This is a genomic window from Pelomonas aquatica (assembly GCF_026712205.1).
GTDB lineage: Bacteria > Pseudomonadota > Gammaproteobacteria > Burkholderiales > Burkholderiaceae_C > Pelomonas > Pelomonas aquatica.
Map to the genome: position 1 here is coordinate 114,499 of NZ_JAPPUW010000013.1, position 55,836 is coordinate 170,334.

A 55,836-nucleotide genomic window follows, 5' to 3' on the forward strand; every position below is an offset into this window, starting at 1 on the left:
TCAGCCGGTCGGCGGCCAGCATGACGGCCGGGTCGTGCTCGACGACGACCAGCGTGTTGCCCGCGTCGCGCAGCCTCTGCATGGCCTGCACGATGCGGCCCATGTCGCGCGGATGCAGGCCGATGCTGGGCTCGTCCAGCACGAACAGCGTGTTGACGAGGCTCGTGCCCAGCGCCGTGGTGAGGTTGATGCGCTGCACCTCGCCGCCGGACAGCGTGCGGCTCTGGCGGTCCAGCGTGAGGTAGCCCAGGCCCACGTCGCAGAGATAGCGGCTGCGGTGGCGGATCTCGTCCAGCAGCAGCTTCAGCGCCTCGTCCAGCATCGAACTGGGCAGCTGCAGCGCGTCGACAAAGTCGCGCAGCCTGGCGATCGGCAGCTGCATCAGGTCGTGCAGGCTCAGGCCCGGCAGCGTTTCGAGCTGCTCGCGCGACCAGTCCACGCCGACCGGCAGGAAGCGCTGCGCGGCCGGCAGCGCCGCATCGGCCAGCGCCTTGCTGCCGACGCGCCACAGCAGCGCCTCGGTCTTCAGCCGCGCGCCGCGGCAGCTGGGGCACTCGGTGTAGCTGCGGTATTTGGACAAGAGCACGCGGATGTGCATCTTGTAGGCCTTGCTCTCCAGGTAGTCGAAGAAGCGCCTGACCCCGTACCACTGCTTGTTCCAGTTGCCGTTCCAGTTCGGCGTGCCGTTGATGACCCATTCGCGGTGGGCCGCCGACAAGTCCTTCCACGGCGTGTCGCGCGGGATGCCGGCCTCGCCGGCATAGCGCAGCAGGTCTTCCTGGCAGTCCTTCCAGGCCGGCGTCTGCAGCGGCTTGATGGCGCCGTTGCGCAGCGTCTTGCGCTCGTCGGGGATGACGAGGCCGAGGTCCACGCCGATGACGCGGCCGAAGCCGCGGCAGGCCTCGCAGGCGCCGAAGGCGGAATTGAACGAGAACAGCGCCGGCTGCGGGTCGGCGTAGCGGATGTCGCTTTCGGGACAGTGCAGGCCGGTCGAGAAGCGCCAGAGTGTGGCGCCGTCGTCGCCGACGTGAACATTCACCCGCCCCGCGCCGCGCTTCAGGCAGAGCTCGATGGCCTCCATCGCGCGCTGCCTGTCCGCTCCCAGCATGCGAAAGCGGTCGGCCACGACGTCCAGCACTTTTTTACTTTCGACCACCCGCTCGCCCTGCACGCGCGTGAAGCCGCTGGCCGCCAGCCATTGCTCGACCTGCTCGGCCGTCGTGTTGGCCGGCAGCTCGACCGGAAATGTCAGCACCATTCTGGGGTCGGCCGCCGCCTCGGCCCGCGCCATCAGCTCCGCATAAATGCTCTGCGCCGTGTCGTGCCTGACCGGCAGCGCCGTCTTGCGGTCGAAGAGCTCGGCCGCGCGGGCGTAGAGCAGCTTCAGGTGGTCGTTCAGCTCCGTCATCGTGCCGACCGTGGAGCGGCTGGTGCGCACCGGGTTGGTCTGGTCGATGGCGATGGCCGGCGGCACGCCGTCCACCTTGTCGACGGCGGGGCGGTCCATGCGGTCCAGGAACTGGCGCGCATAGGCCGAGAAGGTCTCGACATAGCGGCGCTGGCCCTCGGCGTAGAGGGTGTCGAAGACCAGGCTGGACTTGCCCGAGCCGCTCGGCCCGGTGACGACGGTCAGCTCGGCCGTGCGCAGGTCGAGGTCGAGGTTCTTGAGGTTGTGCTGCCGGGCGCCCCGGATGCGGATCAGACCATCAGACGACATGGTGGGGGTCAAAACGACAAAGGCGAGCAGTGTAGGGAGGCGGGATGACGAAAACTGTCAGCACGGCCGGGTCGATGGCTGCCGGTCCAGGGTCCAAAAAAATGGCCAAACCGCACCGTGTTCGTCGGGCTCTCGGTTGCGCCCGCGCCCGCTCTGCGGCAACATGGCTCGCGCCTGTCGAAGGCCTATAACAACAATCTGAACGAGGACATGGGGATGGACAAGTCGAGGCAGCCTTCCGGGGCGCCGATGCATGCGCGGATCTGGCTCAGTACCACCCAGGACGGCACGGAGGCCGGCACGCCGGACGCGGGCGGCAGCAACCCGTCCGCTGGCAGCCACCAGCCCCTGGTCCTGCTCGTCGAGGACAACCACATCAACCAGGTCGTCGCGCTGGAGTTCCTGGCGCTGATGGGCGTGCAGGCCCGCCTGGCCAGGAACGGCATCGAGGCCCTGAGCGCCTGCGCCGACACCGCCCCCGACCTCGTGCTGATGGACATCCAGATGCCCGGCATGGACGGCCTGGAATGCGCCCGCCGCCTGCGCGCCCAGCAGCGCGAGGGCAAGCTGCCCAGCTTCCCCATCCTGGCCCTCACCGCCCACGCGCTGGACGCCGACGTGGCCGCCAGCCTGGAAGCCGGCATGGACGAGCATCTGACCAAGCCGCTGGACTTCGTCGCGCTGCGCACGCGGCTGCAGCGCTGGCTCAAGCTGCCGGAGCCGAACTGAGGCCCCTCGTCCGGCCGCGCCGCTGAACGCGTGCGCGGCCAGCAGCGCCCCAGGCGGGCCGGCTTGGGAGCGGCCCGGCGCTCGGCCCGCGGGCGGCTGCGGTGGCTTCGATAATCGCGCGGCCATGAACCTCTACACCGCCCTGCGCGCCGGCTTCCCGGCCGACCTGGACTCGACCGCCATCGACGCCGACGGCGCGCGCTACCGCTGGCGCGACCTCGAACGCGGCAGCGCCATGATGGCGAACTGGCTCGCACGGCTGGACCTGCCCGCCGGCAGCCGCGTCGCCGTGCATGCGGACAAGAGCGTCGAGGGCCTGCTGCTCTACCTCGCCGTGCTGCGCGCCGGCCTCGTCTACCTGCCGCTGAACCCGGCCTACCAGGCCAGCGAACTGGAGCACTTCATCCAGGACGCGGCGCCCGGCGTGCTGGTGTGCGCCGGCCGCAACTTCGGCTGGGTCAGCAAGCTGGCCTTCCAGCGTGGCGTGCGCTGGGTCTTCACGCTGAACGACGACCGCAGCGGCACGCTGCTGGACCGCGCCTCGCAGATGAGCGATGTCCACGGGCCGGTGGCGCGCGAGGCGGGCGACCTCGCCGCCATCCTCTACACCAGCGGCACGACCGGGCGCAGCAAGGGCGCGATGCTGAGCCACGGCAACCTGCTGAGCAACGCGCAGACGCTGAAGGCCTACTGGGCCTGGCAGCCCGATGACGTGCTGCTGCACGCCCTGCCCATCTTCCATGTGCACGGCCTCTTCGTCGCCTCGCACGGCGCGCTGCTGAACGGCAGCCGCATGCTGTGGTTCGACAAGTTCGACGCCGCCGCCGTCGCGCGCCGCCTGCCCGAGGTCACGGTCTTCATGGGCGTGCCCACGCTGTACACGCGGCTGCTGCAGGAAAAGCCGCTGGACTGCGGCCGCATGCGCCTCTTCATCAGCGGCTCGGCGCCGCTGCTGGCCGAGACCTGGCACGGGTGGCAGGCCCGCACCGGCCACCAGATCCTGGAGCGCTACGGCATGAGCGAGACGCTGATGCTGACCTCCAACCCCTGCCGCCCCGAGGACGGCCCGCGCCGGCCCGGCACCGTGGGCCGGCCGCTGCCCGGCGTGGGCCTGCGCATCGTCGGCGACGACGGCCGGGCCTGCGCCGGCGGCGAGATCGGCGGCGTGCAGGTGCGCGGCCCCAGCGTCTTCGGCGGCTACTGGCAGATGCCGCAGAAGACGGCCGAGGAGTTCACGGCCGATGGCTGGTTCAGGACCGGCGACGTCGGCCGCCTGGACGAAGCCGGCTATCTGACGCTGATCGGCCGCAGCAGGGACCTCATCATCAGCGGCGGCTTCAACGTCTACCCGGCCGAGGTCGAGGGCTTCCTGAACGAGCTGCCGGGCGTCGGCGAGTCGGCCGTCATCGGTGTGCCGCACCCGGATTTCGGCGAGGCCGTCGTCGCCGTCATCACGCCCCGCGGCCAGCCCGACCCGGCCGCGCTGATCGCGGCGCTGAAGGAGCGCATCGCCGGCTTCAAGGTGCCCAAGCGCATCCTCGTCGCGGCCGAACTGCCGCGCAACGCGATGGGCAAGGTGCAGAAGCAGCTGCTGCGCGAACAGCATGCCGCGCTGTTCTCCTCCACCACCTGAACCCGGCTCGCCCGGCCACCGGCAGCGCTGCACAATGAACCGCGCCCCAAGGCCCAGCCGATGAGCGAGCCCGCCACGCCCACCCCGACGCCCACCGAGGCCGCCCAGCAGCGGCACGCGCGGCGCGCGCGCTGGCGCGACCGGGCCCTGCTGCTGGCGCCAGCCCTGGCCTTCGGCTCGGTCATCCTGACGATCTGGGCGCTGGTGGCCTGGTATGTCGTCGCCTGGCCGGGCGAGTTGCGCGCGCAGCAGAACCAGGCCCTCGCCACCGCCGTGCGCGCCATCGCGATGCGGACCGAGCCGGTGTTGCGCCAGGCCGACGGCGCGCTGCGCGTCGTCGACCTCTGGCTGCTGAGCGCGCATGGCGGCGGCGACCCGCTGGACGACCCCTCGCTCGTGCAGCTCGCCGATGACGTGCGCGCCGGCTCCGGCCAGCTCGTCGACGTGATGCTGGTGGCCCGCACCGGCAAGATCCGCCGCCTGCAGCGCGGCGGCGCTGCCGACGGCGCCAGCATCGAAGGCAGCCCCGCCTTCGCCCAGGTGGACGGCATCGTGCCCGAGGGCGTCACGCTCGGCCAGCCGCTGGCGCTCGGCGGCAGGCTGGACGACGGCCACCCGCGCCTGCCGCTGCTGATGCGCCTGTCCCGCCCGCTGGGCGACTACGACTACGTGCTCGCCGTCGTCGACCTGCAGCGCCTGCATGCGATGCTGGCGCCGCTCGCGCCGCAGCCGCTGGCCGCCCTGGTGCTGCTGCGCACCGACGGCGTCGTGCTGTCGCGGCGGCCGGCGGTGCCCGGCTTCATCGGGCGCAACCTGTTCGGCGAGCTGCCGAGCTTTCGCCAGGAGCTCGGCGGCAAGGCGGGCTTCTTCAGCACCAACGGCTCCGTGACGGACCGGCGCGCGCGCATCGGCGCCTATGTGACGCTGGGCGACTTCGGCGTCAAGCTGCTGCTGTCCGACACCGAGGACGCCGCCCTCGCAACCCACCGCCAGCAGCGCAGCCTGCTGCTGGCCGGCGCCCTGCTGCTGAGCCTGGGCCTGGCCCTGCTGGCGCGCTGGCTGGGCCGGCTGCAGCGCGCGGCCCGGCTGCGCGACGCGACGCTGCAGGCCACCAGCAACGCGATGCCGCTGGGCCTGTTCCGCTGCGACGAGACCGGCCGCGTCGTCTACGTGAACGACAGCTATCTGCGCGTGCACGGCATGCGGCGCGAGGACATCGCCTGGGGCTGGACCCAGCTCGTCCCGCCCGAGCAGCGCGACATGCTGATCCAGCGCTGGAAGCACCACATGGCCAGCGGCGAGCCCATCGACATGGTGCGCAAGATGAAGCGCGGCAGCGACGGCCGCATCCGCTGGATCGCCGTGCGCACGGCGCCCCTCGTCATCGGCGGACGGGTCGCCGGCCAGGCCGGCACGGTCGAGGACGTGACCGAGCGCGGCGAGCAGGAAAGGGCCTACCGGACCCTGGCCGCCATCTTCGACATGACGCCCGACATCGTCTGCCAGGCCCGCGCCAACGGCGACGTCAGCTATATGAACCCGGTCGCGCGCCGGCTCTTGGGCATCGCGCCCGGCGCCGCGCTGGACGGCATCCGCATCGAGCATTTCCTGTCGGCCGAGCAGGTCCAGGCCTATCGGCAGCATGTGCTGCCCGCCGTGATGCGCGACGGCCACTGGCAGGGCCGCACCCGGGTCCAGGCCGGTGCCGACGGCCTGCCGGTGGACTGCACGGTGCTGGCCCACCGCGACGTGCGCGGCCGCATCGAAACCGTGTCGGTCATCATGCGCGACGTGTCCGCGCAGGCGCGCGCCCAGCGCGAGCGCGAGCGCAGCGAGGCCATGCTGCTGGCCGTCGCGCACACGGCGCGCGCGCAGTTCCTCGTCGGCGACACCGCGGGCCGCGTCATCTTCTTCAACGCCGCCTTCGAGCAGCAGCGCGGCATCGCGCTGCAGGACTGGGTGGGCCGGCCGCTGGCCGAGCTCTTCGGCCCGCGGGACCATGCCGCCCGCGCGCCGCTGATCGCGGCGGCCCTGGCCGGCGAGACGCGCCACCTCGACCTCGTCGACGACGGCGGGCGCGACGGCCGCAGCTTCGACGTGCAGTACGCGCCGCTGCGCGTGCAGAGCGGCCAGATCGAAGGCGTCATCGGCATCGAGGTCGACGTGACCGAGGCGCGCCAGGAAGAGGCGCGGCTGCGCCTGGCCTCGCAGACCGACGGGCTGACCCAGCTGCTCAACCGCGTCGGCTTCGAGGAGAGCGCGCGCCGCCTGCTCGCCGCGCCGCCGGGCCGGCGCCTGGCCCTGCTCTACCTCGACCTCGACAAGTTCAAGCCCGTCAACGACCAGCACGGCCATCCGGCCGGGGACGCGCTGCTGAAGGCCGTGGCCCTGCGCATGCGCCATGCGCTGCGCCCGGGCGACCTCGTCGCGCGCCTGGGCGGCGACGAGTTCGCCGTGCTGCTGCCCCAGCTGGGCAGCGCCGGCGACGCAGCCACCGTGGCGGCCAAGCTGCTGCAGGCGCTCTCGACGCCCTATCACATCGGCGATATGGTGCTGGAGATCGGCGTCAGCATCGGCTACTGCGTGGCGCCGGGCGGCAGCAGCCTGGAGGCCCTGGTCGCCGGCGCCGACGCCCACCTCTACGCGGCCAAGCGCGCCGGCCGCGGGCGCTTCCAGGGCGGCGAGATCGGCGATTAGGCGATCAGGCGGTCACGCCGTTCTTGATCTCTTCCAGCGCCAGCTGCAGCACGCGCGCATCGCTGCTGGCGCGGTGTCGGGTCAGCTGCTGGCGCCGGCGCACGGCCTCGGTGACGCCGCGCCAGCGCAGCGCCTCGGTCTCGCTGAGCAGGCGGCGCAGGTCGTCCAGCCGGAAGCTGGGCTGCAGGCCGGCCGCGTCGTAGAGCCGCGCCATCCAGGGGTAGTCCAGGCCCCAGCCGTCGCAGTAGACCGTCTGGCCCTGCAGGCGCCGGTTGATCTGCTCGGCCATCCAGCGCACCGGGCGGCCGTTCTTCAGCAGCAGCTCGCGGCTGATGCCATGCAGGGCCTCGGCGGCCTCGTCCCAGTGCAGCCAGTCGGGCTCGGGGCGCACCAGGCCGCAGAACAGCGTGCCGTCGCCGGCGACGAAGCCGACCTCGATCGGATAGCTGCCGCGGCCGAAGCCAGAGGCTTCGATGTCGAGGATGGTGGGCAGCTGCATCGGGCCGAGTTTGTCAGCCCACCGTGACGAATCAAGCAGGGTTGTCGATCACCTGCTCGCGCTCGAACAGCGCCAGCGCCGCGCGGCCGACCTGGCGCGTGTCCCACCAGGCATAGGCGCCCACGCCGGCCGCGCCGACCACCGGCAGCCAGCGCGACAGCGCCCGGCCCGCGGCCTGCTTGCCCAGCTGCAGGCCGATGGCGCCGGCCGCGCGCTGCAGCAGGGCCTGGGTCGCCGGCCGCACGATGACGCGCTCGCCGACGCGCACCGACAGGTCGCGCAGCGCCTGGGCGGCCGTGTGGCGGAACAGGCACCACAGCATCTGCGCCGGGCCGAGCTCGGCGCTGCGGCCGTACAGCGCGGCGATGTCGGCGACGAGCTGGCGCTGGATATGCCAGACGGCCAGCATCTCCGGCGCGATGGTGGCCCAGCCCAGCGGGCCCGGCGGCAGCGCCAGCGCGCCGGCGGCCAGCGCCGCCTTGCCGGCGGCGGCCTCGATGGCCTGCGCCGCCGCGTCGGCCGGCCGCGGGCTGGGCAGGCAGCCAGGCTCCGGCGGCTGGCTCACCAGGGCCAGCACCCGCTCGCTCATCCCCGCTTGATCGGCCATGCATCGCCTCCCGCGCGCAGACCGGCCTTCCTTCACGAACCCGGTCTGAGCTAAATCAAATCGATGGCACGGACTTTCGCACACGCGGGCCGTGTCGCTGCAAGATGCCGCATCGCCGAAACACCCTCATCAACTCGGCGGCAAGGGAGCCCAAATGAATCTGCTGACCCATCTACGCATAGGCCGCCGCCTGGGCCTGGCCTTCGCCATCTGCATTGCCTTCAGCGTGGTGCTGGCCGTCTACGCACGCAGCACGCTGGGGCGCATCAACGCCGACCTCGACCTGATGGTGAACGACCGCATGGTCAAGGTTGAAAAGCTGGGGCAGTTCAAGAACAACGTCAACACCATCTCGATGGCCGCCCGGGACATCGTGCTGGCCGCCGACGAGGCCGCCATCAAGCGCGAGGTCGAGCAGATCGCCGAACTGCGCCGCCGCAATCTCGACATCATCAAAAGCCTGGACGCGATCATCACGATCGACAAGGCACGCGTGATGCTCAAGGAGATCGGCCAGGCCCGCGAGGCCTACGCCGCGGCCACCGACCGCGTCATCGCGCTGCGCCGCGCCGGCGATGGCGAGAAGGCGCGCGACCTGCTGGTGGGCGAGGCCCGCCAGGCGCGCGAGAGGATGACCGGCGCGCTCGACACGCTGATCGGCTTCCAGAAGGAGCTGATGCAGACGGCCGCGAAGACGGCTGACGATCTCGTCCACTTCGCCGGCATCGTCGTCCTCGTGCTGGCGGGCGCCGCCATCGCGCTCGGCGCCGTGCTCGCGCTGCTGATCACGCGCTCCGTCGTCACGCCCATCGCGCAGGCGCTTCACGCGGCCGAGACCGTGGCCGGCGGCGACCTGCGCCTGCAGCTGGCGACCGACCGCCGGGACGAGGCCGGCCAGCTGCTGGCCGCGCTGCAGCGCATGAACGATGCGCTGGTGGGCATCGTCGGCACGGTGCGCGGCAATGCCGACGGCGTGGCCACGGCCAGCGGCCAGATCGCCCAGGGCAATGCCGATCTCAGCCAGCGCACCGAGCAGCAGGCCAGCAATCTGCAGCAGACCGCCGCGTCCATGGAGGAACTGGGCGCCACCGTCAGGCAGAACGACGACACGGCCCGCCAGGCCGCCCAGCTGGCCGCCAGCGCCGCGCGCGTCGCCGAGAGCGGCGGCCAGGTGATGGGCCAGATGGTCGACACGATGGAGCAGATCACCACCAGCTCCAAGAAGATCGGCGACATCATCGGCACCATCGACGGCATCGCCTTCCAGACCAATATCCTGGCGCTGAACGCGGCCGTCGAGGCCGCCCGTGCGGGCGAGCAGGGCCGCGGCTTCGCCGTCGTGGCCGGCGAGGTGCGGGCCCTGGCCCAGCGCAGCGCCGAGGCGGCGCGCGAGATCAAGAGCCTGATCGGCGCCAGCGTCGAGCGCGTGGAGGCTGGCAACACCCTCGTCGGCGAGGCCGGCCAGACCATGGGCGACGTGGTGAACCAGGTGCGCCGCGTGGCCGACCTCATCAACGAGATCAGCGCCGCCAGCGGCGAGCAGAGCAAGGGCATCGCCCAGATCGGCGAGGCCGTGAACCAGCTCGACCAGGTCACGCAGCAGAACGCCGCGCTGGTGGAGGAAAGCGCCGCCGCGGCCGAGAGCCTGCGGCACCAGGCCCAGGCGCTAGCCGAGACGGTGGCCGTGTTCAAGCTCGAAAATGCGCACCAGCCGAAACCCGCCGTGGCGGCGAAGCCCATCCGGCCGTCGACGCCGCCGCCAGCACCCGCTCGCAAGACGGTGCGCGCCGCCGCCCCGGCAGCAAGCGCGCCCCGGGCGACGGCCGCTGCCGACGAGGACTGGGCCTCGTTCTAAGCGACGGTGTTCACGACAACGCCGGACGTCTCCGGCGTGCCGCTGTAGCCGATATTGCTCTGCAGCTGGGTCAGCAGCGCCTGCAGCGTGGCCGAGCTGCTGGACGAGTTGCTGCTCGCGCCCAGGTCCGACTTCAGCTGGTCGAAGGCCGACTGCAGGCCGCTGGGCGTGTTGCCGCTGCTGACCTCGGACAGCACCGCGGCCAGGCCCTGGGCGAAACCGTTCCTGCCGGCGTCGCCGCTGGTCGGCGTCGTCGTGCTGCTGCCCTCGGCTTGGCGGGCCGCGTCGAAAAGCTGGTGCATGAACTCGTGCATGTCCTTGCGCAGCGACGCGGTGCTTTTGGCGTCCGTCGAAGCGCCGTTCGACGAAGACGACGAGCTGCCGGAGGACGAACTGTTCGGCACGGTCAGGCCCAGGCTCTGCAGGGCCGCCAGCAGCTGCTGAGCCATGCCGCCGCCGGGGCCTTCGCCGCGGTGGCCGTGGTGGACGCGACCGCCGTCGTTGTCGCCATCGCCGTCGGGGTCCGTGGCGCTGCTGACCTGGGACGCCGTCGGCGTGTACACCGCGACATTGCTGCTCAAACTGCTGATCGTGCTCATGCTTTCACCTCAAGACGCTTAACAGGGGTGGTCATCATGGCTATCGGCAGCCGCGGCCGGTGCTTCAAAAAGAAGGGCGGTTTTCGCCAGCCTTTACACCGCTTTGGACTTCTTCACGGAAGCGTCAGGCCTGACACATGGCGGCACCGTCGTGCTGCTTTTTCCGCCGTCGCAGGCACACTGGCGGTTCGCCGTTGAATGCCCTCGCATGCCGTCCGTGCCCGCCGTCGACGCCGCCCCGCCCGCCATCCTGCGTGAGCTGCTGGCGCGGGCCGATGTGCGCTTCAACGGCACGCGGCCCTGGGACATGCACGTGCACGACCCGCGCCTGTACCGCCGGCTGCTGACGCAGTGGTCGCTGGGCGCGGGCGAGGCCTATGTCGACGGCGACTGGGACTGCGAGCGCCTGGACCAGCTGTTCGAGCGCCTGCTGCGCGCCGACCTCGACCGCACCGCGCCCGGCCGCGCGCGGCTCAGGCTCCTCGCCGAAAGCCTGCGCCAGCGTCTGTTCAACCTGCAGAGCACCGCGCGCGCCCACCAGGTCGGCGAGCGCCACTACGACGCCGGCAACGATGTCTTCGAGGCCATGCTGGACTCGCGCATGATCTATTCCTGCGCCTACTGGCAGCATGCCGCCGACCTGGAGCAGGCCCAGCAGCACAAGCTGGCGATGATCTGCCGCAAGCTGGAACTGCAGCCCGGCGAGACGCTGCTGGACATCGGCTGCGGCTGGGGCGGCCTGGCGCGCTGGGCCGCCGAGCGCCACGGCGTGCGCGTGACCGGCATCACCGTCAGCCGCGAGCAGCTGGCGCTGGCCCAGGCGCGCTGCGAGGGCCTGCCCGTCACGCTGCTGCTGCAGGACTACCGCGCGCTGCAGGGCCGCTTCGACAAGATCGTCTCCGTCGGCATGTTCGAGCATGTCGGGCTGAAGAACTACGCGACCTACTTCGACAGCGTGCGGCGCCTGCTCGCGCCCGACGGGCTCTTCCTGCTGCACACCATCGGCGTGGACCGGCGCGCGCCGCACACCGACCCGTGGATCGAGCGCTACATCTTCCCCAACGGCAAGCTGCCCTCGCCGGCCGAACTGGCCGGGGCCATGGAAGGCCGCCTCATCGTCGAGGACTGGCACAACTTCGGCCCCGACTACGACCGCACGCTGATGTGCTGGGCCGAGCGCCTGGAGGCCGCGTGGCCGCGCCTCAGCGCCCGCTACGACGAGGGCCTGCGCCGCATGTTCCGCTACTACCTGCTGAGCTGCGCGGGCTTCTTCCGCTCGCGCCAGGGCCAGTTGTGGCAGCTGGTGCTGAGCCGGCCGGAGCGGCGCAGGGTCTACCGGTCGGTCCGGCCCTGAGCGCCGCTGCGCTGCTCGTGCAGCGCGCCGACGACCCGCGCGAACGCGGGCATCAGGTCGTCCCAGGCCTGGCGGTCGAGCGGGCCGGGCTTGCGCAGCACGCCGGGGCGGGCCGAGCCGGCGCTCAAGCCGCTGCCGGCGAAGGCGATGGTGTTGCTGCACTCGCCGTCGCCGACGAACAGCGCGTCGCCGTCGAAGGCGCGCTCGATGCGGGCCACATGCCGCGAGAACTCGGGATGGGCCGTGTGCAGATTGGCCACCAGCATGCCGTCCGCGCGCAGCGCCGCGCGGCAGTCGTCGTAGAAGGCCTGCGAGCACAGCTCGGGCGGCTGGCCCTCGTGGTCGAAGCCGTCCACCAGCAGCACGTCCAGTCGGTCGCGGGTCTGGCGCACGAAGTCGGCCCCGTCGCCGCGGCGGACCTGCAGGCGGGCATCGTCCGGCGGCACCTGGAACTGGTCGCGCAGCGCGATGACGTGGGGGTTGATCTCGACGACCTTGATGCGCGTGCCGCTCAGGTGGTGGTGGCAGAACTTGGCCAGCGACCCGCCGCCCAGCCCGATCATGCCCATCAGCTCCGGCGGCGGCACGAACAGCAGGAAGGCCATCATCGTGCGCGTGTAGTCCAGGTCCAGCGCATGGGGGCGCTGGATCTGCATGCGGCTCTGGATCTCGCAGATCGAGAAATGCAGAGCCTTGGTGCCCAGATCCTCGTAGACGAAGGGCTTGACGAATTCGCGGTGGTCGGCGGTATCGGGCATGGGGAACAGGAGGACGAAAACTAGGCGCGCTGCAGGTCGACGATCAGCGGCGGCGACGCCATCAGCACCAGCAGCAGCGCGATGGGCAGCGTGGCCGTGAAGCCGAAGTGCTTGAAGGCCAGCGCGCCGACGACGCCGCCGATGAAGAACAGGCCCAGCACGACGCCGTGGATGAAGAGCTTGTCGCGGTTGGCGCGCACGAAATGGGCCGGGTCGGCCGCGCTGGAGCGGTTCCAGTACAGCAGGCGGCCGAGCTCGATGCCGAGGTCGGTCACGACGCCGGTCATGTGGGTCGTGCGGATCTCGGCCTGCGAGATCTTGGTGACGATGGCGTTCTGCAGACCCATGATGAAGCACAGCAGCAGCACGGCCGTGGGCACCAGCAGATGGGCCAGCGTCTCCAGGTGCGCACCCACCAGGCCGAACAGCAGCAGCAGGCCGGCCTCCAGCAGCAGGGCCAGCGCGTATTTGCTGTGCATCTGGCGCCGCCGCGCCCAGTTGATGAGCAATGCCGTGCTGGCCGCGCCGGCCATGAAGGCCAGCAGCGAGGCCAGCCCGGCCAGGGCCAGCGCCAGGTCACCGACGGCCAGATCGTCGGCCACGCCGGAGATCACGCCCGTCATGTGCGAGGTGTAGCGCCGCACCGCCAGGAAGCCGCCCGCGTTGACCGCGCCCGCCACGAAGGCCAGCACCGCGCCGAGCTGCCGGTTGGCCGACCGCGTGCGGTGCCTGCCGGTGAGGCGGTGCAGGAAGCTGAAGGTCACGACGCGAATCTAATGTGATTTTTATGCGTTTGCAATTATCATTTTATTAACATAAGGAGCCGGCATGGAACAAAAGACCACCCGCCTGACGGTGCTGATCGACCCGGACAAGAAAAAGGCCTTCGAGACCCTGTGCGCGCAGCAGGACGTGACGCCCTCGCAGGTGGTGCGGCGGCTGATCCGCGACTACCTGGCCGCCCACGGCGTGAGCTTCGCGCCCGGCGGCAAGGACGCCGCCGCGCCGCGTTGAACCGGCTCAGGTGCCGGCTTCGTCTTCGTCGCCACGGCCGATGAAGGCGCGGATCGCGGCGATGCGCCCGCTGGCGTCGAGGTCGAACAGGTCGACCACATGGAGGGTGTCACGGCCGTCCACGTCGATGCGCAGTTCCGCCGCGACGCCCCGCTCGCGGGCAAACAGCGCCAGCACCTCGATGTCGAGCGTGCTCACCGCGTCGAAGTTCCTGCGCGTCTCGGCCAGCGCCGCGGCCTTGCCGGCGACGCGGATCTTCCAGTCGCGCAGCGTGACCGCGTCGGCCAGCAGCGGCTCGATGGCCGCCAGGTCGCGTGCCGCATAGGCGGCCAGGTAGGCACGCACGAGTTCGAAGCCGTCGGTCATCGCCGGTTGTCCTTGAAGCGCTGTTGTCGAGGGCCCGGATGATCGCCGAGGCCAGGCCCGCGGGATGACACCCAGGCGAAACCTCCCTTCGCGCCAGCACAATCGCCGCCCCATGAGATCCATCAAGCAACACTGGGACCGCGTGCCGGAAGGCTCGGCCGTCCTCTTCATCGTGCAGGTGTTCGCGACGCTGGGCTTCGCGGTGCTGCAGTACACGCTGACCCTCTACGCCACGCGCCGCCACGGCTTCACGAGCGAGCAGGCGGCGCTGATGACGGGCCTGTTCGGCGCCTTCAACTACGGCCTGCACCTGTTCGGCGGCTATCTGGGCGGGCGTTTCCTGAGCAACCGCAACCTCTTCGTCGGCGGCATGCTGCTGCAGGTGCTGGGCTGCGGCGCCATCGCCGGCGGCAGCCTCGCCGGCCTCTACTGGGGCATGGCGCTGTTCCTGACCGGCAGCGGCCTGAACGTGACCTGCCTGAACATGATGCTGACGCAGCGCTTCGCGCCCGAGGACGACCGCCGCGAGGCCGCCTTCCTGTGGAACTACGCCGGCATGAACATCGGCTTCTTCATCGGCTTCACGGTGGCCGGCGTGTTCCAGCTCGGCGAGGACTATGCGTCGCTGTTCTGGTTCGCGACGCTGGGCAATGCCAGCGCCATCGCGGTGGCGCTGCTCTTCTGGCGCGCGCTGGCCGACCGCGACACGCCGCTGACCCAGCGCCGCGGCGCCGATTTCTGGGGCCGCTTCGCCATCGGCATCGCCGTGCTGACCGGCCTCGTGCCCGTGCTGGCCTGGCTGCTGCAGCACCCCGGCGACACGGCCATCGGCATGAAAGCCCTGTGCGGCGCCGTCGGCCTGGCGCTGCTGGCGCTGACGCTGCGCCACCCGGTGCCGGCCGAGCAGCGCCGCATGCAGGCCTACCTCGTGCTGACGCTGGGGTCGCTGGTGTTCTGGTCGCTCTACCAGATGGCGCCCAGCGGCCTGCAGCTCTACGCGGTGGGCAATGTCTGGATGAACGTCTGGGGCCTGCCCGTCGCGCCGCAGTGGGTGCAGAACATCAACACCGTCGTCATCGTCATCGGCGGCCCCTGGCTGGCCGCGCTGTTCGCGCGCTGGCGCGCCAAGGGCTGGCCGGTGGACATCCCGATGCAGTTCTCCGCCTCCCTCGTGCTGATGGGCCTGGGCTTCCTGGCGCTGCCGCTGGGCATCCAGCTCGCCGACCCGGCCACCGGCCGCGCCGACTTCTTCTGGCTCGCCCTCAGCTATGTGCTGCAGGCCACCGGCGAGCTGCTGATCTCGCCGGTGGGCTACGCGATGATCGGGCGGCTGGCGCCGCGGCAATACCAGGGCGTCATGATGGGCGCCTGGATGCTGGTGACGGGGCTGGCGTCGCTGTTCGCCGGCGACTTCTCGGGCGTCGTCGCCCAGCCGGTGGACGGGTCGGCACTGGCGACCAATGCGGCCTATGCGACGCTGTTCACGCAGCTGGCTGCGGGCAGCCTGGCCACCGGCGCGGCGATGTTCGCGCTGCGGCCCTGGCTGAAGCGGCTGATCGAGGGAGGAGGCATCGCCACGGCCCGATCCGTCGATCGCTGAAGGCAGGCCCCGGCATCGGGCCGCTGCCGCCCGTCAGGGCACCATCGCCAGGAAAAGATAGGCGGCGAAGATGACCAGGTGGACCGCTCCCTGCATGGCATGCGTGCGCCCCAGGCCCAGCGTCAGCGTCGAGACCAGGAAGGTCAGCAGCATCAGCACCAGCTCCTTGCTGTCGGCGCCCAACACCAGCGGCAGGCCGAGCAGCAGCGAAGCGGCGGCCACGGCAGGGATGGTCAACCCGATGCTGGCCAGCGCCGAGCCGTAGGCGAGGTTGAGGCTGATCTGCAGCCGGTTGGCCCGTGCGGCCAGCACCGCCGCCAGCGTCTCGGGCAGCAACACCAGCATGGCGATGGCAATCCCCAGCACGGCGGGCGGTGCGCCGACGTCGGCCAGCACGGCTTCGATGCGCGGCGAAAGCACCTTGGCCAGGCCCACCACCGACACCAGAGCCAGCGGCAGCAGGCCCAGGCTCAGCCAGGTCCGGGCCCGGCTCGGCGGCTCGGCGTGGGCGTCTTCGCTGCCGGTGCCCGATGCGGGCAGGAAGTAGTCGCGGTGGCGCACCGTCTGCACGAAGATGAACAGCAGCCACAGCAGCAGCGCCATCGAGGCGGCGAAGGCCAGCTGCGATGGCGAATACGTGGGCGTCTGCGTGCTGGTCGTGAAGCGCGGCAGCACCAGGGTCAGGGCCGCCAGCGCCATCAGCGTGGTGAGGCTGACGCTGGCCCCCTCGACGCGAAACACCTGCTCCCGGTGCCGCAGCCCGCCGATCAGCAGGCACAGCCCGACGACGCCGTTGCAGATGATCATCAGCGTCGAGAAGATGGTGTCGCGCGGTAGCGTGGCCTTGTCCCCGCCGCCGGCCAGCATCATCGAAAGGATCAGCGCCACCTCGATCACCGTGACGGCGAGCGCCAGCACCAGCGTGCCAAAGGGCTCGCCCAGCCGGTGGGCGATGACCTCGGCATGATGGACCGCCGACAGCACGGCGGCCACCAGCGCCACGGCACAGACCAGTGCCAGCCAGCCGCTGCCGGGCAGCACGAGGGCGGCGACCAGCATGGCCATCGCGCCCAGCGGGGCGACGAGCATCATCATGGCGCCGAGCCCTCGGCCTGCAAACCCCACAGCCGTGGGCACACGCGGGCGGCGTTCGTGCGACAGTCAAGGTCGACAGGGTCGGCCCCGGCCTTCAGGAGATGCTGCATGTTCAAACGTCCAATGTACGGTGCTGCCATCGCCGTGCTCGTCACCCTGGCCAGCCCGATGGCCTCGGCTGCCGGCTGGGTCGCGATCCTCAAGAACTCGCCCGTCGAGGACTTTAACGACGAAGACCTGCGGCTCTACCTCGACGCGGTGAAACAGGTGCTCTACGCGCCGGCGTCGCCGCAGCCGCTGGAATGGCAGAACACGGCGTCGGGGGCCAGCGGCACGCTGCTGGTGGTGGGCCATCCCCAGCTCAAGAACCAGGGCGAATGCCGGCAGGTGCGCATCACGGTGCATTCCAGGAAGCGCCAGGGCGGCCCGTCGCTGTTCACGGCCTGCAGGCAGGCCGACGCGGGCTGGATGCTGATCGGCACGAACTGAGGTGAGCCCTCAGCCGCCCGAGCCCCCGTGCGGCTTGCCCAGGATGGTCAGCGCGTTGACCACGTTGACCTTGGCGCCGACCGGAATGGCGCCCACATACCCCCTACCTGACGCCGCACACCCTCATCCGCACTGCCCCACATAGCCGCAGGCCGTGCAGAAATCGCAGCCGTCCTTGTGGATCATCGTCGCGTTGCCGCACTCCGGGCAGGGCTTGCCGGCCTGCACCTGCAGCATGCCGACCGCCGCGGCGAGCTTGGGTGCGGGCGTCTGCAGCAGGCCCATGTCGGTCAGCGGCTGGCCGGCTTCGTCGAGGATGCCCAGCATCGCGTAGCGGTGGATGACGAGCCGCGCCACATAGGCCACCGTCGACGGCCAGACCTGCTGGCGCCGTTCGCCGTTCAGTGAAGGCACCGGCGCCATGAAGTGGCCCAGCGGCTCGCCGACATTGAGCAGCTTGCGCAGCTTCATCGCGATCCAGCCCGGGTCCATCACGCGCATGTCCAGCGACAACAGGCGCGCCAGGCCGTCCAGCGCCTTGGGGTAGTTGCCCGAGAAGCCCATCGCGCAGGGGCGCGTCACCGTGCCGCCGTCGGGTGTCGGCAGCACGACCTCCTTCAGCGTCAGCGTGAACTGCTCGTTCGTGGCCGGGTTGTCCACGTCGACGGCCCAGGCCAGCGTGCCGGACACGCCGGTGCGCGGCTCGTTGCGGCTGAACATCGCGTCCACCACCGGCGTGGGGCCGCCCTCGGCCAGTGCGCCGAGCTGCTCGCAGCGCCAGCGGATGACGGCCGCCGTCGCGGCGACGACGCCGGGGAAGAGACGCTTCTCTCCGCCGGGCGGCGTGGGCATCTCGAAGGCGCGCTCCTCGGCCACGGTGGCGAGCGCGTCGAGCTTGAGGCGCAGCCAGGCCGCGTCGTTGGTGCGCAGGTCCATCGACAGCGTCTTGGCCAGCGCGGCCAGGCCGCGCGGCTGCTCGGCGCCGTTGACCCAGACTTCGAAGGGCAGGTTGCGGCCGAACAGGCCGCCGTCGGGACCGTCCAGCGGCAGCTCGCCGATGAAGAGGGCGAAGTCGCCGTGCGGATGCTGGATCAGATAGCTCCAGGCCGGGTTGCCGCCGGGCATCTCCGGGCGGCTGGGCCAGCGCAGCGACGCGACGACGGCCTGCGGCAGGCGCTCGACCTTCAGGCGCTGGTTGGTGCCGTCGACCTCGGCGCGCAACGGCTCGGGCTGCTTCACTTCCGGCGTCACGCTGAGCACCGAGCCCAGCACGCTGTTGGGCCGGTAGGTGGCCAGGCCCTTGAGCTTGGCGCCCCAGGCCTGCACGTAGAGATCCTGGAAGTCCTCGTAGGGGTAGTCGGCCGGCACGTTGACGGTCTTGCTGATCGACGTGTCGATATAGGGCGCGACGGCCGCGACCATGGCGGCGTGGTCGGCCGCGCTCAGCTCCAGCGCGGTGACGAAGGCGTCGCTCAACGGCGCGTCGGCGCCGAACAGATGGCGATAGAGGCGCCAGGCATGGTCCTCGACGGCGTACTCCTTGAAGCCGCCGCCTTCGGCCTGCGGCAGGCGCTTCTTGCGCGTGTAGGTCCACGAGAAGGCCGGCTCGATGCCATTGCTGGCGTTGTCGGCGAAGGCCAGGCTGATGGTGCCGGTGGGCGCGATGGACAGCAGGTGGGAGTTGCGCAGGCCCTGGGCGCGGATCCTGTCCTTCAGGCCCTGAGGCAGCCGCGACGCGAAGCTGCCGCCTGACAGATACAGGTCGGCATTGAACAGCGGGAAGCTGCCGCGCTCGGCGGCGAGGTCGCTGGACGCCGCATAGGCCGCGTCGCGCATCAGCTCGCTGATATGGCTGGCCATGTCGCGCGCGGCCTGCGTGTCGTAGCGCAGGTTCAGCATGACGAGGGCGTCGCCCAGCCCCGTGAAGCCCAGGCCGACGCGGCGCTTGTTGGCGGCCTCCTGGGCCTGCGCGGGCAGCGGCCAGGGCGTCACGTCGAGCACGTTGTCCAGCATGCGCGTGGCCACGGCGACGACTTCGGCAAAGCCGGCCTCATCGAAGCTCGGCTGCGGCGAAAATGGTTCGCTCACGAAACGGGTCAGGTCGATGGAGCCGAGGCAGCAGCAGCCGTAGGGCGGAAGCGGCTGCTCAGCACAATTGTGTACATACAGACCGTTGGCGTCGAAGGCGTGCACATGCTCGACGGTCACGTCGTAGACGGCCTCGACCCCATCGGGCTCAATGGCCTCGACGGTGGCCGTGAAACGTTCACGATTGAGCTCACGCCGGTAGCTGCCCAGCAGTTCGTCCAACCGCGCTTGCTTGGCGCTGTCCTCGAAGCCCACCTGCTCGGCGTAACGGCGCAGGTTGTCGCCGCTGATGACCAGCTCGTGCACAGCTCGGCGTTGATAGTCGCGCTCGCCACCTCGGCCGTCAGGCATGCGTTGCAGCCCGGCGGGTTTGCGGTCGCGGTAGATCGACGCCGCGATGCCCAGGCGCGCCAGCATGCGTTGCACAACCTGCAGCTGTTCGAGGTCGGCTTGCGTCAACCGCACGCTGACGCCCTTGTCCTGTACGCCTTGCACGGAACCATCGGCATCGAAGAATCCGCGCAACAGCCCGCGATGGAATTCCGAGGACGTCGCCTCCATCGCCGGCGTGATGCGCTTGTTGCCCGGCGCCGCACCCAGGGAGGCCGCCAGGTCGCGCAGGCCCGTGGACGCCAAACGGAATTCGCCGCGCCCGCCGATCGGGCGCTGCCAACCCTTGAAGTCCGCACGGCTGGCAATGGCGGTGCGCATGGCCGTCTCGGCTGCGCGCATGACGCTGTCGACGCTCGCCGGCCGATGGCCCACATCGCTGCCGACGGCCTTCAGCTCCGGTGCCCAGACGGACAGCACGGCCTTGTCGGCCTTCAGCGTGCCGTCGCCGATCAACAGGCCCAGCAGATAACCCTCGGATTCGGTGCGAGGCCCCTCCCAGCCCTGCAGCGCACGATGGTCGTGCAACATCAATTCATCGCCAGGTTTCAACTCGGCGGCGGGCGCCCATTCGGCTTCGACCAGGTAGCGGGTCTTGCGCGTCACTCGGCGCACCGGGTGGTCGCCAGTCAGGCGCAGCTCATGCCCCTCGCGAGTGCTCAGGCGCAGCACGGGCTTCACGCCAGTGGCGAAGAAGCCCGCCGACTCGCTGGCGTAGGCCTTGCCATCGACGATGGCATGGAAGGGCCGGCCGATCAGCTCGGCCACCTGGCGCGGGCCATCGCTGGTCAGGGTCCAGGTGCCGGCCGTCACGCACGGGTTGGTCGCCGCAATCGTCTCGCAGTAGTGCAGGTTGTTGTCGGCATTGATGCGGTCCAGGAAGAGCACGCCGGGCTCGGCGTGGTCGTAGGTGGAGCGCATGACCTGGTCCCACAGCGCGCGGGCCTTGACCTTGCGGTAGACCCATTGGCCGTCGCCGCGCTGGTAGGCGCCGGCCTCGATCTGCTCGACGCTGGGCTGGGCCTTGTGCGCCAGCTCGACGAGGCCGTCGGCCTGCACGGCCTCCATGAAGGCGTCGGTCACGCCGATGGAGATGTTGAAGTTGCGCAGGTCGCCCTCGTCCTTGGCATGGATGAAGGCTTCGATGTCGGGGTGGTCGCAGCGCAGCACGCCCATCTGCGCGCCGCGGCGGCTGCCGGCGCTCTCCACCGTCTCGCAGCTGCGGTCGAAGACGCGCATATAGCTGATCGGGCCCGAGGCATGGCTGCGCGTGGAGCCCACCCAGGCGCCGGCCGGGCGGATGCGGCTGAAGTCATAGCCGACGCCGCCGCCGCGGCGCATGGTCTCGGCGGCCTCGGTCAGCGCGGTGTAGATGCCGGGCACGCCGTCCTCGGGCGTCGCGATGGAGTCGCCCACCGGCTGCACGAAGCAGTTGATGAGGGTGGCCGACAGCTCGGTGCCGGCGGCCGACATGATGCGGCCGGCCGGCACGAAGCCGCGCTGCTGGGCGGCCAGGAAGGCGGCCGTCCATTTCGCCCGGTCGGCGGGCTTCTCGGCCGCGCCGAGCGCGCGGGCGACGCGTTCGCGCAGTTCGTCAGCATGCTGCTCGCCGCCCTTGGCGTATTTCTCGATGAGGACTTCGCTGCTGATGTCCTGAAGCGGGAGATCGGTGATGGCGCTCACGGCGGCCTCGTGATACTGGATAAAAGAACAGTCTACGACTCCGCGGCCTCGACTGCGCGACAAAAGGCCGAGCTTGCCGGCGAGGTGCGCCGCCGTCCTTGACGCGGCGCATGGTCGAACCTGTTCACGGCCTCCCCATGGTGCCCGCAAGGCATCCCCGGGCCGCAATCAAGGCGTCCGCCGCCGGCCAGGCTCATGCCTGGCCAAGGTGGGCAACGCAGAGTGCGGCCCGGGGATGCCTTGCCCTTCGGGTTGCCCCGCAAAGCCAGCGTCTGCGGCGTTGCAAATCCTCGCCGGGCACCCAGCCCGTCTCCGGTTTGCGCCTTGCAGCCACTGGCTTTGCGGGGCAACGGGCGCCATGGGGAGGCCGTGAACAGGTTCTTAGAACGGGTTGATGGTCTTCTCGCGGCGGTAGTGGATATAGCCCACGCTCGCGCCCGCGCGCAGGCCCACGCCCAGGCGGATGGGCGCCAGCGTGATGCCCTTCAGGCGCTGGTAGTTGATGCCGGCGCCGCCGATGTAGTAAAGGCTGCCGTCCACGCCGGGGAAGCGCTGGTAGATGGCGCCGGCATTGGGCAGGTGGTAGACCAGCGTGAAGACCTTGGACGCGTTGGCGCCCAGGTCGAAGCCGATGGACGGGCCGGCCCAGTAGACGCGGCCGCCACCGCCGCCCTTCATCAGCAGCTCGCCGTCGCCGTAGCGCAGGCCGACGGTGATGGCCGCGCCGGCCTCCTCGCCCTTGATGTAGGCGTTCGGGCGGCCCTGCTCCTTGAAGGCCTTTTCGATGACCTTGGCCAGACCCTCGGTGGTCTGGCCGAAGAAGTCGGTGGCGGCCTTCAGGATGGAGTCCTGGTCGTAGGTGCCGTCCTTGTCGTCGGCGGCCATGGCGGGCAGGGCCGTGGCGGTGGCGAGGGCGGCGAGGTGTTGCAGATGCTGGCGGCGGTCGATCATGGTTTGCGCTCCTTGGGGCAGGCCTTGGGCGGCCAGCATAAACAAAGCAGCGTGAAGTTTGGCCGCCCGTTGCCAGTCCACACAACCCGGTCCGCCGCGTCGGGGCCATGGCCCTCCCGCCAAGGCGTGTCGGGGCGCAGGGGGAGGCCCATGGCCACGACGCAGTGGACTAGACTCAGGCGCCATGTCGTCCAACCCCGATCTGCTGCGGCTGTCCGCCGCCCTCGAATACGTCGACCTCGCGGCCGGTCTGTATCTCGCCGGCGGCGCCGACCAGGCGGCGCGGCTGCTGGCCGCCGCGGCCGAGCAGCAGCTCGGCGATCTCGTGCGCCTGATCGACGCGCCCAGCACCACGGTGGACACGCGCGAGCTGCTGGCCCGCGTCGCGCGTGCGCACCGGCCCGCCGTCGTCGCGCCGCGCGAGGCGCCCAGCCGAGACTGGCAGGCGCCGCCCGCGGCGCCCGACGGCGTGCGCGACGAGACCGTCGCCTTCCTGCGCGCCGCCTGGTTCATGCTCGAAGCCATGGGCCTGGCCGCGCTGGCGCCCGAGCGGCTGCAGCAGGCCATCGAGCACAGCACCGTCTTCAGCGGCGGCTCCGAGCTGGAGCCTTTCGTCTAGCCGCCTCGCCCGCCCCTCGGGAGACCATCATCAGCACCGAACGTCGCCAATTCGCCCGCGTCGCCTTCGCCTCCGGCGCCGAGCTGGTCACGACGCAGGCGCTGCTGCGCTGCCAGGTCGTCGACATCTCGCTGAAGGGCGTGCTGCTGCAGCTGCCCGACGCCCCCGCGCCGCAGGCCGGCATGCCCTGCCTCGTCAAGCTGCCGCTGGGCGACGGCGCGGGCGGCCCCGTCATCGCGATGGCCGGCGAGCTGGCCCATGTCGAGAACGGCCATGCCGGCGTGCTGTGCCGCAGCATCGACCTGGAGTCCATCACCCATCTGCGCCGCCTCATCGAGATCAACCTGGGCGACCCGGCAGCCTCGGAGCGCGAACTCAAGGCGCTGATCGCCGCGGCCGGCACCGGCTGACGGCCGCGGCGAACCCGCCATACCCGGCTTGGCGCCGGATAGGGGCGGTTTCGTCGCATGCCGCCCCGCAGGACGGCGGCGCGCCGAGAATGCCGCGGATGGAGGACATCCGCCCGCTGCAAGCCTTTCGCCGCGTCTGCAATCTGCGCATGCTGGCGGGCGTCTACTACTTCTGCCTGCTCTACGCCATCTCGCGTGAACTGACCTGGTTCGGCGAAGGCAGCGGCGGCCTGCGCGACGCCCTCTTCGACCTGGTCCGCTTCAGCCGCCAATGCCTGCTGACCGGCGTGTCGCTGCTGCTGGCGGTGGCCCTGGCCGAGGCCCTGCTGGCCGGGCGGCGCTGGAAGCTGCCCGCCGCGCTGTCGGTGCAGGCCCTGGCCGTCGGCCTGGGTGCGGCCCTCGGCACCTTTCTGCGCTATGTGGTCGCGACCATGGACGACCCCAGCAACGAGATCAAGCTCGGCTGGATCGTGTCCACCGTCGCACTGTGGTCCCTGCTGGGCGGCATGGCCTATGCGCTGCTGCGCGTCAGCCGCGCCCAGCGCGAGGGCCGCGACGAGCTGGCGCGGCTGTTCCGCGAACGCGAGGCCCTCAAGACCCAGCAGACCGAGGCCCAGCTGTCGGCGCTGAACGCGCAGATCGAGCCCCATTTCCTGTTCAACACACTGGCCAACGTCAAACGCCTGTACGAGACCCAGCCCGAGCGCGGCCGCGACATGCTGGTGGCCCTGATCGCCTATCTGCGCGCCGCCCTGCCCGGCATGCGCCGCCACGAGTCCACGCTGGCCGACGAGCTGGAGCTGGTGCGCCACTACCTCGCCATCCTGCAGATGCGCATGGGCGAGCGCCTGTCCTTCGACATCGCCGCGCCGCCCGAGCTGCTGGAGGCCCGCCTGCCCACGCTGGTGCTCCCCACCCTCGTCGAGAACGCCATCAAGCACGGCCTCTCGCCGCTGCCCGAGGGCGGGCGCATCGAGATCCGCGCCGGCCATGCGGCCGGCGGCGGCCTCACCGTGGAGGTGGCCGACAACGGCCAGGGCTTCGGCAGGGCCAGCGGCGGCACCGGCGTGGGCCTGGCCAACACGCGGGCACGGCTGGCCGCCCGCTTCGGCGACGCCGCCGCGCTGGAGCTGGAGGCCACCCAGCCGCACGGCGTCGTCGCCCGCGTGCGCCTGCCCGCCGAGGCTTTGACGTGATCAAGCATGTCTTGCGCTCCTGGCGCTCGCTGCGCCTGAACGAGGCCCTGGTCTTCGTCAGCGCGGCCCTGCTCTTCGGCGCCATCGACCTGACCTCGCTGCTGGAGCTGCGCGTCGGCCACCAGCTGCCCGAGGTGGTGGCCCGCCACCTGAGCCTGCCCCTGGTCAGCTGCGCCGTGCTGCTGCTGTGCTGGCTGCCGGCCGCGCGCAGCAGCGCCATCCACCCGGCACGGCGCCGGCGCCTCGTGGCCGCCACGCTGCTGGGCTCGGCGCTGACCATGGCCGTCATCTATCCGCTGGCCGACGCCCTGCCCTGGCCCTCGCTGTGCGACCTCTATGCCCAGATGCACGGCAAGCCCCGCTGCACGATGTTCCGCATGACCGCCGTCATCGGCGACACGCTCTGGATCTTCATGCCCGCGCTGATGATCGTCGGCATGCTCGAATTCCACAGCCTGCGCCGCCGCCAGGACCAGGCCGCCCAGGACCTGCTGCGCGAGCACAGCCAGCTGCGCCGCCACGCGCTGGCTGCGCGCCTGGCCGCCCTGCAGGCCCAGGTCGACCCGGCCCTGCTGTTCGACGCCCTCGTCTCCGTCGAGCAGGCCTATGCCGGCCGCGACCCCGGCGCCAGCGCGCGGCTGGAACGCCTCATCCGCCACCTGCGCGTGGCCCTGCCGCGGCTGCGCGATGCCGGCGCGACGCTGGGCGGCGAGGCCGAGCTGATCGCCAGCTACCTCGACCTGCTGCGCGACCTGGGCGACCACGCCCCGGCGTTCGACTGCGAGCTCGGCTCGCGCGGCGCCACGCCGCTGCCGCCCATGCTGCTGCTGCCGCTGGTGCAGCGCGCGCTGCGCCTGGGCCGGCCCGGGCGCTGCTGGCTGAAGGCGGGCGCCGGCATCACGCTGGGCTTCGACCAGGGCGGCCTGTGCAACGAAGACGCCGACCTCGCCTCGCTGCGCGAGCGCCTCGCCGTGCTGGACGGCAGGCTGCTGTGCACCAGCAGCGAGGACCGCACCGAATTCATGCTGGAGCTGCCATGAGCCTGTTCGCACCGACCGCGGTGGTCGCCGAGGACGAGGCCGCGCTGCGCGGCGAACTGGTCGAGCAGCTCGGCAAGCTCTGGCCCGAGCTCAGCATCGTCGGCGAGGCCGCCGACGGCCTGGAGGCGCTGCGCCTGCTGGACCGGCACCGGCCCGACATCCTCTTCCTCGACATCGAGATGCCCGGCGCCACCGGCATCGACGTGGCCCGCCAGGTCAACGGCCGCGCCCACGTCGTCTTCGTCACGGCCTACGACCAGTACGCCATCGCCGCCTTCGACCAGGGCGCGGTGGACTACCTGCTCAAGCCGCTGGCCGGCGCGCGGCTGTTCACGGCCATCTCGCGGCTGAAGGCGCGGCTGGGCCAGGCGCCCGCCCAGCTCGGCGGCGTGCTGGACCAGCTCGGCGCGCGGCCTTCATCCACGACTGCGGCGGCGCCATCGGCCGCGCGCGCGCCGCTGCGCTGGATCAACGCGTCGGTCGGCCAGACGCTGCGCCTCATCACCGTCGACGAGGTCATGTTCTTCCAGAGCGACAACAAGTACACGCGGCTGGCGCTGAAGGACGGCGAGGCGCTGATCCGCAAGCCGCTGAAGGAACTCATCGACGAGCTCGACCCGCAGCAGTTCTGGCAGATCCACCGTTCCACGCTGGTCAACGTGAACGCCATCGCCAGCGTCAGCCGCGACTTCCGCGGCCGCATGCAGATCAAGCTCAAGCACGGCAGCGAGATGCTGCTGGTGGCGGAGAGCTGCGCGCATCTGTTCCGGCAGATGTGAGGGGGCGGCCCGGCGCGGCGCGGCGCATGATCTCCCTATGCCCCCCACCCAACACCTGCGCGGCGCCAGCCGCCTCGCCATCGAGGCCGTCACCGGCATCACCGACCTCGTCGAGGCCCTGCATGCCGAGATCGCCCGGCTGCCGCTGACGGCATCGAGCCCGCGCACGCGCGGCCTGACCGGCCTCGTCTACCGCGGCGTGCGCGGCGTGACGCAGATGGTGGGCGGCGGCTTGGACCTCGCCCTCGACGCGCTGACGCCCCTGCTCGGCCAGGCCGGTCCCGAGCAGGCCAACGCGGCCATCGCCGCGCTGAACGGCGTGCTGGGCGACTACCTGGAGGCCAGCGGGAACCCGCTCGCCACCGCCATGCGCCTGCATCCGCTGGTGGACGGCGCCACCGGGCCGGCCCTTGTCCTGCTGCATGGGCTGTGCATGAACGAGGCCCAGTGGCGCCGCGACGGCGCCGACTTCCCCGCCGCGCTCGCCCGCCTGGGCTACCGCCCGCTGGGCCTGCGCTACAACAGCGGCCGCGCGATCTGGCGCAATGGCGCCGAGCTGGCCGAGCTGCTGGACGAGCTGCCCGGCCCGATCACGCTGCTGGGCCACAGCATGGGCGGCCTGCTCGCCCGCAGCGCCATCGCCCAGGCCCAGGGGCGGCGCTGGCCCGCGCGCCTGCAACGCCTCGTCACGCTGGGCACGCCCCACCTCGGCGCACCGCTGGAGCGCGGCGGGCAGCAGGTGCAGCAACTGCTGACCGTCAGCGCCTACTCCCGCCCCTTCGCCGCGCTCGCGGCACGGCGCAGCGCCGGCATCCGCGACCTGCGCCACGCCAGCCTGCTGGAGGCCGACGCCGGCAAGGCCAGCCGCATCCCGCTGCCCGCGGGCGTGGCTTGCCATGCCATTGCGGCCACCACGGCAAAGAAGCCCAGCGGCCCACCGGCGCGCTGGCTGGGCGACGGCCTGGTGCCTGTGGCCAGCGCCCTCGGCCAGCACCGCGAGGCATCGCGCCGGCTGGCGTTCACCGACACCGCCGTCATCACGACCCTCGGCCATCTGGGCCTGCAGACCGATGCGCGCGTGCTCGGGCAGCTGCAGGGCTGGCTGACGCCGGTCCGCTGAGGCCCGCTCAGTACCCGTAGCGGGCCTTGTATGCGCTCGGAGCGATGGATCTGGCGGCGTAGTCGATGCCGCTGAAGGCCGCGTACTCCGCCAGGCTGCGCACCTTGCCCAGGCCGTAGATGCCCAGGTCGGCCCCGTCCCACAGCAGCGCGGCCATGCGGCGGTTGGCGGCCTCGGTGAACTGGGCCGAGCAGATCTGGCGCTGCGCGTCCAGTTCGGGCGACCAGTGCAGCGCACGCGGCGAATGGCTGCCGGTGAGGTACTGGTGGTAGATCGGCATGCGCGGGATTTGGAAGATGTCCCAGCCACGCGTCCAGGCCCGCAGTGCGAAGGCCTGCTCTTCCCCGTGGAAATAGAGGAAGGGGTCGTAGGGCAGTTCCTGGACCAGGCGGCCCGGCCCGAACAGGCAGCCCGCGCCGATGTGCAGCGCCGGCAACGGCTCGCGCCCGGCCACCGGCACCGCCTCGAAGGTCAGCACCGGGTGGTCGGGCTGGAACTGTTGCTCGCTGCGCACGACGAAGGCGAGCAGTTCCGGCCCGGCGATGTCGGCGACCGGCTGGCCGTCGCGCAGCGTGAAGGCATTGGGATAGGTGCTGATCAGGCTGCGCGGATTGCGCAGTGCGCAGCGCTCGCCCCAGTGGACCAGGCGCTCATCCCAACCCGGCTCGAACCACATATGCGAGTCGATCTGCAAGAACCACGGCTCGCCCTGGTAGAGCGACATCGCGATGGCGCGCGCCCAGCAGGGGCCACGCGCCTCCAGCGGGTGGATGTGGATGCGGCGCACCTGCGCCTGCCATGCCTCGGGCAGGCGGATGCAGGCCTGCGGCATTTGCTGCTCGACCACGCCGAACACGACGCGCCCGGGCCGGCTCGCCTGGGTGAGCGCGCTGGCGATGGTGAAGCCGAGCAGCGGGTCGCAGTAGGCCGCAAGGCTGACGAAGATGCGGTCCTGCTCGGGCCGGCCCGCCGCCAGCACGGGCTTGGGTGGCGGCCTCATGCGGGGCGGTAGGCGACTTCGCGCGGCTGCTCCACCAGCCGCAGGCGCGCCGGGCGTACGAAACTGGCCACGTCGTGGAACTCGTGCACCGGCAGGTTGACGGTGTTGACCCGCTCAACCAGCTCCCGCAACGGCACCGGGGACGGCAGGTAGCCGCGCAGCAGGAACACGCCCATCGAGCGGCAATTGTCGAAAGCCCAGAGGTCGTGCCAGTGCAGGTCGCGCTCGCTCCAGACCGAGACATGGGCCTCGGCGTCGACGCCGTCAACGCTGCCCTGGACGAGGAATTCCGGCGCGATCACCAGCGTGTAGGCCGCCCGGTAGGCCAGCGCATTGAGCATGTCCAGGCCGACGCTCTTGGGCATGTGCTCGATGCAGTCTCCCAGGATGGCGAGGTCGAAGCGCTCGTTGATGCCGCTCGCCTGCCATTGCGCGGCGGTCTGGATGCGCACCTCGTCATAGAGCCCGTGCAGGCCGAAGCGCTCCACATACGCCGCCTCGGGCTCGACGGCGACGCTGCGGCACCCCGGCGCCGCGCTCCGCAGCAGGCGGCCGAACTTGCCGGCGCCGGCGCCGAAATCGATGGCCTGCCGGGGCGCAATCCACTCGATGAGCTGGCGGGCGAGCGAATCGAAGACGACGAAGGATCCAGGCATGACGGCTGCGAACGGCGGGGCGGGGAAAACATTTTGTTGTCGCTCCGTGTCGTGCGCATGGCAAAGTGGGCAGCCACCGGCGCATGTCGCCCGTTTGACGTGATTTTCTGGGATGACCGCCACAGAATGGCGGCCCAAACCGGAGACGCCCATGCCCGAAAGCCACTACCGCATCTGCCCCCTGTGCGAGGCCTGCTGCGGCCTGGAGGTGAAGACCGAGGGCGCCCGGGTCATCGCCATCCGCGGCGCCGAGAACGATGTCTTCAGCCATGGCTACCTCTGCCCCAAGGGCGTCAGCCTGAAGGACCTGCACGAGGACCCCGACCGCCTGCGCACGCCGCTGATCAAGCGCGACGGCGTCTTCGTCGAGGCGAGCTGGGACGAGGCCTTCGCCGAGATCGAGAAGCGCCTGCTGCCGGTCTGGCGCGAGCAGGGGCCGGATGCGGTCGCGCTCACCATCGGCAACCCGGCCGCGCACAAGGTCAGCCTGCTGGCCTACACGCCGCGCCTCGTGCGCGCGCTGGGCACGCGCAATGTCTTCAGCGCGTCGACGCTGGACCAGATGCCCAAGCAGCTCAGCGCCGGCCTGATGTTCGGCCACTGGCTCAGCATCCCGCTGCCCGACATCGAGCGCTGCGACTATCTGCTCATCCTCGGCGGCAACCCCATGGTGTCCAACGGCAGCCTGTGGACCGTGCCCGACTACCGCGGCAAGGCCAAGGCGATGCGCGCGCGCGGCGGCCGCATCGTCGTCGTCGACCCGCGCCGCAGCGAGACGGCCGCGGCGGCCGACGAGCACCTGGCGATCCGCCCCGGCGGCGACGCGCTGCTGCTGGCCGGCATCGCGCACACGCTGTTCGACGAAGGCCTCGTGAAGCTCGGCCGGCTGGCCGACCACGTCAACGGCCTCGACGAGGCCCGCACCGCGCTGCAGCCCTTCGCGCCCGAGGTCACGGCCGCCGGCTGCGGCATCCCGGCCGACACGCAGCGCCGCCTCGCGCGCGAGCTCGCCGCCGCGCCGCGCGCCGCCGTCTACGGCCGCATCGGCACCTGCACGACGCGCTTCGGCACGGTGAACTCCTGGCTCGTCGACCTCCTCAACGTGCTGACCGGCAACCTCGACCGCGAGGGCGGCGCGATGTTCGCAAAGGCCGCCGCCTTCGCGCCGAACACGCAGGGCAGGCCCGGCAGCGGCAAGGGCGTGACGACGGGCCGGCGCAGCAGCCGCGTGTCCGGCGCGCCCGAGGTCTTCGGCGAGCTGCCCATCACCGTCATGGCCGAGGAGATCGAGACCGCTGGCGCCGGCCAGGTCAGGGCCCTCATCACGGTGGCCAGCAACCCGGTGCTGTCCGCGCCCGGCGGCCCGCGCATCGCGAAGGCGCTGGAGGAGCTGGACTTCATGCTCAGCCTGGACATCTACGTCAACGAGACGACGCGCCACGCCGACGTCATCCTGCCGGGCCTGTCGCCGCTGGAGGACCTGCATTTCGACGTCGCCTTCCCGCAGCTCAGCCACCGCAACCATGCGCGCTTCTCCGGCCCGGTCTTCGATGCCGCCGCCGGCACGCCGCAGGAGTGGCAGACCCTCCTCAAGCTCTGCGCGCTGCTCGAAGGCCGTGGCCTGGGCGTGGACGTGCAGCGCCTGGACGACGAGGCCATCGAATCCGACGTGCGTCGCTTTGCCGGCGAGCAGACGCCCGCCGTGCTGGCCGCGCTCCAACCCTGGCGCGGCCCCGAGCGCCTCATCGACCTGCAGCTGCGCGTCGGCCCCTACGGCGACCAGTTCGGCCGCAAGCCCGATGGGCTGAACCTCGCCAAGGTCAAGGCCGCCAGCACCGTCGAGGGCGGCGGCGTGGACCTGGGTGCGCTCGGCGCCCGCATCCCCGAGCTGCTGCGCACGCCCAGCGGCAGGATCGAGCTGGCGCCGCCCTCGGTGCTGGCCGACCTCGCCACCGTGAAGGCCGAGCCGGCGCCCGCGTTCAGCCTCATCGGCCGCCGCGACACGCGCTCGGGCAACAGCTGGATGCACAACCTGCCGGTGCTGGCCAAGGGGCCGGATCGCTGCACGCTGCTGGTCCACCCCGAGGACGCGGACCGGCTGGGCCTGGCGGAGTTCGCCAAGGTCAGCAGCGCGGTCGGCGAACTGGTCGCGCGCGTCGAGCGCAGCGCCGACATGAGCCGCGGCGTCGTCAGCCTGCCGCATGGCTGGGGCCATGGCCTCGACGGCGTGCAGCTCGGCGTCGCGCGCGAGCGCCCCGGCGTGAACCTGAACGCGCTGCTGGACGACGCGGCGCGCGACCCGCTCAGCGGCAACGCGGTGCTCAGCGGCGTGGCCGTGGAGATCGCCCCCGCCTGATCGACCCGCCGCGGGCCGGCTGGTGAAGCCATGCAAAGCCGCACCACCGCGCCGGCCTGCGCCAGCGGCTGGGGCACGCCCAAGGTCGCGCTCTTGCTGACCACGCACGGCGGCATCGAGTTCTCGCGCGACGACAATGCCGCCCAGCCGGCGCTGGTGCTGCGCGATGCGCGGCACGAGTACCGGTTCGTGGCGCTGCGCCGAGCCGCCACGGCACCCCGGAGGCCCCGATGCGCTGCGCCACCCTCGCCCTGTTGACCGCCGCCCCGCTGCTCGCCCATGCCGACCCGACGCCCGCGCAGCGCGCCACGGCCGCGCGGCTGGCCGCCGAGAAGTCGGCCGCCTGCGTCGCCGCCCAGCCCTTCTACTGGGAGGTCGGCAACGCGAAGGAGCCCCTGGCCGGCGGCAAGGCCGGCGACGGTGCGCCCGAGCGCGGCACCGAGATGGCCATCGCGTCGGCCTCCAAATGGATCTACGCCGGCTTCGTCGCCGAGCGCCGCCAGGGCCAGCTGACGGCCGAGGACGTCAGGTTCCTGCACTTCAAGTCCGGCTACACCAATTTCCGCGCCTGCCGGCCCGGCCAGAGCGTGGCGGCCTGCCAGGACAGCCTCATCAACGGCCGCGGCCGCCAGAACACGGCGACCGAGGACCGCTTCGACTACAACGGCGGCCATATGCAGCAGCACGCCGTCGTGATGGGCCTGGGTGCCTTCGGCCCCGACGGCCTGGCGCTGGCCGTGCGGCAGGCGCTGGCGCTCGCGCTCGGCGGCGACTGGCGTTTCGATTACAGCCATGCCCAGCCCGCCGGCGGCGGCCGGAGCTCGGCGGCCGACTACAGCCGCTTCCTGCGCGCGGCCATGGGCGAGCAGCTGCAGATCGGCCGCCTGCTGGGCGCGCACGCCGTCTGCACCAACCCGCAGACCTGCCCGCGCGAGGCCGTGAAGACGCCCATCCCCGCGACCGAGAGCTGGCACTACAGCATCGGCCACTGGGTCGAGGACGACCCGCAGGTCGGCGACGGCGCGTTCAGCAGCCCCGGCGCCTTCGGCTTCTATCCATGGATCAGCGCCGACAAGCGCTTCTACGGCCTGGTCGCGCGCGAACAGCGCCACGGCGTGATGAGCGGCGACCCGAGCGACAAGCCGGCGATCGCGTCGGTGGCCTGCGGGCACGAGATCCGCGCCGCGTGGATGGACGGCCGGCCGCGCCCGTAGCGGGCAGCCGCCTTCCGAAAAAGACGCTTGACCCTCACGCAACGTGAGGCTTGATGATGCGGCCCGTCAACCAGGAGCGGGACTGCCGACATGGACTACACGGTGGGGGAGCTGGCCAAGCGCGCCGGCCTCACGGTGCGGACGCTGCACCACTACGAAGAACTCGGCCTGCTGCGCCCCTCGGGCCGCAGCGAGGCCGGCTACCGCCGCTACGGCGAGGCCGACGTGCTGCGCCTGCACCGCGTGCTGGCCCTGCGCGACGCCGGCCTGTCGCTGAAGGCCATCGCGCCGCTGCTGGACGGCGAGGCGCCGCAGCCGCTGGCCGCCGTGCTGCAGGGCCAGATCGAGCAGATCGAGGCCCAGCTGCTGGCCCAGGAGACGCTGCTGCAGACGCTGCGCAATGCCGCCAAGCGGCTGGCGCTGCACGGCGATGGTGGCGACGCGCTGCAGGTGCTGCTGGACGCGATGGCCATCCGCCGCGTGCAGGAGCGCTGGTTCAGCGCCGAGCAGATGCGTTCGCTGCGCCGGCACTGGGAGGCCATCCCCGCCGCCGAGCGCGACGCGGTGGAGCAGGCCTGGCCCGCGCTGATCCGCGCGGCCCGCGACGCAATGGAGGCCGGCCGCGACCCGGCCGCGCCCGAGGTGCAGGCGCTGGTGCGGCGCTGGCTGTCGCTGCAGAAGCAGTTCATGTCCGCCTCTGCCGACATGCCCCGCATGGAGGCCACGATGAAGCGCATGTATGCGGCCGAGCCCGAGCTGGTGCGCCAGTCCGGCGTGACGCCCGAGCTGCTGGCCTATCTGCGCCTTTCCAAGGCTTCCCTGCCGCCCGAGGAGCAAGCATGACGACGACCACGCCGGACACCGCCGACCCGCGCCGCGCGCTGCTGCGCAACGCCAATTTCCGCTGGCTGCTGGGCGGCGGCCTGCTGTCCATGCTGGGCGACCAGTTCACGCTGCTCGCCCTGCCCTGGCTGGTCATGTCGATCAGCCGCGACCCGCTGGTGCTGGGCACGGTGCTGGCCCTGGGCAGCCTGCCGCGCGCCGTCTTCATCCTCGTCGGCGGCGCGCTGGTGGACCGCCACTCGCCCCGGCGCGTGCTGTGGCTGACCAAATGGATCAACGCCGCCCTGCTCGGCACGCTGGCGGCCCTGACGGCCGCGGGCGCCATCACGCTGCCGCAGGTCTATGCGCTGACGCTGGCCATCGGCCTGGCCACCGCCTTCAGCTATCCGGCCGGCAGCGCCATCCTGCCGCAGGCCGTGCCGGTGGCGCTGCTGCAGCCGGCCAACGGCCTGCTGATGGGCGCCGGCCAGCTCGTGCTGCTGCTCGGGCCGGTGCTGGCCGGGCTGCTCGTCACCACGGGCGGCGCCCCCGGCCTGGGCCGCGGCGGCCTGGCCTGGGCCTTCGGCTTCGACGCCTTCAGCTTCGCCGTGTCGGCCTGGACGCTGGCGCGCGTGCAGACGGCCGCGCGCGAGGCCAAGGCCGCCCAGCCCGTGTTCGCGGCCATCGCCGAGTCGCTGCGCAGCTGCTGGCAGGACCGCGAGCTGCGCGCCCTCTTCCTCTATTTCTCGGCCATCGCCTTCTTCGTCGGCGGGCCCATCCAGGTGGCGCTGCCGGTGCTGGCCAGCGAGCGCCTGCCCGGCGGCGCCGCGGCGCTGGGCCTGATGCTCGCCGCCCACGGCCTGGGCGCGCTGGCCGGCATGGCCGTGTCGGGGCTGAAGCCGCACTGGCGGCTGTCCACGCTGGGCGGCACGGTGCTGCTGATCGACAGCCTGGCCGGCGCCGTCTTCCTCGTCTTCGGCCATGTGCACGCGGCCTGGCAGGGGGCGCTGCTGCTGCTGCCGCTGGGCGCTTTAGGCGGCTTCGTGCAGGTGGCCGTCTACAGCTGGCTGCAAAGGCGCATCCCGCCCGCGATGCTGGGCCGCAGCATGGCCCTCTTCATGTTCATCGTCATGGGCCTGGCCCCGCTGGCTTCGGCCGCGGCGGGCGCAGCGCTGCGCGTGCTGGACGTGACCCAGCTGTTCACGGCGGCGGCGGCCTGCCTGCTGGTGGTGGTGGCGCTGGGCGCGGCGTTCACGCCGATCCGGCGGATTGCCTATCTGCAGGCCTAGGGCCTGCTCACACGACGGGAATCGGTGCGAGAGGGTCTGCGCGGGTGCAGGGCTAGGCGTGCGACGCCGCCTGGGCTCATGCCCAGGCAAGGCGCGCAACGACACCACGCGCCCGCGCAGACCCTCTCCCGAAGGGTTGTTACTCAAAAGCCCGCGCGCGGCGTTGCGAAGCCTCGCTGGGGATGACCCCAGCTTCGACTTCGCGCCTTGCTCGCGGGCTTTTGAGTGACAACGCATCCGATCCCCGTCGTGTGAACAGGCCCTAATCGCTGGAGCCCACGAAACTCACCCTCAACTTGCCGTGGACCACCTTCACGTCGCGCACGGCCTGCCTGGCGAACGCGCCCTTGGCGCCGTTGCCGTCCAGCGTGTAGACGGGGTGAGACTGCATCGCCTGCCGGGCCAGCACGGCGCCGTTGGCCTTCACGAGCTCGGCGTATTCGGGCGGGAAGCCGGCCAGTTCCAGCGTCGTGATCTGCAGGTCGTCCAGGAAGAGCTGGCCGTCGTTCGGCACATAGCGCGGCCGGCCGGACAGGCCGATGCGGCCGGTCCTCTCGCGCGTGCCCAGCAGCAGCCTCACGTCCGCGTCGAGGCCGATGCGGTCATCGCCTTCCCTGAGCACGACCACGGGGTTGGACAGGTCCAGGCAGGCGATGACGAGCTTGCAGTTGCGCAGCGGAAACCGCGTCGCGATGCGCGCCTGCAGTTCGGCCGGCTCGATGTCGAGATGGCCCAGGGTCATGCCGCCGAGGTAGCCGCAACCCGACAGCCCCGCCGCGGCGAGCAGTGCGGTGGCGACGTGGGGCAGGCGGCGGATCATGCGGTTCATGGGCTTGCCGGGCGGATCGTCCCACGCCCGAACCGCCGGCAAGCGCCGCCGCCGCCATGCCCGGCCCGGTCAGTAGTCGATCCCGAGCAGCGTGTCCTGGTTCGGCTTCGTGACGCCCGGGTTGCCGCGGAAGTCGGTCCACACCGTGACCGCCTTGCCGCTGGCGTCGAGCGCCGTGCCGGTGTAGTCGCCGATGAAGGCGCCCGCGAACTGGATGTAGGGGTTGGACGACTGCGCCGACACGCGCGTCTGCGCCGCGAAGTTGTCGGTCGACGAGCGGATGGCCCAGTCCATGCACACGGGGGCGTCGCGGCGCGCCGGGTCGGCCGGCAGCACGACACCGCCGGTGACGGTGTCGATCTCGGCGATGCCGCAGCGGCGGTCGATGGCGGTCGGCAGCGGCGAATACTCGCGCGTGTAGAAGCCCACGGCGATGCGGCCGGCGTTGGCGCCGACGGAGGGGTAGACCTTGTCGGCCGCGCCCGTCGTGATGGTGCGCGGCGCCGACCAGGCCGTGCCGTTGCTCGTCGTGACGAGCTTGACCTGGTTGGACGTCGTGCCCGCGAAGGCCGGCGCGCCGCTGCCGCAGTTGCCGGCGCCTTCGTTGTCGGCCCAGACGATGGCGACCGTGCCGTTGCTCGGGTCGATGGCCATGGACGGGAAGCTGTTGATGCGGAACTGCATGAAGGACAGCGTCTGCCGGCCCTGCGCGCCGGGGCGCTGGAGGGGGTAGCAGTCGGCGTCGTCGAAGACCCTTGCCACCTCGGTGTTGGCGAAGCTCGTGCCGCCGTCCACCGAGCGGGCCACGATCAGCGCATCGTGGGCCAGGTTGGCGGCCGCCGAGCCCTCGTAGGCCACATAGAGCGTGCCGTCGGGCGCCATGCCGACCTGCGAGCCCTGGTTGTAGGGGTGGGCGTCGTCGGACACCTCCTTGACCGAGGACCAGGACTTGCCACCCGTCCGCGAGCTGGCCATAACGATCGGCGAGCGCAGATAGCCCGCGCCCCTGGGGCCCTGGTAGAAGCGCGTCCAGCTCAGGTAGACCGTGCCGTCGTTGCCGACGCCTATCCACTCCTTGTCCTGGAAGAAATTGCTGCTGGCGGCCGAGCTGACCATCACCGGCGCCTCCCAGTGCATGCCGCCGTCCGTCGACACGGCCACCGCCACGCCGGAGATCTGCCGCGGGGATTTGTCGAAGTTGCAGACCAGCCCGGCGTAGTAGAGGCGGGCGCCGTCGCGGCTGAACGCCAGCACCGGGTCGCCGCAGGTATCGAGCAGGCCGAAGAGGCCCGAGCCGCCGGTGTCGCGCGTCCAGCCCGGCAGCACGACATTGGCCCAGGTCGCGCCACGGTTCATCGAGACATAGGCCACGTGCGCATTGGCCCGGTATTCATTGGCCGACGTGACCAGATGGCGGTCGTTGGCCGGGTTGACGACGACGTTCTGCTCGTTCTGCGGGTTGAAGCAGGTCGAGCCGTCCGGAAAGGCGAAGGCGGTGTCGCCGACGATCGCGTCGCGCTCCGGCCCGGCCAGCGGCAGGTACAGGCCGGCCGCATCGAAGGGTGCGCGGCGGCAGCGCGAGAACAGCACCTGGCTGCCCGCCAGCGGGTTGTTCTGCGCCTCTGCCTCGAACTGCAGCGGCGTGCGCAACTCGCTGCCCTCGCCGGCGCCCATGTCGGGCCCGGTGGCCTTGAAGCGGTTGCCGCCGGCAGCGGCCGCGCCGGCGAAGACGCCGATCGCCAGCCAGGCGGCGGCGCGCGGCATGGCGGCTGAGATGGTGGTGCGGATGGACATCGTGATCGACCTTTCTGCTGGACCTCTCACTCCACGGCAGCCATGTGCCGGGCCGGCGCGCCCATTCGCGCCAAGCGGGCCATGATGTTCCGGTCGACCCGCGCGATGAATCCCTCAGTTGGGTTGCTTCATTCGATGCCCTGCGCAGCGCCGCGGTGCTCCGGGACGCGGCCTGTCGAAAGCATCCGACCGCTACCGATGCGGATCGGATCGGATCGCCGCCAAGCGATGCATTTGCAACCCACTGCTGAGGCCGGAGCCGCCGCCCCGCGAGCCGTTGGTCGAAGAACGTGGCCCGACATCAGGGTATGCCCGCCCCACATTCGCGGGGCGGGACCGCCCGCAGCCCTACCCCGGCCTGGGCCGTCGCTCGTACATTCGAAACCCTTCCGCAGTCTCTCGAGGAGCTGGCGATGAGGAACGGCTTTTGGGGTTTCGGCCTGGGGTTGTGCATCGCAGCGGGCACACCGGCCGCGCAAGCCCAGTCGGATGCCGACGTCGATGCGCCGGCGAACTGCCTCACCGCGCTCGGCACGGTGGTGGATTCCGACCGGGAAGACGAGGCCGGCGTCGTGGCGGCGCGCATGGCGGCCGTCTGCGAGGCCAGGGGGGGCGTGCGCACGCTGGACGCGAAGGCGATCGCGAACGCGGCGGCCGATCAGGAAAGGGCCCAGAACGCCGCGCTGCTGCCCGGCGGCAATGCACCGGCCGGCGTGCCGGTGTGGTCGTCGATCGGCCCGGCGCGCAACAACTGGTGGAACAGCATCTACCACCGCACCAGCACGAACGTCGGCCGGATGCGCAATGTGCTGCCGGACCCCGCCCGCCCCGAGCGGGTCTATGTGCTGTCCGCCGGCGGCGGCCTCTGGCGCACGGACAACTTCTCGAAGAACAAGCCGGACTGGATGCCGCTCACCGACGGCGCCTACAGCACCTCGGGCGGTTCGGTGGCATTCGGCGCCAGCACCGACGTGCTCTACCTCGGCATCGGCGACCCCTTCGACGCGACCACATCGGTCACCGGCGTGATGCTGAAGTCCACCGATGCCGGCCGGACCTGGTCCCCCTTCGCCGACCTGCCCGACGCGATCATCGTGACCGACGTCAAGGTCGACACGTCCAGCGGCGTCGACACGGTCCTCGTGGGGACCGACGCCGGCCTGTATCGATCGACGAATGCCGGCGCCAGCTATGCGCGCCTGGTCTCGGCGGCGCTCGCCGGGCGCGGCGTCTGGAGCCTGCAGCGTTCCTCCAGGGGCTGGCTCGCGGCGACGCAGGGCAGCTGCGCCTGGGCTCGGGGTTATTGCAGCGGAACGGGGGGCATCGCGCTGTCCACCGACGGCGGCAACACCTGGAGCGCCGTGATGGACCTGCCCGCCGCCGGCCGCATCACGCTGGCCGTCGCTGCGCCGGGCGATGCCACGGTGTACGCGATCGCCGGCAATGCCGGCGGCAGCGCTCAGCTCGACCTGTTCAAGTCCGTCGACGGCGGCCTGACGTGGACGGCCCTCGGCATCACCGGCAAGGCGCCGACCAACCCGAACCCGGACCAGCCGACGATGGACATCCTCGCCAGCCAGGCCTGGTACAACCAGCTGCTGCTGGTCGACCCGCGCGACCCGGCCCGCAACACCGTCTTTCTCGGCGGACAGCTCTCCAGCGCGGTGACGCGCGACGGCGGCGCGAGCTGGACGCTGCTCAGCGGCTGGCTCGGCGAGTTCGGCCTGCCCTATGTGCACGCCGACATGCATGCGGCGGCGATGGTCAGCCTCAAAGGGGCGCCCGCCCTCGTGCTCGGCACCGACGGCGGCATCTTCGTGTCGTCCAACGACGGCAAGAGCTTCGACGACGGCAAGAACGACGGGCTCGTGACCGAGCTGCTTTATTCGGCCACGGCTGCCGGCGCGAACCCCTCGTTCATGCTGAGCGGCGCGCAGGACAACGGCACGCTGCTGCGCATCCCCAACCAGAGCACCTGGGACGGCGTGCTCGGCGGCGACGGCTTCGGCACCGGCTGGAGCCAGGCCAATGACGCGGCGAGCGTCGGATCGCTGTACTACTCGCGCATCCGCTACGCCACGGACAACCCGCCGAACGCGCGCAGCAAGTGGTCGCGCTCGCGCGGCATCTTGAGGAATCCGGACTACTACTACTTCTACACGCCGGTGCTCACTCCGACGGCGATGGCCGATCCCACCGGCCTGGTCTTCTTCACCAAGACCGGGTTGCGCGTCTACCGCTCGCAGGACGGGGCGGCGACCTGGCAGGCGATCGGCCTGAGCCGCTTCGGCGGCTTCTTCCCGAACGGCAATCCGGGCCTGACCTGCCGGTTCAACAGCAACATGATGAACATGGCCGTGGCCCCGACCAACATCGATCTGCTGGCCGTCGGATGCAACGGCGGCGCGGTCGCCATCACCACCGACGGCGGCGCCACCTGGACGCAACGCTCGATCCGCACGCTGCTCCCCCGCTACGCGGGCGTCAGCAGCGCCGCCTGGGGCGATGGCAGCACGCTCTACGTGGGCAGCATCACCCCGGGCCGGCCGGTCGTGAAGACGATGAACTTCGGCCTCACGTGGACCGTGGCCTCGGCGGGCCTTCCCCGCATCGAGGTCAACAAACTGCTGGCGGACTGGCGCGACGCGACCGGCAACACGGTCTACGCGGGAACCGCGCTCGGCGTGTACCGCACGACCGACGGCGGCGCCAGTTGGAGCCGCTTCGGCGCCAACATGCCCCTGGTGAACGTGAAGGATCTGCACCTGTCCGCCGACGGAAAGCTGCTGCGTGCCGCCACCTATGGCCGCGGCGTCTGGGAGTTGCCGCTGTGAGGCCGGCACCACTCGCCGCGCGGCGTGAGCGCAGGCCCGTCGATCCGCTGCGCTAGCGCCCCGCCAGCAGCGTCGCGACCTCGGCCGCCGAGCGCACGCCGAGCTTGGCGAACACGCGCGCGCGGTGCACCTCCACCGTGCGCACCGACACATTGAGCTCGTCCGCGATGACCTTGTTGAGCTTGCCGGCCGCCACGCGCGTCATGACCTCGTGCTCGCGCTCGGTCAGGCTGGCCAGCCGCGCGCTGCGCTCGGCGGCCTGGGCGCCTTCGGCCTGCATGGCGGCATCCACGGCCAGGGCCTGCTCGATGCGGTCGGCCAGCGCGTTGTCGCTGTAGGGCTTTTCGAGGAAGTCGAAGGCGCCCTTCTTCAGCGCCTCGACGACCATCGGGATGTCGCCGTGGCCGGTCAGGAAGAGCACGGGGTTCTTCAGCCGGCGCGCCAGCAGCTCGTCGTGCAGGCGCGTGCCGGTCATGGGCTCCATGCGCACGTCGAGCAGGAAGACGCCGCGCGGCGGGCCTTCGGCATCCAGCGCGGCCAGCAGCGCCGGGCCGCCGTCGAAGGCGCGCACCGTGAGGCCGCGCGAGCGCAGCAGGAAGGCCAGCGCATCGCGCACGCCGAGGTCGTCGTCGACGAGGTGGACCAGGCCGTCAGCCATGCGCGGGCTCCGGGTTGATTTCGCGGCTCAGCGGCAGGCTGAAGGAGAACAGCGCGCCGCCCGCGGCGGCCTCGCTGGCGTCGAGCACGCCCTGGTGGGCCTCGACGATGGAGCGGCAGATGGCCAGGCCCATGCCCATGCCGTCGGCCTTGGTGGAATAGAACGGCGCGCAGAGCTGCTCGACGCGCCGGCCCGCGAGGCCGGGGCCGTTGTCCTGCACGTCGATGCGCACGAAGTCGCCGGCCATGCGGCTGCTGACGGCGATGTGCCGCCCGGCCGGGCGCGCCAGCAGCGCGTCGGCCGCGTTGCGCACGAGGTTGATGACGACCTGCTCGATCAGCACCGCGTCGGCCAGCACCGGCGGCGCCTGCGGCGACAGCGCCAGGTCGAGGGCGATCTCGCGGCGCTGCAGCTCGCGGCGCAGCAGCTCCACGGCGGCGCTGATGACCTCGTTGAGGTCGCAGGGCTCGTGGCGGGGCTCGCGCCGGGTCAGGAACTCGCGGATGCGCGCGACGATGCGCCCGGCGTGCTCGGCCTGCTGGCCCAGGCGCTTGAGCGCGCCGCCGACGAGTTCGTCCTGCACGCCCAGCTTGGCCAGCGAGTTGGCGATGCCGGCGTTGTAGCTGGCGATGGCCGTCAGCGGCTGGTTGAGCTCGTGGGCCAGCGTGGAGGCGACCTCGCCGAGCATGGTCAGCCGCGCGTTGTGGGCCAGGGTCTCGACCTGGCGGCGCTCGCGCTCCTCGAGCCGGCGGCGCTCGGTGATGTCGATGATGCTGCCCATCCAGCCGATCTGCCGGCCGCCGGCATCCACCAGCGGCGACTCGAAGACCATCACGTCCACCAGCCGGCCCGAGCTGTGGCGCCAGTGCGCCTCGTAGCCCTCGCGCGGCGCCTGGCCGGCGAGGTTGCGGCGGTTGCGCTCGGCCACCTCGGCCAGCGCGTCGGGCGGCCAGTAGGGCATGGGCGGCAGCAGGCCGACGAGCCGCTCGGCCGGCAGGCCGACCATGTCGCAGAAGGTGCGGTTCACGTAGAGCAGCCGGCCGTCGAAGTCGCGCGCGCGCAGCGCGACGAGGGCCGAGTCCTCCATCGCGCGGCGCCAGGCGGCCTCGGTGCGGCCGGCCACCTCGGCGCGCTGCACCTGGCGCATCTGGCGGCGGATCAGCCAGCTCGCGACGGCGATCAGCGGCAGGAAGCCGGCCACCAGCACCCAGGCCAGCGGGCGCACGCCGTTGACGGCGGGCTCGCGCAGCGTCAGCTCCAGCGCGGCGTCGGTCAGCGTCGACTGCGCGAGCGGGCTGGCGCGCAGCGGGCCGGTCAGCGCGACGCGGTAGCTGGGGCGCGCGCCCTGGGCGGCGCGCATCGGGGAGTCGGTCGTCGAGGCGATGACCTGGTCGGCGCTGTCGACCAGCTGCACGTCGTATTTGCGCGCCAGCCACCAGGGCACGCCGCGCTTGAGCATCAGCGCCGGCGCATAGCGCACGACGAGCACGCCGTCCGGCGCGACGCGGGCCGTCAGGTGCAGGGACAGGCCGTCGTCGGAATGGGCCGCCTCGGCGTCCTCGGGCACCTCGGCCAGCACGCGGTTGCGCGCGTCCAGCCAGGTGACGGACTGCCACAGCCGGCGCAGGCCGGCGTTGACCTCGGGATGGGCCGCCAGCGCGGCGGTGCTGGGCTTCTGGCCGGCCAGCGCGGCGGCCAGCTGGCGCAGATGGGCCTGCTCGTCGTCGATGCGGTCGCGCAGCTGGGCCTCGGTGCTGAGGGCGTCAGAGATCATGGTCTGGCGCTGCTGCTCCTGCTCGTCGGCCTCGTTGGCCCGCACCCAGGCCAGCACGCCCAGCACGAAGACCAGGGATAACCCCAGGGGGGCCAGCCACAGGCTTCGGGGCAGCAGCTCGCGCAGATTCATGGCTCGCAGTCTATGGAGCCGCGAGGCCGTGCGAAATGTGGAACTCCACAACTACCCCCGCAGGCGGCGGGTCGGAAGAATCGCGCCCCATACCTACTACCCTACGGAGACAATCATGCCCTTGCGCCGTCTTGTTCTCGCTTCCGCCGTGGCCGCGCTGTCGGCGTTTTCCTTCGCCGCCCAGGCCCAGGCGCCCATCGTCATCAAGTTCAGCCACGTCGTCGCCCCCGACACGCCCAAGGGCAAGGGCGCGCAGCGCTTCAAGGAGCTGGCCGAGCAGCGCACCAACGGCCGCGTGAAGGTCGAGGTCTACCCGAACAGCCAGCTCTACAAGGACAAGGAAGAGATGGAGGCGCTGCAGCTGGGCTCGGTCCAGATGCTGGCGCCGTCGCTGGCCAAGTTCGGCCCGCTGGGCGTGAAGGAGTTCGAGGTCTTCGACTTGCCCTTCCTGTTCAAGGACACCGACGCCTTCCGCGCCGTCACCGACGGCCCGCTCGGCGCCGACCTGTTCAAGAAGCTGGAGCCCAAGGGCATCAAGGGCCTGGCCTACTGGGACAACGGCTTCCACATCATGAGCGCCAACAAGCCGCTGCACAACGTGGCGGACTTCAAGGGCCTGAAGATGCGCATCCAGTCCAGCAAGGTGCTGGACGCGCAGATGCGCGCCCTCGGCGCGATCCCGCAGGTGATGGCCTTCAGCGAGCTCTACCAGGCGCTGCAGACCGGCGTCGTCGACGGCACCGAGGGCGTGCCCAGCAACTTCTACACGCAGAAGATCTTCGAGGTGCAGAAGCACATGACGCTGTCCAACCACGGCCACCTGGCCTATGCGGTCATCGTCAACAAGAAGTTCTGGGACGGCCTGCCGGCCGACATCCGCACGCAGCTGGAAGGCGCGATCAAGGACGCCACCATCTACGCCAACGCCATCGCCAGCACCGAGAACGGCCGCGCGCTGGAGGGCATCAAGGCCAGCGGCCGCGTGAGCGTCTACACGCCGACGGCGGCCGAGACCAACGAATGGAAGAAGGCGCTGATGCCGGTCCACAAGGAAATGGAAGGCCGCGTGGGCAAGGCCACCATCGAAGCTGCGTACAAGGCCGCCAGCTTCGTCGCGCCGAAGTAATCAGCTACCCCCTGCGCGCTTCGCACGCCCCTCAAGGGGGCGCTGCCAGCGGCCTGGCAGTGGCAGTCGCCGAGCAGTCGGAACCGCTCGGCCAAGGCCAACAACGGTCTGGAGAAACTCATGTTCAACAAAATGCTGGACCATCTGGAGGAGTGGTTGATCTCCTTCCTGATGGCCGCCGCGACGCTGATCATCTTCGTCGCCGTCGTGCACCGCTATCTGGCCGGTGTGCCCTATATCCAGGATTACGCGCTCAAGCTCGACCTGAGCTGGGCGCAGACGCTGTGCACCATCCTGTTCGTCTGGATGTGCAAGTTCGGCGCGGCCTACGGCGTGCGCACCGGCATCCACGTCGGCGTGGACGTCGTCATCAACCGCATGGCGCCCAAGAACCGTGGCAGGTTCGTCATCTTCGGGCTGAGCGCCGGTGCCTTCTTCACCGGCGTGATCGCGGTGCTCGGCGCCGTCTTCGTGTGGAAGAACGGCGCGCACTACGCCTTCCTCGACCTGATCGGCCAGCCGAACGACGAGGTGCCCGAAGGACCGACGGACCCGGACCTGGAATGGCACACCTGGATCATCTACCTCGCCATCCCGCTGGGCTCGGCGCTGATGAGCTACCGCTTCATCCAGGTCTGCGTCGCGTTCTGGAAGACCGGCGAGCTGCCCAAGCATGACGAGTCCCATGTGCAGGGCATCGAAGAGCAAGCGCCCCTGCACGTCGAGGAGGAGAACAGGAAATGAACGCCCTCATCATCTTCAGTCTGCTGCTGGCGCTGATGCTGACCGGCATGCCGATCTCGATCTCGCTGGGCCTGACCGTGCTGACCTTCATCTTCACGATGACGGACGTGCCGGCCATGGAAGTGGCCCACAAGCTGTTCACCGGCATCGAGAAGTGGGAAATCATGGCCGTCCCCTTCTTCATCCTGGCCGGCAACTTCCTGACGCACGGCGGCGTCGCGCGGCGGATGATCAACTTCGCGACCAGCATGGTCGGCCACTTCCACGGCGGCCTGGCGCTCGCGTCCATCCTGGCCTGCTCGATGTTCGCGCTGGTCTGCGGCTCGTCGGTCGCCACCGTCGTCGCCATCGGCTCCATCGTGCTGCCCGCCATGGTGGCCCACGGCTACCCGATGCGCTTCGGCGCCGGCGTCATCATCACGGCCGGCTCGCTCGGCATCCTGATGCTGCCGTCGATCCCCAAGGTCATCTACGCGATCTCGACCAACACCTCCATCGGCGCGCTGTTCGTCGCCGGCCTGCTGCCCGGCATCCTGCTGGCGCTGATGCTGGCCGTCGTGACCTGGTGGATCGCCCGCAAGAACAACTACCCGCGCCTGGCGCGCGCCGGCTGGGGCGCCCGCTTCAAGGCCTTCCGCGAGAGCTTCTGGGGCCTGCTGCTCGTCGTCATCATCGTCGGCGGCATCTGGTCGGGTGCCTTCACGGCGACCGAGGCGGCGGCGATGGCAGCGGTGTACTCCTTCTTCGTGTCCATCTTCGTCTACAAGGACCTGAAGATGGCCGACGTGCCCAAGGTGCTGAAGGACTCGGCCAATATGTCCGCGATGCTGCTCTACATCATCACGAACGCGGTGCTGTTCTCCTTCGTGCTGACCAACGAGAACCTGCCGCACCAACTGGCCGACTGGCTGCTGTCGATGAACCTGGGCCAGCACGGCTTCCTGTTCGTCGTCAACCTGGTGCTGCTGGGCGCCGGCAACTTCATGGACCCCTCGTCGATCATCCTGATCATGGCGCCGATCTTCTTCCCGGCCGCCATGCAGCTGGGCGTGAACCCGGTGCACTTCGGCATCCTGATCGACGTGAACATGGAAGTGGGCCTGTGCCACCCGCCGGTGGGCCTGAACCTCTACGTCGCCTCGGGCATCTCCAAGCTCGGCATCACCGAGCTGACCAAGGCCGTCATGCCCTGGCTGCTGACGATGATCGTCTTCCTCATCATCGTCACCTACTGGCCGTGGCTGACCCTGGTGGTGCCCAAGGCCATGGGCATGCTGTAACGCCCTGCGCCCCAACGAACAGCCCGGCCCCGGCCGGGCTTTCTTCCATCCAGACCCCGACAAGCGATGAGCGCCTTCTTCTTTGTGCTGGCCTTTCTGATCGTGGCGCTGTTCGTCTACATGGGCCGCTACAGCGGCCGCGTGCTGGCCAAGCACAGCCGCTTCATCGCGGTGCCGCCCGAAGCGGCGTACGAGCGCGTGGCCGACCTGGCGCAGTGGCAGGCCTGGAACCCCTGGCTGGAGCACGCACCGGCCGGCACGGGCGCCGAAGTCGACGGCACCACGCTGGCCTGGGACGTGGCCCACGTCGGCCGCGGCCGTGTGCGCCAGCTCGCGCAGACGCCTTCGCGCGCGCTGCGCCAGCGTCTCGACTTCGACCTGCCCTTCGCCTGCAAGGGCCGCTCGGACTGGCGCTTCGAGCCCGCGCCCGGCGGCACCCAGGTGAGCTGGCGCTTCAAGGGCCGCGTCGCCTTCACGCTGCGCGCCTTCGCCAAGACCGTGCAGGGGGCGACCAGCCTGGACCTGCGCTTCGGCCTCGACCGCCTCGCCGCCGTGCTGGAAAACCGCGCGCCCGACTACACGCTGGACTACGCCGGCCTGCAGGACCAGCCCGCGCGGCTGAGCGCCCAGGCGCCCTACCGCGGCCCGCTGGACACGCTGGCCGCCGAGCTGCCGCCGCGCATCGCCGACGTGCGCGCCAGGCTCGCCGCGGCCGGTCTGCCGGGCGAGGGCACGGCCGTCGTCCACTATCTGAAAACCCAGCTCAAGCTGCGCATCGTCGACTGCCGCGTCGGCGTCGAGCTGCCGTCCGACGCTGCCCTGCCGACTGAGCTGACGCTGCACGAGCAGCCCGCCCACCCGGCGTATCTGCTGCGCTTCGACGGCCCGGCCGAGCAACTCGAGATGGCCTGGTACCAGGCCATGCAGCGCCTGCGCGTCGAGCAGCGCCAGCCCGACCCGCGGCTGCCGCCCTATGCGCGCTACCTGGGCCCGCGCAGCGTCGAGCTCTACCTGCCCACGCGCCCCTGAGCACGGCCACGGCACGCTAATTGCACTGGCCTGGGGCATGAACACGCCCCAGCCCCTCTCCCTGCCCGGCCTGCGCGTGCTGCTGGCGGACGCCGGGCAGCGCCGCAGCCCCGTCATCCGCCTTGAGCTGATCCGGCTGCGCTGCCAGCTCGTCGACGTCATCGACCTCGTCGACCAGCCCGACTCGCTGGCCAAGGCCATGAAGGGCCTCGCGCCGCAACTGCTGCTGATCGACTGCGACCAGCCCAGCGCCGACCTGCTGGCCCAGCTCGCCCAGGCCCAGCAGCACCAGCCGCGCGCCGTCGCCCTCGTTGCCGAACAGATGGCGCCCGGGCAGATGCAGGCGGCCCTCCAGGCCGGCGTCAGCACGCTGCAGCTGGCCGGCCTGCCACCCCAGCGCCTGGGCGCGCTGCTGCAGCTGACGCTGGCCCGCTTCGACCGCGACCAGGCCCTGCTGCGCGAACTGCGCCACGCGCAGACCCAGCTCGCCGAACGCAAGCTCGTCGAGCGCGCCCGCGGCATCCTGATGCGCGAGCAGGGCCTCGACGAGGAGGCCGCCTTCCAGCGCCTGCGCCAGCTTGCGATGGACGGCGGGCAGACCATGGCCGCCGTGGCCACGCGCCTGATCGATGCGGCCGAGCTGCTGCGCCCGCGCTGAAACCGAACTGGGGCGCGGCGCACCAGCACGCGCGCACCGCCGGGGCACGGTGCGCCAGCCCTGTGCGAAGCCGGCCGGTCCGGGCATCCAACGGGCTGGCACGCAATCTGCTGAAACGGGATGAGGCCTGCAATGGCGCAGGCCTCTTGGGCCGGCCGGCTGATGAATCGGCCGGCGCTTCAGGACAACGGCGTCCGACCTCCCCTTTTGCCGCGCGGCCTTCGGCCGCCCGGCGAAGCCGGGTCGCGCCGTCGTTTCGCTTGCATTCCAGGAGCCCGTGATGACCTTCCGCGACCCCTCGCCCGCCACGCCCGACCCGACGCGCCGCCGCCTGCTGGCCGCCGCGGCCGCCCTGCCCGCCGCCACGATGACCGGCGGCGCCTGGGCCCAGGGCTCCGACAAGCCCGAGAAGGAAGAGGTGCGCATCGGCTTCATCCCGCTGACCGACTGCGCCAGCATCGTGATGGCTTCGGTGCTGGGCTTCGACAAAAAGTACGGCATCAAGATCATCCCCAGCAAGGAAGCCTCCTGGGCCGGCGTGCGCGACAAGCTCGTCAACGGCGAGCTCGACATGGCCCATGTGCTCTACGGCCTGGTCTATGGCGTGCACCTGGGCGTGGCCGGCCCGAAGAAGGACATGGCCGTGCTGATGACGCTGAACCGCAACGGCCAGGCCATCACGCTGTCGAAGAAGCTGGCCGAGGCCGGCGCGGTGGACGGCGCCTCGCTCGCCAGGCTCATGGCCCGGGACAAGCGCGACTACAGCTTCGCGCAGACCTTCCCCACCGGCACGCATGCGATGTGGCTCTACTACTGGCTCGCGGCCCACGGCGTGAACCCGATGAAGGACGCCAAGGTCATCACCGTGCCGCCGCCGCAGATGGTGGCGAATATGCGCGTGGGCAATATGGACGGCTTCTGCGTCGGCGAGCCCTGGGGCCACCGCGCCATCATCGACGGCATCGGCATCACGGCCACGACGACGCAGGACATCTGGCCCGAGCATCCCGAGAAGGTGCTGGGCACCACCGGCGACTTCGCCCGGAAGTACCCCAACACCGCGCGCGCCGTCATCATGGCCGTGCTGGAGGCCAGCCGCTGGATCGACGCCAGCCTGTCCAACAAGCAGAAGATGGCCGAGACCATCGCCGACAAGGCCTATGTCAACACCGGCGTCGACGCGATCAACCAGCGCATCCTGGGCCGCTACCAGAACGGCCTGGGCAAGACCTGGGACGACCCGCGCCACATGAAGTTCTTCGACGACGGCGCGGTCAACTTCCCCTATCTGTCCGACGGCATGTGGTTCCTGACCCAGCACAAGCGCTGGGGCCTCATCAAGGACCACCCCGACTACCTCGGCACCGCCAAGGCCATCAACCAGACGGCGCTCTACACCCAGGCCGCCAGCGCGCTCAAGGTCAGCGTGCCCAGGGACGCCATGCGCAGCTCCAGGCTGCTGGACGGGCTGGTGTGGGACGGCAAGGACCCCGCCAAGTACGCCGACAGCTTCAAGGTCAAGGTTTGAGGAACAAGGACATGGTCTCCGCCGTCTTCCACTCGCCGCGCGACGCCGTCGCCCTTCCCTCCGGCAGCGCGCCCGCGCCCGCCAGCCGCCCGGCCGCGGTGCCCGAAGCCCGGCCCCGGCCGCCACGCCGCGCCATCGACTGGCAGGCCATCGCGCTGCGCGTGCTGCCGCCCGTGCTCAGCCTCGCGCTGCTGCTGGGCCTCTGGGCCCTGGCCACGCAGAAGGGCGGCAGCTTCCCGACGCCGGCCCAGACCTGGGAGGCCGCCACCCAGCTCTTCGCCGACCCCTTCTACCGCAAGGGCCCGAACGACGTCGGCATCGGCTGGAACATCCTGAACTCGCTGGGCCGCGTCGGCGTGGGCTTCGGGCTCGCGGCCCTGGTCGGCATCCCACTGGGCTTCGTCGTCGGCCGCTTCGAGTTCGCGAACCGCATGGTCTCGCCGCTGATCGCGCTGCTCAAGCCGGTGTCGCCGCTGGCCTGGCTGCCCATCGGCCTGCTGGCCTTCAAGAGCGCCAACCCGGCCGCGATCTGGACCCTCTTCATCTGCTCGATCTGGCCCATGGTGGTCAACACCGCCGTCGGCGTACAGCGCGTGCCGACCGACTACCTGAACGTCGCCCGCGTGCTGCGCCTGAGCGAGTGGCGCGTCATCACGCGCATCCTGCTGCCGGCCGTGCTGCCCTATGTGCTGACCGGCGTGCGCCTCTCCGTGGGCACGGCCTGGCTGGTCATCGTCGCGGCCGAGATGCTGACCGGCGGCGTCGGCATCGGCTTCTGGGTCTGGGACGAGTGGAACAACCTCAACGTGGCCCACATCATCATCGCCATCTTCGTCATCGGCATCGTCGGGCTGCTGCTCGAATGGGCGTTGATGGCCCTGGCCCGCCACTTCACTTTCGATGAGGACTGACGTCATGAAACCTTTCATCCAGGTCCAGGACGCCGACATGGTGTTCAACTCCCGCAAGGGGCGCTTCCATGCGCTGCGGGGCATCAATCTCGACGTGCAGCGCGGCGAGTTCATCTCGCTGATCGGCCACTCGGGCTGCGGCAAGTCCACGCTGCTGAACCTGATCGCCGGCCTGCTGCAGCCCAGCGAGGGCGCGCTGATCTGCGACGGCCGCGAGATCGCCGCGCCCGGGCCGGAACGCGCCGTCGTGTTCCAGAACCACTCGCTGCTGCCCTGGCTGACCTGCCTGGAGAACGTGCTGCTGGCCGTGGAGTCCGTCTTCGGCCGCAGGGAGCCCGGCGTGCGCCTGCACCTGCGCGCCCGCGCCGCTCTGGAGCTGGTGGGCATGAACCACGCGCTGCACAAGCGCCCGCACGAGATTTCCGGCGGCATGAAGCAGCGCGTCGGCATCGCCCGGGCGCTGGCGATGGAGCCCAAGGTGCTGCTGATGGACGAGCCCTTCGGCGCGCTGGACGCGCTGACCCGTGCGCGGCTGCAGGACGAGCTGCTCAAGATCGTCGCGCGCACGCAGAGCACGGTGGTCATGGTCACGCACGACGTGGACGAGGCCGTGCTGCTGAGCGACCGCATCGTCATGATGACCAACGGGCCGGCGGCCACCATCGGCGAGATCCTCGACGTCGGCATCCCGCGGCCGCGCGTGCGCGTGGAGCTGGCCGAGGACGCGCGCTATGTGGCGGCGCGCAAGCAGGTCATCGACTTCCTCTACACCCGCCACGCTCACGTCGAGCAGGCGGCCTGACCGACCATGCCGAAATAGCGCTCGAAGGACGCGTCCACCGCGGCACGCCCGCGGCCGATGATGTTCAGGCCCCAGGTGAAGCCGTAGACGTCGTCGAAGGCCAGGCCGCGCAGCCGCGCCTGCGTCTCCCTGACCAGCGCCGGCCGCGCCGGCACATGGTTGGGCACGCTGTACATGAAGCTCACATGGCGCCGGTCCTGCGCCACGTGCAGCGCGTCGCCGGCCAGCAGCAGCGCGCGCCTGCCGCCCTGCCAGTGCAGCACCGTGCTGCCGGGGAAGTGGCCCGGGCAGCGCAGCAGCGTCGCGCCGCGGCCCAGGTCCAGCGTGTCGCCGCGCCAGAACTCCAGCCAGCGCGAGCTGCGGCTGACCCACTGGCGGTCGTTCTCGTGCACATAGACGGGCACGCCGCCCAGGGCCTCGCTCCAGCGCACCATGGCCGAATAGAAATGCGGGTGCGAGATGCAGATGCGCTCGACGCCGCCGCGCCGCTTCAGCTCGGCCACCGCCGCCGGCGTGACCAGGGCCGTGCTCTCCCACAGCAGGCCGGCCTCGGGCAGGTGCAGCGCGCGCTGCGGGATCGCGAAATTGGGCGCGACGCCGATGCCGAACAGGCCCTGGTCCATCTCCAGCCGGTTGCGGTGCGTGGCGGCCAGTTCCTCGTGCGTCGTCCAGGCCTGGCCCTGCCAGCCGACGTACTGGCGCTCGTCGGTGCAGATGGGGCAGAGCATCGGGGGGCGCGGACGGTCTTCGTGCTCGCTGCCGCAGGTGCGGCAGATGAAATGGGGCATGGGGTTCTCGGTGACTGCGACGCGCCAGCGTAGGCAGGCCGCCCCTGCCATCACAGAGCCAAGTTCGCCAAGTCAGAGGGTGCCAAGCACCTCGGCCAAGCGCCGCACGGCCTCGGGGATGCGCGCCGCGCCGATCGCGCCGTAGCCGAAGACCAGGCCGTCCACGCCTTCGGCGGCGAGGCGGTAGCGGCTCAGCGGCTCCACGCCGACGCCGGCGCTCCAGGCGCGCTGCGCCAGCGCCGCGCAGTCGACCGGCAGCGCCGCGGCCAGGTGCAGGCCGGCGATGGCCGGGTAGATGTCGGCCCGCGCGCCCAGCTGCTGCCTGAGGCTGTGCTCCAGCGCGCGCCGCCGCTCGGCGTACTCGGCCCGCATGCGCCGCACATGGCGCAGCAGATGGCCTTCGGCGATGAAGTCGGCCACGGCCATCTGCATCAGGGCCGGCGCGGCGAAGTCGGTCGCCTGCCGGGCCGCGATGAGGGCTTCGCGGGCCCAGGCCGGCGCGACGATGAAGCCGATGCGCAGCACCGGCAGCATGCTCTTGGACAGCGTGCCGACGTAGAACACGCGGCCGTCGCGGTCCAGTGTCTTCAGCGCGTCCAGCGGCCGCGGCGTGAAGCGGAACTCGCCGTCGTAGTCGTCCTCGACGATGACGGCCTGCTCGCGCGCCGCCCAGTTGAGCAGTTCGCGCCGCCGCGCCAGCGACAGCGCCACGCCGAGCGGAAACTGGTGCGACGGCGTCACGCAGACGATGCGCGCACCGGCCGGCAGCGCGTCGACGACAAGGCCCTCGCGGTCCACCGGCACCGGCGCGAGCCGCGCGCCGGACGCGGCCAGCGCGGCGCGCAGCGGCGGATAGCCCGGGTCCTCGACGGCGGCCAGCGTGCGCCCCGGCGCGACGAGCACGCGCGCGATCAGGTCGAAGGCCTGCTGGGCGCCGGCCGTGATGATGACGTCGTCCGCCGTGCAGGCCACCGCGCGCGCGGACGACACATGGCCGGCGATCGCCTCGCGCAGCGCCGGCAGGCCCTGCGGGCGCGAGTAGCGCGCCGGCTCGCGGGCCACCGCCTGCAGCGCGCGCGTCTGCAGCCGGCGCAGCACGTCGAAGGGGAAGCTCGCGATGTCGGGCGTGCCGGTCATGAAGCGCCAGGCCGGCGCCGGGCCGCGGCTGGCCGGCGGCGGCATGACGGCGAGCTCGCCGCGCAGCCAGGGGCTGTCCGCCCAGGGCGCGACGCTGGCGCGGTCCGACACCTGCACCACGGCCCGCGGCAGCTCGGCGACGAAGCTGCCCGCGCCGCCGCGCGACTCCAGCCAGCCTTCGGACGCCAGCAGCTCGTAGGCCGCCACGGCCGTGTTGCGCGACACGCCCACCTGCGCCGCGAGCTCGCGCGACGACGGCAGGCGCAGCCCCGGCGCGAGCCGGCCGCCGGCGATGGCCTCGCGCAGGGCCGCATGCAGGCTGGCCAGGCGCGAGCCGCGCGCGGCGATGTGCAGATCGAGTTCGAGGCTGGGAAGCATTTCGCCGGCCAGCCAGCCTCAGAGCTTGAGAGTTTTTCGGCCGTGCCCGAAAGGCGCGTCAAAACGCCGCCGATCTAGGCGCAAAGCACAGCCATGGCTCGGGCTATGGCGAGCATTTGCAACGACGAGCGGGGGTGTTTTGGCGTGCAAGGCGGGCATGGGTGAAAGACTCTCAAGCTCTCAGAGCTTGTGCGATCGGTCTCCGCGCTCGAAACCCAGCGCGTCGAAGGGTGCGCTCAGCGGCGCGAAGCCGATCACCTTGAACAGCTCGCCCATCTCGTGCTCGGCCAGCAGGCGGTGGGCCATCGCGCGCTCGCCCAGCGAGGCGCCGGCCAGCAGGTCGGCAATGCCGCAGTTGAGCAGGAAATTGGCCTGGCTGGTATAGCCCAGCACGACGAGGCCGGCGTCCTGGCCGGCCAGCGCGATGCCGGTGAAGTTGACGTGGGCCGTGATGTCCTTGTCGCCCACGGCCACCAGCGGGTCGGGGTCGGCCATATGGCCCTGGTGGCACATCAGCGTGCCGCCGAGGCGCTGCGGGTGGTAATACTCGGCCTCGGGGAAGCCGTAGTCGATGAAGAAGGCCGCGCCGCACTTCAGCCGCCGCGCCAGCGTGCGCACGAAGGCCTCGGCCTGGGGGTGGATCTCGGTGACGGTGCCGGGCACGAAGCCGCCGTGTCCCGGATCTTGCAGCGGCGGGCGCAGCCTGCTGTCGCGGTCCTCGAACGCGAAGCCCGCGCCCGCGCCGACGACGCCGCGCTCGCGCCAGGCCTGGCCGTCGAAGGCGATCAGCTGCACCGGCATCGCATCCAGCACCTCGTTGCCGACGACGACGGCCTCGATCTCGTCGGGCAGCTCGTCCAGCCACTCGACGCGGTCGCGCCAGTGCGCGAGGCGCTCGCGCTGGCGCCCGCGCAGCTCGGCCGACAGCTCGACGATGCGGTAGCGCGCCAGCCCCGCACCCAGCGCATCCAGCTCGGCGATGAGCTGGGCGGCGAGCGCGCCCGAGCCGGCGCCGAACTCCATCAGGTCGCGGCAGCCGCTGGCGTCCATGGCCTGGGCCAGCTGGCGGGCCAGCGCGCGGCCGAACAGCGGCGACATCTCGGGCGCCGTGACGAAGTCCGAGCCCTCGCTGGGCATGGTGCCGAACTTGCGCCGGCCGCCCGCGTAATAGCCCTGGCCGGGCGCGTAGAGGGCCGTGGCCATGAACCGATCGAAGGCCAGCCAGCCCCCGGCCGAGGCGATCTCGGCATGCAGCTTGTCGACAAGGTTCATCTGGCCTTCACCCAGGCTTCGAAATCGGGCGCGGACATCGGCGCGCCCACCAGCTCACCCTGGAACTGCTGGCAGCCCCAGCCGGCCAGCAGCTGCCACTGCGCGGCGCTGCGCACGCCCTCGGCCGTGACGGTCAGGCCCAGGCCCACGGCCATCTGCACGATGGCGCGCGTGATGGCCTGGGCGCCGACGTCGTCGGGCAGGCGGGCGACGAAGCTCTGGTCGATCTTGAGCTTGTCCAGCGGCAGCTCGGTCAGGTGGGCGAGCGAGGTGTAGCCGGTGCCGAAGTCGTCGACCGACACGGTCAGGCCCAGCGCGCGCAGCTGGGCCAGCGTGGCCGGCGCATGCTCGATGTCGTCGATCAGCATGCGCTCGGTCAGCTCCAGCTCCAGCCACTGGCCCTGGGCGCCGGAGTCGTCCAGCACGCGCCTGACCGTGTCGGCAAAGCCGTCGAGGTGGAACTGCATGCGCGACAGGTTGACGGCGATGCGCATCGGCCCGTGGCCGTGGGTCAGCTTCTGCTCGCGCCAGCGCCGCGCGGTCCCGGCGGCCTCGCGCAGCACCCATTCGCCCAGGGCCAGCATCAGCCGGTGGCGCTCGGCGACGAAGATGAAGGCGTCGGGGCCGAGCAGGCCGCGCTGCGGATGGCGCCAGCGCAGCAGCGCCTCGGCGCCCGAGAGCTGGCCGGTCGTCGCCTCCACCTGGGGCTGGAAGAACAGCTCGAACTCGTTGCGCGTCAGGCCCTGGGCCAGTTCGGCCTCCAGCACCAGGTCGGCATAGGCCGTCTCGGCCAGCGCCGGCTCGAAGAACTGGTAGGTCGCGCGGCCGCGGGCCTTGGCGCGGTACATGGCCGTGTCGGCATGCTGGATGAGCTCGTCGGCCTGGCGGCCGTCATCAGGGTAGACGGCCACGCCGATGGAGGGCGTGACCGACAGCGCGCGGCCGTCGGCCTTGACCGGCACCTCGACGACGGACAGCAGGGCCTCCAGCACCACCTTGATGTCGGCGCGGCTGTTCAGGTCGGTCAGCAGCACGACGAACTCGTCGCCGCCGAAGCGGCCCACCAGGTCGCTGGCGCGCAGCGCGCTGACGAGGCGCTCGGACACCGTCGTCAGCACCTGGTCGCCCTCGAGGTGGCCCAGCGAGTCGTTGACGCGCTTGAAGTTGTCCAGGTCGATGAAGAGCAGGGCCAGCGTCTCGCCCTTGCGCTCGGCATGGCGCAGCAGCAGGGCCATGCGGTCCATGAAGGCGGCGCGGTTGAGCAGGCCGGTCAGCGCGTCGTGGTGGGCCAGGTGCTGGATGCGGGCCTCGCTGGCGAGGCGGTCGCGGATGTCGCGCACGATGGTCATGCGCAGCTTCTCGCCGTCGCGCTCGATGGTGCGCACGATGAACTCGACCGGGATGCGCGTGCCGTCCTTGTGCAGCACGGCCGTCTCGTAGCGCACCTCGCGCTCCTGGCGCATGACGTCCTTGACCTTGGGCAGCTCGTCCTCGGCGATGAAGGACAGCACGTGGCGCCCGATCATCTCCTCGGGCG

At 71.1% G+C, this 55,836-nt stretch carries 48 protein-coding genes (2 of these 48 cut by a window edge); 28 read left to right on the forward strand and 20 right to left on the reverse strand.

The window, feature by feature from the left end; translation table 11 throughout:
- Positions 1-1,717, reverse strand: partial view of an excinuclease ABC subunit UvrA gene (gene uvrA, locus NYP07_RS15210; protein ID WP_268151832.1) — the start only. The gene continues 3,911 nt to the left of window position 1, outside the view; only the first 1,717 of its 5,628 coding nucleotides appear in the window; its start codon is at positions 1,715-1,717; its stop codon lies beyond the left edge, outside the window.
- A 216-nt stretch (positions 1,718-1,933) separates the two neighbouring features.
- On the opposite strand from uvrA, the gene NYP07_RS15215 reads away from it, so the two are divergent.
- The 3 genes from NYP07_RS15215 (at position 1,934) to NYP07_RS15225 (ending at position 6,776) form a co-directional block, all read left to right on the forward strand.
- Positions 1,934-2,446 carry a response regulator gene (locus NYP07_RS15215; protein WP_268151834.1) on the forward strand — a complete coding sequence of 171 codons (513 nt, stop codon included), beginning with the start codon at positions 1,934-1,936 and terminating at the stop codon, positions 2,444-2,446.
- Positions 2,447-2,570: 124 nt separating this feature from the next.
- Positions 2,571-4,079, forward strand: coding sequence for a malonate--CoA ligase (locus NYP07_RS15220; RefSeq protein WP_268151835.1), 1,509 nt, complete (start codon positions 2,571-2,573; stop codon positions 4,077-4,079).
- Positions 4,080-4,139: 60 nt separating this feature from the next.
- Entirely contained in the window at positions 4,140-6,776 is a 2,637-nt protein-coding gene (locus NYP07_RS15225; RefSeq protein WP_268151837.1) for a diguanylate cyclase domain-containing protein, read from the forward strand.
- Positions 6,777-6,780: 4 nt separating this feature from the next.
- On the opposite strand, the gene NYP07_RS15230 is transcribed toward NYP07_RS15225, so the two are convergent.
- Entirely contained in the window at positions 6,781-7,275 is a 495-nt protein-coding gene (locus tag NYP07_RS15230) for a 3'-5' exonuclease (RefSeq protein ID WP_268151839.1), read from the reverse strand.
- 31 nt (positions 7,276-7,306) lie between these two features.
- Positions 7,307-7,882 (reverse strand): hypothetical protein, encoded by a 576-nt coding sequence (locus NYP07_RS15235; protein WP_268151841.1) that lies wholly within the window; start codon positions 7,880-7,882, stop codon positions 7,307-7,309.
- Between the two features lie 154 nt (positions 7,883-8,036).
- On the opposite strand from NYP07_RS15235, the gene NYP07_RS15240 reads away from it, so the two are divergent.
- Positions 8,037-9,737 carry a methyl-accepting chemotaxis protein gene (locus tag NYP07_RS15240; protein WP_268151843.1) on the forward strand — a complete coding sequence of 567 codons (1,701 nt, stop codon included), beginning with the start codon at positions 8,037-8,039 and terminating at the stop codon, positions 9,735-9,737.
- Here NYP07_RS15240 and NYP07_RS15245 read toward each other — a convergent pair.
- Positions 9,734-10,336: a hypothetical protein gene (locus tag NYP07_RS15245; RefSeq protein WP_268151845.1), complete on the reverse strand. Its 603-nt coding sequence runs from the start codon at positions 10,334-10,336 to the stop codon at positions 9,734-9,736. The two genes, NYP07_RS15240 and NYP07_RS15245, sit on opposite strands and share 4 nt — an antisense overlap.
- Positions 10,337-10,544: 208 nt before the next feature.
- On the opposite strand from NYP07_RS15245, the gene cfa reads away from it, so the two are divergent.
- Positions 10,545-11,690, forward strand: coding sequence for a cyclopropane fatty acyl phospholipid synthase (gene cfa / locus NYP07_RS15250; protein WP_268151847.1), 1,146 nt, complete (start codon positions 10,545-10,547; stop codon positions 11,688-11,690).
- On the opposite strand, the gene NYP07_RS15255 is transcribed toward cfa, so the two are convergent.
- Positions 11,669-12,448: a spermine/spermidine synthase domain-containing protein gene (locus NYP07_RS15255; RefSeq protein WP_268151849.1), complete on the reverse strand. Its 780-nt coding sequence runs from the start codon at positions 12,446-12,448 to the stop codon at positions 11,669-11,671. The two genes, cfa and NYP07_RS15255, sit on opposite strands and share 22 nt — an antisense overlap.
- A gap of 20 nt (positions 12,449-12,468) precedes the next feature.
- Positions 12,469-13,212: a YoaK family protein gene (locus NYP07_RS15260; protein ID WP_268151851.1), complete on the reverse strand. Its 744-nt coding sequence runs from the start codon at positions 13,210-13,212 to the stop codon at positions 12,469-12,471.
- A 64-nt stretch (positions 13,213-13,276) separates the two neighbouring features.
- Between NYP07_RS15260 and NYP07_RS15265 the strand changes: the two genes are divergently transcribed.
- The gene (locus NYP07_RS15265) at positions 13,277-13,462 is read left to right on the forward strand and encodes a ribbon-helix-helix protein, CopG family (protein WP_268151853.1); all 186 of its coding nucleotides are present in this window, start codon (positions 13,277-13,279) and stop codon (positions 13,460-13,462) included.
- A 6-nt stretch (positions 13,463-13,468) separates the two neighbouring features.
- On the opposite strand, the gene NYP07_RS15270 is transcribed toward NYP07_RS15265, so the two are convergent.
- A complete protein-coding gene (locus tag NYP07_RS15270; RefSeq protein ID WP_268151855.1) occupies positions 13,469-13,828 on the reverse strand; it encodes a nuclear transport factor 2 family protein in 360 nt (119 codons plus the stop codon).
- Positions 13,829-13,940: 112 nt separating this feature from the next.
- On the opposite strand from NYP07_RS15270, the gene NYP07_RS15275 reads away from it, so the two are divergent.
- Positions 13,941-15,428 (forward strand): peptide MFS transporter, encoded by a 1,488-nt coding sequence (locus NYP07_RS15275; protein WP_268151857.1) that lies wholly within the window; start codon positions 13,941-13,943, stop codon positions 15,426-15,428.
- A 33-nt stretch (positions 15,429-15,461) separates the two neighbouring features.
- On the opposite strand, the gene NYP07_RS15280 is transcribed toward NYP07_RS15275, so the two are convergent.
- Complete coding sequence (locus tag NYP07_RS15280; RefSeq protein WP_268151859.1) at positions 15,462-16,523, reverse strand: calcium:cation antiporter; 1,062 nt, start codon at positions 16,521-16,523, stop codon at positions 15,462-15,464.
- Positions 16,524-16,631: 108 nt separating this feature from the next.
- Here NYP07_RS15280 and NYP07_RS15285 point away from each other — a divergent pair, with 108 nt between their 5' ends.
- Positions 16,632-17,012, forward strand: coding sequence for an RT0821/Lpp0805 family surface protein (locus tag NYP07_RS15285; protein ID WP_268151861.1), 381 nt, complete (start codon positions 16,632-16,634; stop codon positions 17,010-17,012).
- Between the two features lie 123 nt (positions 17,013-17,135).
- On the opposite strand, the gene NYP07_RS15290 is transcribed toward NYP07_RS15285, so the two are convergent.
- Together NYP07_RS15290 and NYP07_RS15295 are read right to left on the reverse strand one after the other, a co-directional pair.
- Complete coding sequence (locus tag NYP07_RS15290; protein ID WP_268151863.1) at positions 17,136-21,173, reverse strand: LAGLIDADG family homing endonuclease; 4,038 nt, start codon at positions 21,171-21,173, stop codon at positions 17,136-17,138.
- Between the two features lie 381 nt (positions 21,174-21,554).
- A complete protein-coding gene (locus NYP07_RS15295) occupies positions 21,555-22,124 on the reverse strand; it encodes a DUF1134 domain-containing protein (RefSeq protein WP_268151865.1) in 570 nt (189 codons plus the stop codon).
- Positions 22,125-22,308: 184 nt separating this feature from the next.
- Here NYP07_RS15295 and NYP07_RS15300 point away from each other — a divergent pair, with 184 nt between their 5' ends.
- The 6 genes from NYP07_RS15300 (at position 22,309) to NYP07_RS15325 (ending at position 27,288) form a co-directional block, all read left to right on the forward strand.
- Positions 22,309-22,743, forward strand: coding sequence for a hypothetical protein (locus NYP07_RS15300; protein ID WP_268151957.1), 435 nt, complete (start codon positions 22,309-22,311; stop codon positions 22,741-22,743).
- 29 nt (positions 22,744-22,772) lie between these two features.
- Positions 22,773-23,153, forward strand: coding sequence for a PilZ domain-containing protein (locus NYP07_RS15305; protein ID WP_268151953.1), 381 nt, complete (start codon positions 22,773-22,775; stop codon positions 23,151-23,153).
- A gap of 98 nt (positions 23,154-23,251) precedes the next feature.
- Positions 23,252-24,349: a sensor histidine kinase gene (locus tag NYP07_RS15310; protein ID WP_268151867.1), complete on the forward strand. Its 1,098-nt coding sequence runs from the start codon at positions 23,252-23,254 to the stop codon at positions 24,347-24,349.
- Positions 24,346-25,389, forward strand: coding sequence for a histidine kinase (locus NYP07_RS24060; protein WP_268151869.1), 1,044 nt, complete (start codon positions 24,346-24,348; stop codon positions 25,387-25,389). The genes NYP07_RS15310 and NYP07_RS24060 overlap by 4 nt, the downstream gene beginning before the upstream one ends.
- A complete protein-coding gene (locus NYP07_RS15320) occupies positions 25,386-26,168 on the forward strand; it encodes a LytR/AlgR family response regulator transcription factor (RefSeq protein WP_268151871.1) in 783 nt (260 codons plus the stop codon). The genes NYP07_RS24060 and NYP07_RS15320 overlap by 4 nt, the downstream gene beginning before the upstream one ends.
- A 37-nt stretch (positions 26,169-26,205) precedes the next feature.
- A complete protein-coding gene (locus tag NYP07_RS15325; protein WP_268151873.1) occupies positions 26,206-27,288 on the forward strand; it encodes an esterase/lipase family protein in 1,083 nt (360 codons plus the stop codon).
- 7 nt (positions 27,289-27,295) lie between these two features.
- Here NYP07_RS15325 and NYP07_RS15330 read toward each other — a convergent pair whose 3' ends face one another.
- Together NYP07_RS15330 and NYP07_RS15335 are read right to left on the reverse strand one after the other, a co-directional pair.
- Complete coding sequence (locus NYP07_RS15330; RefSeq protein ID WP_268151875.1) at positions 27,296-28,288, reverse strand: GlcNAc-transferase family protein; 993 nt, start codon at positions 28,286-28,288, stop codon at positions 27,296-27,298.
- A complete protein-coding gene (locus tag NYP07_RS15335) occupies positions 28,285-28,944 on the reverse strand; it encodes a class I SAM-dependent methyltransferase (RefSeq protein ID WP_268151877.1) in 660 nt (219 codons plus the stop codon). Before NYP07_RS15335 ends, NYP07_RS15330 begins: the two co-directional genes overlap by 4 nt.
- A 151-nt stretch (positions 28,945-29,095) precedes the next feature.
- Here NYP07_RS15335 and NYP07_RS15340 point away from each other — a divergent pair, with 151 nt between their 5' ends.
- The 5 genes from NYP07_RS15340 to NYP07_RS15360 all read left to right on the forward strand — a co-directional run bounded on the left by NYP07_RS15340 (position 29,096) and on the right by NYP07_RS15360 (position 34,625).
- Positions 29,096-31,300: a molybdopterin-dependent oxidoreductase gene (locus NYP07_RS15340; protein ID WP_268151878.1), complete on the forward strand. Its 2,205-nt coding sequence runs from the start codon at positions 29,096-29,098 to the stop codon at positions 31,298-31,300.
- Positions 31,301-31,330: 30 nt separating this feature from the next.
- Entirely contained in the window at positions 31,331-31,558 is a 228-nt protein-coding gene (locus NYP07_RS15345) for a hypothetical protein (RefSeq protein WP_268151880.1), read from the forward strand.
- A complete protein-coding gene (locus NYP07_RS15350; protein WP_268151882.1) occupies positions 31,531-32,514 on the forward strand; it encodes a serine hydrolase domain-containing protein in 984 nt (327 codons plus the stop codon). The genes NYP07_RS15345 and NYP07_RS15350 overlap by 28 nt, the downstream gene beginning before the upstream one ends.
- A gap of 90 nt (positions 32,515-32,604) precedes the next feature.
- Complete coding sequence (locus NYP07_RS15355; RefSeq protein ID WP_268151884.1) at positions 32,605-33,357, forward strand: MerR family transcriptional regulator; 753 nt, start codon at positions 32,605-32,607, stop codon at positions 33,355-33,357.
- Entirely contained in the window at positions 33,354-34,625 is a 1,272-nt protein-coding gene (locus NYP07_RS15360) for an MFS transporter (RefSeq protein ID WP_268151886.1), read from the forward strand. Before NYP07_RS15355 ends, NYP07_RS15360 begins: the two co-directional genes overlap by 4 nt.
- Before the next feature lie 262 nt (positions 34,626-34,887).
- On the opposite strand, the gene NYP07_RS15365 is transcribed toward NYP07_RS15360, so the two are convergent.
- Positions 34,888-35,454: a DUF1439 domain-containing protein gene (locus NYP07_RS15365; protein ID WP_268151888.1), complete on the reverse strand. Its 567-nt coding sequence runs from the start codon at positions 35,452-35,454 to the stop codon at positions 34,888-34,890.
- Positions 35,455-35,523: 69 nt separating this feature from the next.
- On the reverse strand, positions 35,524-37,248 hold the full coding sequence (locus NYP07_RS15370) for a sialidase family protein (protein WP_268151890.1): 1,725 nt from the start codon (positions 37,246-37,248) through the stop codon (positions 35,524-35,526).
- 413 nt (positions 37,249-37,661) lie between these two features.
- Here NYP07_RS15370 and NYP07_RS15375 point away from each other — a divergent pair, with 413 nt between their 5' ends.
- On the forward strand, positions 37,662-40,082 hold the full coding sequence (locus NYP07_RS15375) for a WD40/YVTN/BNR-like repeat-containing protein (protein WP_268151892.1): 2,421 nt from the start codon (positions 37,662-37,664) through the stop codon (positions 40,080-40,082).
- A 52-nt stretch (positions 40,083-40,134) separates the two neighbouring features.
- On the opposite strand, the gene NYP07_RS15380 is transcribed toward NYP07_RS15375, so the two are convergent.
- Both NYP07_RS15380 and NYP07_RS15385 read right to left on the reverse strand, forming a co-directional pair.
- Positions 40,135-40,740, reverse strand: coding sequence for a response regulator transcription factor (locus NYP07_RS15380; RefSeq protein WP_268151894.1), 606 nt, complete (start codon positions 40,738-40,740; stop codon positions 40,135-40,137).
- Positions 40,733-42,646 carry a PAS domain S-box protein gene (locus NYP07_RS15385; protein ID WP_268151896.1) on the reverse strand — a complete coding sequence of 638 codons (1,914 nt, stop codon included), beginning with the start codon at positions 42,644-42,646 and terminating at the stop codon, positions 40,733-40,735. The genes NYP07_RS15380 and NYP07_RS15385 overlap by 8 nt, the downstream gene beginning before the upstream one ends.
- 115 nt (positions 42,647-42,761) lie before the next feature.
- Here NYP07_RS15385 and NYP07_RS15390 point away from each other — a divergent pair, with 115 nt between their 5' ends.
- The 8 genes from NYP07_RS15390 (at position 42,762) to NYP07_RS15425 (ending at position 50,724) form a co-directional block, all read left to right on the forward strand.
- Positions 42,762-43,772: a TRAP transporter substrate-binding protein gene (locus NYP07_RS15390; RefSeq protein ID WP_268151898.1), complete on the forward strand. Its 1,011-nt coding sequence runs from the start codon at positions 42,762-42,764 to the stop codon at positions 43,770-43,772.
- Between the two features lie 120 nt (positions 43,773-43,892).
- Entirely contained in the window at positions 43,893-44,516 is a 624-nt protein-coding gene (locus NYP07_RS15395) for a TRAP transporter small permease (protein WP_268151899.1), read from the forward strand.
- Entirely contained in the window at positions 44,513-45,796 is a 1,284-nt protein-coding gene (locus tag NYP07_RS15400) for a TRAP transporter large permease (protein ID WP_268151901.1), read from the forward strand. Before NYP07_RS15395 ends, NYP07_RS15400 begins: the two co-directional genes overlap by 4 nt.
- Positions 45,797-45,862: 66 nt before the next feature.
- A complete protein-coding gene (locus NYP07_RS15405; protein ID WP_268151903.1) occupies positions 45,863-46,825 on the forward strand; it encodes an SRPBCC family protein in 963 nt (320 codons plus the stop codon).
- A gap of 37 nt (positions 46,826-46,862) precedes the next feature.
- On the forward strand, positions 46,863-47,483 hold the full coding sequence (locus NYP07_RS15410) for an ANTAR domain-containing response regulator (RefSeq protein WP_268151905.1): 621 nt from the start codon (positions 46,863-46,865) through the stop codon (positions 47,481-47,483).
- Positions 47,484-47,763: 280 nt separating this feature from the next.
- A complete protein-coding gene (locus NYP07_RS15415) occupies positions 47,764-49,011 on the forward strand; it encodes a CmpA/NrtA family ABC transporter substrate-binding protein (protein ID WP_268151907.1) in 1,248 nt (415 codons plus the stop codon).
- An 11-nt stretch (positions 49,012-49,022) separates the two neighbouring features.
- Positions 49,023-49,922, forward strand: coding sequence for a nitrate ABC transporter permease (gene ntrB / locus NYP07_RS15420; RefSeq protein WP_268151909.1), 900 nt, complete (start codon positions 49,023-49,025; stop codon positions 49,920-49,922).
- Positions 49,923-49,926: 4 nt separating this feature from the next.
- Positions 49,927-50,724 (forward strand): ABC transporter ATP-binding protein, encoded by a 798-nt coding sequence (locus NYP07_RS15425; protein WP_268151910.1) that lies wholly within the window; start codon positions 49,927-49,929, stop codon positions 50,722-50,724.
- On the opposite strand, the gene NYP07_RS15430 is transcribed toward NYP07_RS15425, so the two are convergent.
- The 4 genes from NYP07_RS15430 to NYP07_RS15445 form a co-directional block, all read right to left on the reverse strand.
- Complete coding sequence (locus NYP07_RS15430) at positions 50,703-51,512, reverse strand: hypothetical protein (RefSeq protein ID WP_268151912.1); 810 nt, start codon at positions 51,510-51,512, stop codon at positions 50,703-50,705. The genes NYP07_RS15425 and NYP07_RS15430 overlap by 22 nt on opposite strands.
- Positions 51,513-51,584: 72 nt before the next feature.
- A complete protein-coding gene (gene pdxR / locus NYP07_RS15435; protein ID WP_268151914.1) occupies positions 51,585-53,027 on the reverse strand; it encodes a MocR-like pyridoxine biosynthesis transcription factor PdxR in 1,443 nt (480 codons plus the stop codon).
- A gap of 180 nt (positions 53,028-53,207) precedes the next feature.
- Entirely contained in the window at positions 53,208-54,299 is a 1,092-nt protein-coding gene (locus NYP07_RS15440) for a class I SAM-dependent methyltransferase (RefSeq protein WP_268151916.1), read from the reverse strand.
- Positions 54,296-55,836, reverse strand: partial view of a putative bifunctional diguanylate cyclase/phosphodiesterase gene (locus NYP07_RS15445; protein WP_268151918.1) — the 3' portion only. Its footprint extends 529 nt past the window's final position; only the last 1,541 of its 2,070 coding nucleotides appear in the window; its start codon lies off the right edge, out of view; its stop codon occupies positions 54,296-54,298. The genes NYP07_RS15440 and NYP07_RS15445 overlap by 4 nt, the downstream gene beginning before the upstream one ends.

What these genes read in the sequence shown, in the direction of transcription:
- NYP07_RS15215 (WP_268151834.1), top strand. Translation starts at nt 1,934, where the DNA reads ATGGACAAGTCGAGGCAGCCTTCCGGGGCGCCGATGCATGCGCGGATC.
- NYP07_RS15320 (WP_268151871.1), top strand. Translation starts at nt 25,386, where the DNA reads ATGAGCCTGTTCGCACCGACCGCGGTGGTCGCCGAGGACGAGGCCGCG.
- NYP07_RS15265 (WP_268151853.1), top strand. Translation starts at nt 13,277, where the DNA reads ATGGAACAAAAGACCACCCGCCTGACGGTGCTGATCGACCCGGACAAG.
- NYP07_RS15220 (WP_268151835.1), top strand. Translation starts at nt 2,571, where the DNA reads ATGAACCTCTACACCGCCCTGCGCGCCGGCTTCCCGGCCGACCTGGAC.
- NYP07_RS15275 (WP_268151857.1), top strand. Translation starts at nt 13,941, where the DNA reads ATGAGATCCATCAAGCAACACTGGGACCGCGTGCCGGAAGGCTCGGCC.
- NYP07_RS15410 (WP_268151905.1), top strand. Translation starts at nt 46,863, where the DNA reads ATGAACACGCCCCAGCCCCTCTCCCTGCCCGGCCTGCGCGTGCTGCTG.
- NYP07_RS15245 (WP_268151845.1), bottom strand. Translation starts at nt 10,336, where the DNA reads ATGAGCACGATCAGCAGTTTGAGCAGCAATGTCGCGGTGTACACGCCG.
- cfa (WP_268151847.1), top strand. Translation starts at nt 10,545, where the DNA reads ATGCCGTCCGTGCCCGCCGTCGACGCCGCCCCGCCCGCCATCCTGCGT.
- NYP07_RS15360 (WP_268151886.1), top strand. Translation starts at nt 33,354, where the DNA reads ATGACGACGACCACGCCGGACACCGCCGACCCGCGCCGCGCGCTGCTG.
- NYP07_RS15310 (WP_268151867.1), top strand. Translation starts at nt 23,252, where the DNA reads ATGGAGGACATCCGCCCGCTGCAAGCCTTTCGCCGCGTCTGCAATCTG.
- ntrB (WP_268151909.1), top strand. Translation starts at nt 49,023, where the DNA reads ATGGTCTCCGCCGTCTTCCACTCGCCGCGCGACGCCGTCGCCCTTCCC.
- NYP07_RS15390 (WP_268151898.1), top strand. Translation starts at nt 42,762, where the DNA reads ATGCCCTTGCGCCGTCTTGTTCTCGCTTCCGCCGTGGCCGCGCTGTCG.
- NYP07_RS15330 (WP_268151875.1), bottom strand. Translation starts at nt 28,288, where the DNA reads ATGAGGCCGCCACCCAAGCCCGTGCTGGCGGCGGGCCGGCCCGAGCAG.
- NYP07_RS15240 (WP_268151843.1), top strand. Translation starts at nt 8,037, where the DNA reads ATGAATCTGCTGACCCATCTACGCATAGGCCGCCGCCTGGGCCTGGCC.
- NYP07_RS15365 (WP_268151888.1), bottom strand. Translation starts at nt 35,454, where the DNA reads ATGAACCGCATGATCCGCCGCCTGCCCCACGTCGCCACCGCACTGCTC.
- NYP07_RS15270 (WP_268151855.1), bottom strand. Translation starts at nt 13,828, where the DNA reads ATGACCGACGGCTTCGAACTCGTGCGTGCCTACCTGGCCGCCTATGCG.
- NYP07_RS15425 (WP_268151910.1), top strand. Translation starts at nt 49,927, where the DNA reads ATGAAACCTTTCATCCAGGTCCAGGACGCCGACATGGTGTTCAACTCC.
- NYP07_RS15325 (WP_268151873.1), top strand. Translation starts at nt 26,206, where the DNA reads ATGCCCCCCACCCAACACCTGCGCGGCGCCAGCCGCCTCGCCATCGAG.
- NYP07_RS15235 (WP_268151841.1), bottom strand. Translation starts at nt 7,882, where the DNA reads ATGGCCGATCAAGCGGGGATGAGCGAGCGGGTGCTGGCCCTGGTGAGC.
- NYP07_RS15335 (WP_268151877.1), bottom strand. Translation starts at nt 28,944, where the DNA reads ATGCCTGGATCCTTCGTCGTCTTCGATTCGCTCGCCCGCCAGCTCATC.
- NYP07_RS15440 (WP_268151916.1), bottom strand. Translation starts at nt 54,299, where the DNA reads ATGAACCTTGTCGACAAGCTGCATGCCGAGATCGCCTCGGCCGGGGGC.
- NYP07_RS15385 (WP_268151896.1), bottom strand. Translation starts at nt 42,646, where the DNA reads ATGAATCTGCGCGAGCTGCTGCCCCGAAGCCTGTGGCTGGCCCCCCTG.
- NYP07_RS15355 (WP_268151884.1), top strand. Translation starts at nt 32,605, where the DNA reads ATGGACTACACGGTGGGGGAGCTGGCCAAGCGCGCCGGCCTCACGGTG.
- NYP07_RS15370 (WP_268151890.1), bottom strand. Translation starts at nt 37,248, where the DNA reads ATGTCCATCCGCACCACCATCTCAGCCGCCATGCCGCGCGCCGCCGCC.
- NYP07_RS15380 (WP_268151894.1), bottom strand. Translation starts at nt 40,740, where the DNA reads ATGGCTGACGGCCTGGTCCACCTCGTCGACGACGACCTCGGCGTGCGC.
- NYP07_RS15395 (WP_268151899.1), top strand. Translation starts at nt 43,893, where the DNA reads ATGTTCAACAAAATGCTGGACCATCTGGAGGAGTGGTTGATCTCCTTC.
- NYP07_RS15280 (WP_268151859.1), bottom strand. Translation starts at nt 16,523, where the DNA reads ATGATGATGCTCGTCGCCCCGCTGGGCGCGATGGCCATGCTGGTCGCC.
- NYP07_RS15255 (WP_268151849.1), bottom strand. Translation starts at nt 12,448, where the DNA reads ATGCCCGATACCGCCGACCACCGCGAATTCGTCAAGCCCTTCGTCTAC.
- NYP07_RS15230 (WP_268151839.1), bottom strand. Translation starts at nt 7,275, where the DNA reads ATGCAGCTGCCCACCATCCTCGACATCGAAGCCTCTGGCTTCGGCCGC.
- NYP07_RS15345 (WP_268151880.1), top strand. Translation starts at nt 31,331, where the DNA reads ATGCAAAGCCGCACCACCGCGCCGGCCTGCGCCAGCGGCTGGGGCACG.
- NYP07_RS15415 (WP_268151907.1), top strand. Translation starts at nt 47,764, where the DNA reads ATGACCTTCCGCGACCCCTCGCCCGCCACGCCCGACCCGACGCGCCGC.
- NYP07_RS15350 (WP_268151882.1), top strand. Translation starts at nt 31,531, where the DNA reads ATGCGCTGCGCCACCCTCGCCCTGTTGACCGCCGCCCCGCTGCTCGCC.
- NYP07_RS15375 (WP_268151892.1), top strand. Translation starts at nt 37,662, where the DNA reads ATGAGGAACGGCTTTTGGGGTTTCGGCCTGGGGTTGTGCATCGCAGCG.
- NYP07_RS15300 (WP_268151957.1), top strand. Translation starts at nt 22,309, where the DNA reads ATGTCGTCCAACCCCGATCTGCTGCGGCTGTCCGCCGCCCTCGAATAC.
- NYP07_RS15295 (WP_268151865.1), bottom strand. Translation starts at nt 22,124, where the DNA reads ATGATCGACCGCCGCCAGCATCTGCAACACCTCGCCGCCCTCGCCACC.
- NYP07_RS15400 (WP_268151901.1), top strand. Translation starts at nt 44,513, where the DNA reads ATGAACGCCCTCATCATCTTCAGTCTGCTGCTGGCGCTGATGCTGACC.
- NYP07_RS15285 (WP_268151861.1), top strand. Translation starts at nt 16,632, where the DNA reads ATGTTCAAACGTCCAATGTACGGTGCTGCCATCGCCGTGCTCGTCACC.
- NYP07_RS15225 (WP_268151837.1), top strand. Translation starts at nt 4,140, where the DNA reads ATGAGCGAGCCCGCCACGCCCACCCCGACGCCCACCGAGGCCGCCCAG.
- pdxR (WP_268151914.1), bottom strand. Translation starts at nt 53,027, where the DNA reads ATGCTTCCCAGCCTCGAACTCGATCTGCACATCGCCGCGCGCGGCTCG.
- NYP07_RS15340 (WP_268151878.1), top strand. Translation starts at nt 29,096, where the DNA reads ATGCCCGAAAGCCACTACCGCATCTGCCCCCTGTGCGAGGCCTGCTGC.
- NYP07_RS15405 (WP_268151903.1), top strand. Translation starts at nt 45,863, where the DNA reads ATGAGCGCCTTCTTCTTTGTGCTGGCCTTTCTGATCGTGGCGCTGTTC.
- NYP07_RS15430 (WP_268151912.1), bottom strand. Translation starts at nt 51,512, where the DNA reads ATGCCCCATTTCATCTGCCGCACCTGCGGCAGCGAGCACGAAGACCGT.